Below are 55,845 nucleotides of genomic sequence, written 5' to 3'. Positions count from 1 at the left end.
TCGCGGAAGGGTTGCTGGCCCTGCGTGCTCCCGAGCGGGCCCGAGGCGTTGCCGCTCTGCACCGCGGAGACCCGCAGCCGCGGCTCGTGCAGGTCGGGGCACCAGACCGGGTGCTCCGGAGGGACGCCCAGGTGCAGCCCGTCGGCGCCCACCGACCAGCTCGCCCGCGCGGCCTCGCGGGACGACCAGGCCGGCAGGTAGGCGTCGGTCCACACCCTGCGGTCCAGGCCGCCGACGAACCGCTCGTCGATCGTGCGCGGGCCGCCGCCGCCCGCCGTGCGCGCCTCGCCCGTGCTCGCCATGGGCGCATCGTAGGGTCCCGGTGGCGGTCCGTCTGCGGCCGGCGAGGAGGGCTGAGGGTGATGACGGAACAGGTCCCGGGCGACCGGACGGCCGGTCTGGCGCGTCGTCTGGAGGGCGTGGACTCGACCTCGCTCGCCGACGCCGGCCCGACGCTGCGGGTGCTGCCGAGCGAGATCCGGCCGCTGCGCGCGGGCACCCGGATCGTGGGCACGGCCGTCCCCGTCGACTCCCGCGACGACCTGGTGCCGGTGCTGGTCGGGCTGCGCGCGGCCGGTCCGGGCGACGTCCTCGTCGTCACCGGCTCGCCGGGCCGCGCGCTGGCCGGCGAGCTCTTCGCCACCGAGGCGCTGCGTCGCGGCCTCGCGGGCCTGGTCATCGACGGCCTGTGCCGCGACAGCCGGACGCTGCGCGCCAGCGACCTGCCCGTCTTCGCGCGCGGCACCAGCCCGCGGGCGTACGGCGCGACCCGGCTCCCGCTGGAGGACCCGCTCGTCGCGGTCGACGGCTTCGAGGTGCGTCCCGGCGACCTCGTCCTGGCCGACGACGACGGCGTGGTGCTCGGCTCGCCGGAGGAGGTGGCCGCGGCCATCGACGGCGCGGAGGAGATCCAGCGCCGCGAGGAGGCGCTCCGGGCGGCGATCGAGGCCGGCGAGTCCCTCTTCGACCACCTCAACCTCGACGAGCACCTCGCGGCCCTCGGCGAGGGCCGCGACAGCCGGCTGCGGTTCTCGTGAGCCCCGCGTGAGCGGGCGCTGGGCCCGGCGCATGGACGGGGTGCGCCCGTCCGCGATCCGCGACCTGCTCCGGCTCGGGGCGGACCCCGAGGTGATCTCGTTCGGCGGCGGCTACCCCGACGCCTCCCTGTTCCCCGTCGAGGAGCTGGCCTCGGTCTACCGCGGGCTGCTCGTGCCCGAGCACGCCGACGCGCTGCAGTACACGACGTCGAACGGGCTGCCGGGCCTGAGGCGGCTGGTCGCCGAACGGCTCACGCGCGACGGGTCGCCGCGCACGGCCGACGACGTGCTGATCATCCAGGGCGGCCAGCAGGGCCTCGACCTGGCGGCCAAGCTCATGGTCGACCCGGGCGACGTCGTCGTCACCGAGGACCCGACCTTCCTCGGCGCCCTGATCGCCTTCGCCCCGACCGAACCCGCGTACGCGGTCGTCCGCACCGACAAGCACGGCCTGGACACCGACGACCTGCAGCGCGTCCTGGAGGCCAACCCGGGTGCGAAGATGCTCTACACGGTCCCCGACTTCCAGAACCCGACCGGGGTGACGCTGTCGTACGAGCGGCGCCACCGGCTGCTCGAGCTCGCCGACGAGCACGACCTGCTCGTCGTCGAGGACACGCCGTACCGCTCGCTGCGCTACGAGGGCAGCCCGCTGCCGACCCTGCTCAGCCTGGACACCTCGGGTCGGGTCCTGCACCTCGGGAGCTTCTCCAAGATCCTGGCGCCGGGGCTCCGGCTCGGCTGGGCGACCGCCCGGCCCGACGTCCTCGAGCGGCTCGCGCTGCTCAAGCTCGCCGCGGACACCCAGAACAGCACCCTGAACATGGCCGCCACCGCGGCGTACCTGGAGGCGTTCGACGTCGACGCGCACGTCGCGCGGATGGTCCCGGTCTACCGCCACAAGCGCGACCTGATGCTCGCCACCATGGACGAGACGTTCCCGGAGGTCGTCACGCGGACGCGTCCGGACGGCGGGCTGTTCGTGTGGCTCGGCTTCCCCGAGGGCTTCGACGCCACCGACTTCCTCGCCCGCGAGCTGCTGCCGCAGGAGAAGGTGGCCTACGTGCCGGGGGCGACGTTCTTCCCGGTGACCCAGCGGCCGAACCACGCCCGGCTCAGCTACTCCGGCGTGCCCGACGACCGCCTGGTCGACGGGCTCACCCGGATGGCGAAGCTGCTGCACCGCGCGCTCTGACCGTCCCGCCACAAGGGCGGGGCGGTCAGAGCGCCCGGGTGGTGCGGTCCTACTCCTGCGTGTCCTGCGGGGCGAGCGGAGGGCGGCGCATGCCGCCCCCCGGGCGTCCGGCCGTGCCTGCGGCCGCGACGACGCTCCGGCCGACCGCGGCCGCCACCCGGGTGAGCCACGTCTGCGGCTCGCCCGAGATCTGCGGCGGCATCACCACCACCGGGCAGGGCACCGTGTAGACGAGCCGGTGCGCGAACATCGGCCCCGTCAGCAGCTGGCGCGGCGCGTCGATGACCAGCACGTCCGCGTCCCGGCCCGCCTTGGCGAGCACGCGGTAGCGGCCGCCCTTGACGAGCCGGAGCTCGACGCCGTGGTCGGGGCCCAGGGTCCGGGCCACGTCCGCGGCGAGCGACTCCTCCGCGTCCCGCTCGACGTCGGCCTCGTGCGTGATGCGCGAGGCCGGCGTGCCCGACGGCGTCGCCTGCGGGATGCTCGGCCGCCAGGCCCGGACGGCCACGACGCGGCCGCCGTTCTGCTGCGCCTGGGCCTGCGCCCAGGCCAGGGCCGTCGGGGACCCGGAGGTCCCGCTGACCCCGACCACCACCGTGTACGGGCGCCGGGCGACGTCCGTCTGCTCCTCCACAGCTGTGTCCGTCACGTCAGTCCCTCCCTCAGACCGGCAGCCTGGTGAGCTGGTTGCCGTTCTCGTCGTAGGTGGAGAGCGGCGGGGCGATGTCCTCGAGCGCCTTGCCCTCGGCATCGACGCCGAACTTGAAGGCCACGAGGCCGCCGATGAGCATGATGACCGACGCCCCGACGTAGCCCCAGAAGAGCGGGCCGCGCGCGGCCCCGCCGCCGATGAGGGCGCCGAAGATCAGCGGGCCGACCGAGCCGAAGATCTGCGCGATCGAGAAGAAGTACGAGATCGCCTGCCCCCGCACCTCCAGCGGGAAGATCTCCGACACCGTCAGGTAGCCCGCCGAGGCACCCGCGGAGGCGAAGAAGAACGACAGGCACCACAGGGCGGTGTGCGTGCCCGCGGACAGCAGGTCGGCCTGGAACAGCACCGCGGAGATGAAGAGCACGACGGCCGCGATCGTGTACGAGCCGCCGATCATCTTGCGCCGGCCGACCGTGTCGAAGAAGCGGCCGAGGATCAGCGGGCCGAGCAGGTTGCCGATGGCGAAGGGGAAGAAGTAGAGCGCGGCGCTCGACGACGTCTTGCCGTAGAAGTTCTGCAGCACCAGCGACGAGGTGAAGAAGATCGCGTTGTAGAGGAACGACTGCGTGATCATCAGCGTCAGGCCCAGCACGGTGCGCGTCGGGTAGAGCTTGAAGAACACGTACGCGAGCTGCTTGGGCGTGACGCCCTCGTGCGCCTTGATCCACCAGCCCTGCGACTCGTCGAGCTTCGGCGGCTCCTGGCCGTTCTCGCGCACCGACTTCTCGATGCCCGAGACGATGGCCTCCGCCTCGTCGCCCCGCCCGTGGGTCACGAGCCAGCGCGGGCTCTCCGGGATGTGGCGGCGCAGGAAGATGATGATGAGGCCGAGGACCGGGCCGATGAAGAACGCGATGCGCCAGCCGATGTTCTCGGCGAAGCGGTCGGTGTCGAGCAGGTAGAAGCTGCCCAGCGAGCCGAGCACGGCACCGGCCCAGTAGGTGCCGTTGATGGCCAGGTCGACGCGGCCGCGGTACTTGCCGGGCATCAGCTCGTCGATCGCGGAGTTGATGGCCGAGTACTCGCCGCCGATGCCCGCGCCCGCCACGAAGCGGAAGATCCACAGGAACCACATGTTCGGCGACAGGCCGGCGATGCCCGAGCCGATCAGGTAGACGGCGAGGGTGATGATGAAGAGCCTCTTGCGGCCCAGCTTGTCGGTCAGGCGCCCGAAGACGAGCGCGCCCACGACCTGGCCGATCAGGTAGACGGTGGCCGTGAAGCCGACCTGGGTGTCGGACATCCCCAGGTCCTTGGCGTAGCCCGCCGAGGCCACGATCTGGATCTCCAGGCCGTCGAGGATCCAGGCGGTCCCGAGGCCGAAGATGACCATCCAGTGGAACCGTGACCAGGGCATCTTGTCCATGCGGACCGGCACGAGGCTCTTGACCGGTCGTTCTTCCACCGACGCTGACATCGTCGTCTCCCTCGCTCGCGGTGTGTCGTGCGTCGTTGATCACGCACCTCGGGGAGGGAAGTTACTCGTCCTAAAGACGACACGGGTGCTCGGGTCCGTGGAGACCGCACGAGGAGAGGGGCGCGGCACGAAGGGCGGCCCTGGGAACGCTGCACCCGCAGCGATGCGTGGGCCTGTGGCCCCACGTGAGCGGTGGCGAGAGCCACCTGAAGGTCGGGGTGACAGGATTTGAACCTGCGACCTCTTCGTCCCGAACGAAGCGCGCTACCAAGCTGCGCCACACCCCGAATGCCCCTGCGGGCCTCGCAGAGTCTAGCCCATCACCGGGGCTGTCCCGACCCGCTCGCGCTCCTGGACGTGAGCGTGAGCAGCGTCGCCTCCGGGCGGCACGCGAAGCGCACCGCCGCGTACGGGGACGTCCCCAGGCCGGCGGAGACGTGCATCCAGGCGGTGTGCCCGCCCGCGCTGTTCCGCGACAGGCCCTTGACCCGCGCGGTGTCCAGGTCGCAGTTGGTCACGAGCGCGCCGTAGCCCGGGATCGCGACCTGCCCACCGTGCGTGTGCCCGGCCAGGACGAGGTCGAGGCCGTCGGCCGTCATCGCGTCGATCACCCGCCGGTACGGCGCGTGGGTCACCCCGATCGCCACGTCGACGGCGGAACGGTCCACGGGCCCGGCGACCTCGGCGTAGTGGTCGCGACCCAGGTGGGCGTCGTCGGTGCCGCGGAAGCCGATCCGCACGCCCTGGACCTCCAGCGTCGTGGAGGTGTGCGTGAGGTCGACCCAGCCCCGGCGGGCGAACGACTCGCCGAGGTCGACCCAGGGCAGCTCGCGCTCCGGCAGCGGGTCCTTCGGCGGGCGCCCGCGCTCGGTGAGGTAGCGCAGCGGGTTCTTGAAGGTCGGCGCCGAGTAGTCGTTGGAGCCCCAGACGTACACGCCGGGCACGTCGAGCAGACGCCCGAGGCTCTGCAGCACGAAGGGCACCGCGTCGGGGTGCGACAGGTTGTCGCCGGTGTCGACCACGAGGTCGGGCTCGAGGCCGGACAGCTCGCTGATCCAGCGCTGCCGGCGGGTGCGGCCGGGCGTCATGTGGATGTCGGACACGTGCAGCACGCGGACGTCGCGCGCTCCGGGCGGCAGCACGGGCACCGTGAAGCGGCGCAGCGTGTACGCCTCGACCTCGTAGAGCCCGGCGTACGCGAGCGTCCCGACCCCGACGGCGCCGGCGACCCCCAGGCCCTGGAGGGCGTGTCGGGCGAGGGAGGAGGCGGTCGGCACGGGCTCAGGCTACCGGCGCGCGCCCGCCCGCCTCCCGGTCGGACGCCCGCAAACCCGTGGGGGAGCGTTCGTGGTGCTGCCAGACTGGACGCCATGCCCGACACGACGACCCCGCTCAAGGACCGCCTCCGCACCGACCTCACCGCCGCCATGCGCAGCCGCGACAAGGTCCGCTCCGGGACCATCCGGATGGTCCTCGCCGCCATCACCGAGGCCGAGGTCGCGGGCAAGGAGGCCCGCACCCTGACCGACGAGCAGGTGCTCGACGTGGTGGTGCGCGAGGCGCGCAAGCGGCGCGAGGCGCAGCAGGCCTTCGCCGACGCCGACCGCCCCGAGCTGGCCGACAAGGAGCAGGCCGAGGCCGCCGTGCTGGCCGACTACCTCCCGCAGGCCATGACTGCCGAGGAGATCAGCGAGGTCGTGCGTACCGCCGTCGAGCAGACCGGCGCCGCCGAGCTCGGCCTCAAGGGCATGGGCAAGGTCATGGGCGTCGTCACCCCGCAGACCAAGGGTCGCGCCGACGGCGGCGCGGTCGCGGCCGAGGTCCGGCGCCAGCTCGCGGGCTGAGCGCCGCTGGTCGACGCCCGGGACGCACGAGGCCGGCTCCCCGTCGGGGAGCCGGCCTCGGTCGTCTGCGGGGCGGTGGTCAGCCGCCGTCCTTCTTGTCGTCCTTCTTCTTGTCGTCCTTCTTCTTGTCAGCCTTCTTCTTCGCGGCCTTCTTGGCCTTCTCGATCGCGGGGTCCTTGCCCTTGCTCACGAGCTTGTAGACCGTGCTGAACTGCGCGATGCGGGAGCCGGCGCCCGGCGACCAGCCGAGGAACGTGTACTTCGGACGGCTGCTGTAGACGTACTGCGTCGAGACGTCGAAGCCCTCCTTCTTCAGCTTCTTCGTCGCCGACGCGATGCTCAGGTTGCCGACGTAGGGCACCGTGACCTTCTTGCCGACCTTGATCTTGCTCGGCGGCTCCTTGAAGTCGGGGTGGTCCACGCCCTTCAGGTAGCTCGTCATCACGGGCTTCCAGATCTTGGCCCCGGCGTCGCCGCCACCCGAGCCCTGGAGGTAGGTCTTCGTCGAGGGCACCGTGTAGTACTCGACGCCCTTCGAGCGGAAACCGCTCTTGCCCTTGATCCAGGGCTTGCGGGTGTTGTCGATGGAGATCATCGAGACTCCCGCGATCTCGGGGGTGTACCCGGCGAACCAGACCGCGTTGTTGCTGTTGATGGTTCCGGTCTTGCCGGCCTGGTCGAAGCTGCCGGGGACGCGGGCGGGCTTGCCCGTGCCCTTGTCGATCACGGACTTGAGGACCTTGTTGACGCCGTTCGCCACGTCCTCGTCGATCACCCGCCGGCAGTTCGCGCTCGGGACCTCGAGCTGCTTGCCCTTGGGGTTGACGATCTTCGACACGATGATCGGGCTGCAGTGGATCCCGCCCGAGGCGAAGGTCGCGTACGCCTCGGCCATGGACAGCGGCGCGACCTCGGCGACGCCGAGGGTGAACGACGGGATGTCCTGGTACTGCTTGACGATGTCGACGGGCTTGGCACCGAGGGGGTGGCCGACCTTGACGCCGAGCTTCTGGGCCATCTTCGTGACCCCGCACATGCCCGCGTCGAGCTCGAGCTGGATGAAGTAGGTGTTGACCGAGTACTCGGCCGCCTCGGTCATCCTGATCTTCTTGCTGTGGCCCGGCACCGAGTTCTTCGGTGCGTACTTCTTCACGATCTTGCCGGTGCCGTCACAGGTGCTGAAGGTCTTGCCGGTGAAGTCGTAGGGCGACTTGGCGTTGTACTTCTTCGTGATCGGGATGCCCTTCTCGAAGGCCGCGGCCATCGTGAACGGCTTGAAGGTCGACCCCGCCTGGTAGCCCTGGATCCCGCCCATCTCGCTCGGGGCCGACATGTTGAAGTAGGTCTGGCCCTTCTTCTTGTTCGAGCCCATCACCGGACGGCTCTGCGCCGAGGCCACGATCAGGCCGGTGCCCGGCTGGATCATGTTCATCGTCGAGATGATCGGGTCCGTGGCCCCCACCACCGCGCTGACCTTCTTCTGCGCCAGGTCCTGCGACTTGGGGTCGATGGCGGTGTAGATCTTCAGCCCGCCGCGGTCGAGCAGGTTGTTCCGCTCGCGCACGTTGTCGCCCAGGCTCGGGGCCTGCTCCAGGGTGCGGCGGACGTAGTCGCACAGGAACGGGTAGCGCGTCCCGACGCAGCCCTGGACGATCGACTTGACCGCCTTGGTGTCGAAGCCCTGCGTCTTGGCCTTCTTGATCTCCGCCGGCGTCGCGAGGCCCAGCTCGCCCATCCGGTTGAGCACGACGTCGCGCCGGTCGAGCGCCGCGGCCCGGTTGTTCATCGGGTTGTTCGCGTCGGGGTTCTGGACCAGGCCAGCGAGCATGGCCGCCTGGCCGAGGTTCAGCTTGGAGGCCGAGGTGTTGTAGTAGTGCTTCGCCGCCGCCTCGACGCCGTACGCGCCGTCGCCGTAGTAGGCGATGTTGAGGTAGTTGGAGAGGATCTGGTCCTTGGTGAGGCGCTTCTCCAGCGCGATCGCGTAGCGCAGCTCGCGGACCTTGCGCTCCATCGTGGGCGCCCGGGCGTCGTCGACGCACTTCTTGATCTTGGCGTCCGTGGAGCCCTTGGTCTGGCAGGCCTCGATCTGGACCATCTTCACGTACTGCTGCGTGATCGACGACCCGCCCTGGGTGCCGACGTCGCTGGTCGAGTTGCGCACGAGCGCGCGCAGCGTGCCCTTGATGTCGAGCGCGCCGTGCTCGTAGTAGCGGTGGTCCTCGATCGCCAGCTGCGCCTGGCGCATCACCGGGGCGATCTTGTTCAGCGCGACCGGGATGCGGTTCTCGTCGTAGAAGTAGGCGAGCACCTTGCCGTTGGCCATGTAGACCGTGGACCGCGTCGGCGGCGTCGGGGTGGCGAGCTCGGTGGGCAGGCTGTTCAGCTCGTCGGCCGCGGCCTTGCTCCCCATCCCGGCCAGGCCCGCGTAGGGGACGAAGAGGCCGGCGACGAGGACACCGGCGAGCACGCTGACGATGGCGAACATCGTGAGCGAGTACGCCACGCTCCCCACGCGTTTCGGACTTGGCACTGCACGAGGGTACGCGAGGGCGGCCGACGCGGAGCAATCCCGCGCGGCTGACGCCCGGATCGTTGCACACCGGCGCAGGGCGCGGCCTTAGGTCTCGCGGGAAATCGTGCGCAGCCCGACCAATCCGCAGGGCAGTCTCGCCTCGAAGTCAAGAAAAGATCACGATCTCATCAGTTTCTCAGCACAGAGCCAGATTTGGTGGCGTAACGAATCTGGCGCCCGTACGATTCAGCAGTCGACCCACATGGGCCGGGGATAGCCCGGGTCGGCAGCCACAACCACAAGGGGAGAAGCAGCTATGACTGCGATCACGCACGCCGACTGGACGATTCAGGCCAAGTGCCGGGGCATGGAAGACGCCCTTTTCCCAGAGGCATCCGAGCAGAAGCGCGTCCGGCAGCTGTGCATGGGGTGCCCCGTGCGCATGAACTGCCTGTCCGAGGCCCTCGACAACCGCATCGAGTGGGGTGTGTGGGGCGGCATGACCGAGCGCGAGCGCCGTCAGCTGCTGCGCCAGCGCCCCGACGTCTCCTCCTGGGCCGACCTCCTCATGGGCGGTCAGCGTTCGGTCGAGCGCGCGGCCTGAGCCTCTCGGCTTGACCGGCGCCGGCTGAGGTCGGCGCCGGACGGCTCGTGGAGCACGCCGCTTCGCAACCATCCGCCCGGGCGCCGTTCCGTACGGCTCTCTGGCGGACCTGCGCAGCGCCCGGGCTCCCGCCAGGCCCATCCACGCTCCGCGGCGTGCTCCACGAGCCGTCCTTCAGGTGCGGTTCGGCGTCGGGTCCGTCGTGGCTCCTGTCGCGTGGTCGCGCTGACGCTGCCCGCGGGGTCGGTCGCGCGGTCGGGTCGCGGGCTGGCGCGCGGTGAGGTTCGCCGCGCTCGGCCCCCGCTGCCGGGTGCCTACGCGCGGCCCCCGCTGCCGGGTGCCGTCTTGCGTTCGCTCAGTCTTGTCGCGTCTGCGCGTGTTTGAACACGCGCGAGGACCACAAGATCGAGCGAACGCTCCCGGGCACGCCAGCGGGTCAGTCGTCCTTCTCGGCGAGGAGCACGCCGACCTGGCGGAGGTCGTCGAGGGCGGTGACGTCGCTGGGCAGGGCCGGGACCTTCGTCTGCGCGACCTCGGGCCGCGCGGTGGCGAAGCGGTCGAGCAGGGCCGACTCGGCCTCGGCCACGCGCATGAGGTCGGCGTGGCGACGCAGCGCCTCCGCCTCGAGCTGCTGGGTGCCCTCGAGGTCCTCGGCCAGTGCGGCCGCGCGCTGGGCGGACACGTCGAGCGTGCTGTCGTGGACCCGGTTGACCACGAGCCCGCCGAGCGGCATGCCCTCCTCGGTGAGGCGGTCGACGAAGTACGAGGCCTCGCGCAGCGCGTCGCGCTGGGCCGTGGCGACGACCAGGAACACGGTGTGGCTCGAGCTGAGCCGCGCGAACGTCTCCTCGGCCCGCTGCCGGAACCCGCCGAAGATCGCCTCGCACGCGCGGACGAAGGTCTGCACGTCGGCGATGATCTGGCTGCCGAGCACCTTGTTCATGGCGCTGGAGACGAGCGTGAAGCCCACGCCCATCAGGCGCAGCGGCCCGCGGGTGGGGGCGAGCAGCAGCCGGATGAAGCGGCCGTCGAGCAGCGAGCTCAGGTGCTCCGGCGCGTCGAGGAAGTCCAGCGCGGAGCGGGCCGGCGGCGTGTCGACGACGATGAGGTCCCAGCCGCGCCGGCCGGCCCTCGCGTCCGCCTCGGCCTGCGCGTGGAGCTGCCCGAGGCGCTCCATGGCCATGTACTCCTGCGTCCCGGAGAAGGAGGACGACAGGGCCTCGTAGAAGGGGTTCGCGAGGATCTGCTCGGCCTTCTCCGGTGTCGAGTGCGTGAGCACGACCTCGTCGAAGGTCCGCTTCATGTCGAGCATCATCGCGTCGAGGCTGCCGCCGTGGGTCGTGTCGATGCCGACGACCGGGCGCGGGGTGTTGTCGAGCTCGCCGAGGCCGAGCGACTGCGCGAGCCGGCGGGCGGGGTCGATGGTCAGCACGACCACCCGGCGACCGGCCTCCGCGGCCCGCACCGCCAGCGCGGCCGACGTGGTCGTCTTGCCCACGCCGCCGGACCCGCAGCAGATGACGATCTCGATGTCGCGGTCGCCGATCAGGGTGTCGACGTCCAGGAACGGGGCGGCGTGCACGTGCCCGTGCGGGGTCTGCGCTCTCACGCGGCCTCCAGGGCGAGCTGGTCGGTGAGCTGCTCGGCGATCGCGAACAGCGACTCGGCGTCGACGCCGAGGGGGTCGAAGTCGACCTGGACGAGCGGTAGGCCGAGGCGGAGCAGGCGGTCGTGGCGCACCTGCTGCTCGAGGGTGCGGGCCGCCTCGACCGCGAACTCGCCGGCCAGCGTCTTGTTGCGCTGCTCGTCCCAGCCCGGCACCGAGAGGTTCACGGCACCGGCGGCGACGTCGGCGAGGACGGCCGGCTCGAAGGGGGAGGGGCTGACCATGTTCTCGATGATCGTGCCGACCCGCGTGCCGCTCGGGGCGAGCGCGGCCACGGCCTCCTCGGTCTCCGTGACGGGCATGTCCTCGAGCAGCGTGACGAGGTGGACGATCGTCGTGCGGGCGCGGAGGAGCGCGGCGACCGAGTCGGCCTGCGAGCGGATCGGGCCGACCTTGGCGATGCCGCTGACCGCGTCGTGGATGTTGAGGAACTGCCCGATGCGGCCGGTGGGCGGCGCGTCGAGGACGACGGCGTCGTACGCGGTCGGCAGCCCCTTCTGCCCGCGCCGGACGGCCTCGTAGACCTTGCCGGTGAGGAGGACGTCGCGCAGCCCGGGCGCGATGGAGGTGACGAAGTCGATCACGCCGAAGCGGTCGAGGGCCCGCCCGGCGAGGCCCAGGTGGTAGAAGGTGTCGAGGTACTCGCGCAGCGCGTCCTCGGCGTCGATGGACAGCCCGTAGACGCTGCCGCCGGTCGGCGTCCGGGTCAGGCGGCGCTCCTCGTCGCCCTCCAGCGGGTGCACGCCGAACAGCTCGGCCAGGCCCTGGCGGCCCTCGACCTCGCAGAGCAGCACCCGGCGGCCACGGGTCGCGAGCGCGCAGGCCAGCCCGGCGGCGATCGTCGTCTTGCCGGTGCCGCCCTTGCCGCTGACGACGTGCAGCGTGTGGCGGGGCTCGCTCACGCGTCCCCCTCGTCCAGGCCGGTCACCGCGATGCCGGCGTGGGTCTTGTAGCGACGGTTCACGGCGATGAGGTTGGCGGTGAAGCTCTCGACGGTGCGCGCCAGCCGCAGCCGCCCGGCGTACACGCCGCGGGCGCCCGGGATGGCGGCGGCCAGCTCGATCACCTGCCCGACCACCTCGCGGTCCTCGCCGAGGACGAGCACGTCGCCGGGGATGTGGGTGACCGACGGGTCGTCCAGCAGCACCGCGCTGACGTGGTGGAACGCGGCGACCACCGTCGAGCGCTCGAGGATCCGCTGCGCCTCCTGCGCGGCCGAGCCGTCGGCGACCTCGATCGGGAACGGACCCTGCTTGTCGAACCCGAGGGGATTCACGCAGTCGACGACGACCTTGCCCGCGAGGCGGTCGGCCAGCGAGGTCAGCAGGTCGGCGTGGCCCTGGTACGGGACCGCCACGACGACCAGGTCGGCGTCGGTGGCGTCGGCGTTGGCCACGCCGGCGACGTTCCCGGCCTCGGCGAGGGCGGCCGCCGTCTCCTCGGCCCGGGAGGCGTCGCGGCTGCCGAGCAGCACCTCGTGGCCGGCCATGGCGAAGCGGCGTCCGAGACCGCGCCCCTGGGGTCCGGTCCCGCCCAGGATCCCGACCTTCACGAGCGCGGGAGGGCGTGCGGGCAGGCGGGGGACGTCATGGTTCCGATGGTAGCCAGCGGGTCTCGCAGGGGTTGGTGGTCCGTCGGCCGATGGTCAAGGCGTGACCGGTCTCCTACCCCTCGTGCCGCTCGAGCCCGAGCAGCGCCGCATCCACCAGCCGCGTCGCCAGCCCCCGGTCGGACTCGTTGCGCGTGATCAGCGTGATCCCGCCCAGGAGCATCAGGACGTCCCAGGCGGAGACGGCCCGCAGCGTCCCGTCGGCCACGCCCGCGTCCAGAATGGTCGCGACGGCTCCGGTGAGCGCGGCGCGGCTGTGCGCGCGCAGGTCCTCCTGCGTGGAGAGGATCGTCGGCAGCGCGTCGGCCATCCCGTCCTTGACGAGCATGTAGTCGACGAAGCCCCCGGCCCACGCGCGGAGCGCCTCCACCGGGGGAAGCGCCGCGACGAGCTCGTCGGCGCGGGCCGCGAGCGCGGCGTTCTCCGCGCGGTAGACCGCCTCGACGAGGTCCGGGCGGGTCGGGAAGCGGCGGTAGAGCGTGCCGATGCCGACGCCCGCGGCACGGGCGATCGCCTTCAGGGAGGTGTCGGCGCCCTCGGTGGCGAACGCCTGCGCGGCCGCCTCGAGCAGCCGGTCGTGGTTCAGGCGTGCGTCGGCGCGCAGCGCAGCCTCTCGTCCTGCGTCCTGCACGAGACCTCCTTGCATGCGGAGCCGAGTCCGCTTAGTCTTCCACGACAACCGGAGTCGGCTCCGATTCTCAGCCCAGGAGAGCATGATGACCCAGATCCCCTTCGATGCGCAGAGCACCGCCGCGGAGGTCCTGCACGGGGTCCGCCTCGACGGGCGGCGAGCGGTCGTGACGGGCGGCGGTGGGGGCATCGGGCGGGAGACCGCGCGAGTGCTGGCCGCCGCCGGTGCCGACGTCGTGCTCGCGGTGCGCGACCGGGCGTCCGGCGACGACGTGGCAGGAGCGCTGTCCGCGGCGACCGGGGGCTCGGTGCGCGCCGAGGTCCTCGACCTCGCCGACCTCGGCAGCGTCGACGCCTTCGTGGCCCGCTGGTCCGGTCCCCTGCACGTCCTGGTGAACAACGCCGGGATCATGGCCACGCCGCTGCTGCGCACCGCCGAGGGCTGGGAGCTGCAGCTGGCCACGAACCATCTCGGGCACCTCGCCCTCGCGACCGGTCTGCACCCGGCGCTCGTCGCCGCCGGCCGGTCGCGGGTCGTCGCGGTGAGCAGCGTCGGGCACGTGAACGGTGACGTCGACCTCGACGACCTCATGTTCGAGCGGCGCCCGTACGACCCGTGGGCGGCCTACAGCCAGTCCAAGACCGCGAACGTGCTGTTCGCGGTGGAGGCGGCCCGCCGCTGGGCGGGCGACGGCATCGACGTCAACGCGCTCAACCCCGGTCGCATCGCCGCCACCGGCCTGGGTCGCCACCGGACCGCGCCGCCGGCCTCGTTCGACCCGGCGGGGGCGACGGGCGTCAGCGTGAAGGACGTCGCGCAGGGGGCGGCCACCTCGGTCCTGCTGGCGGCGTCGCCGCTGGTCGAGGGGGTGACGGGGGAGTATTTCGAGGACTGCCAGGTCGCCCCGCCCTACCGCCCCGGCGTCCGCCGCGGGGTGGCCGCGTACGCGAAGGACCCGGAGCACGCAGCACTGACGTGGGACCTGTCCTGCCGGCTGCTCGCGCAGGCCCGGCGCACGAGGGACTGAGGCTCGGGTCCTCCGACCTTCCGTCTTGTCCGTGGTCTGCGCGAGGGTGGCCCCATGACGGACGACCTGGTGCGCTTCGACACCGTGGCCCTCGACACCCCCGACCCGGCGGGCCTCGCGCGCTTCTACTGCGACCTCCTCGGGTGGCACGTCGAGCGGACCGACGACGACTGGGTGACCATCCGGGGCGACGACGGCACGGGACCGGGCGGGGGAGCGCGCCTGGCCTTCCAGCTCGCGCCCGACTTCGTGGCGCCCACGTGGCCCGAGCCCGACGTCCCGCAGCAGGCGCACCTCGACCTGGCGGTGGACGACCTCGCGAGCGCCGGGGCCTTCGCCGAGTCGGTCGGCGCGCGCCGGGTGCACGGGCCCGGGCCGGAGGAGGACTTCTGGGTCTACCTCGACCCGGCGGGGCACCCGTTCTGCCTCTGCCTGACCTGACGCGGCGACCGCCCGCGCCCGGTGCCTCGTCACGGTCCGGTCGATAGGCTCCGCGCATGACCAAGTGGGAGTACGTGACCGTGCCGCTGCTGGTGCACGCCACCAAGCAGATCCTGGACAACTGGGGCGCCGACGGCTGGGAGCTGGTGCAGGTCGTGCCGGGGCTCAACCCGGAGAACCTCGTGGCCTACCTCAAGCGCCCGCTGCCGGCGGCCTGAGCCGTGACCCAGGACAGCCGGCAGGAGCAGACGCCGTCGGCGCGGCTGGCGGCGCTCGGGCTGGAGCTGCCGCCCGTCGCCCCGCCGGTGGCGGCGTACGTCCCGGCGGTGCGCCTCGGCGACACCGTCTGGACCAGCGGGCAGCTGCCGTTCGTGGACGGCAGGCTGCCGGCCACGGGGCAGGTCGGCGACGGGCTGCGCTCGGCCGTGGACGCCGAGGCGGCCTACGGCTACGCCCGGACGGCCGGCCTGAACGCCCTCGCGGCCGTGGCCGACCAGGCGGGCGGCCTCGACCAGGTCGTCCGGGTCGTCAAGGTCGTCGTGTTCGTGGCGAGCGCGCCGGACTTCACCGGGCAGCCCGGCGTCGCCAACGGCGCCAGCGAGCTGTTCGGTGAGGTCTTCGGCAGCCACCACGCCCGCAGCGCGGTCGGGGTGTCGGTGCTGCCGCTCGACTCGCCCGTCGAGGTGGAGGTCGTCGCCGAGGTCCGCAGCAGCCCGACCGTCGTCCCGGTCTGACGGGCGGGCGGGGCCGGGTGCCGGGGCAGGGCGTGGCGACGCGGTCGACGGACGTGCTCGCGGGCTTCGCGCCGCCCGTCCCGCCGGCGGCGCAGCGCGCCGTGCTCGAGGGCGCCGGCGTCCGCCCGGTCGAGCCGCGACCCTCGGCCAGCGTCGTGCTCCTGCGGGACGCGCCGACCTCCGGCGTCGAGGTCTACCTGCTGCACCGGCACGCCCGGATGCCCTTCGCGCCCTCGGTCGCGGTCTTCCCGGGCGGCGGGGTCGACGCGGTGGACGGGTCGGGCGCCGACGCCGTGCGTGCCTGCGCCCGCCGCGAGACCGCCGAGGAGACGACGGTCGTCCTGCCGGGCGGTGCGCTCGTGCGCTGGGCGCGCTGGATCACCCCGGCCCGGGAGCCGCGCCGCTACGACACGACCTTCTACCTCGCCCGCCTGCCGCAGGGCCAGGAGGCCCACGACGTGTCGGGCGAGACGGAGCACGCGGCCTGGGTCCTCGCCGCGGACGCGCTCGCCGGACGGGAGGCCGGGCGGCTGGCCCTGATGCCGCCCACCTGGTCGATCCTGCTCGAGGTCGCCGCCGCCCCGGACGTCGCGACGTTGCTGGCGGCAGGCCGGGACCGCCGGGTCGAGACCGTGCTGCCGCGTGCGGAGCGCACGGGCGACGGCTGGCGGTTCGTCTACGAGGTCGTCGCGTGAGCGGCGTCGACCGCGTCCGGCGCCTCACCCCCGCGGTCGCCTCGGTCCTGGCCCCGAACCCGGGTCCCATGACGCTGTCGGGCACGAACACGTGGGTGCTCGGCCGGCCCGGCGCGCCGACCCTGGTCGTCGACCCCGGCCCCGACGACGAGGAGCACCTGCGGCGGGTGCTCGACGCGGCCGGCGCGTCGGTGGCGGTCGTGCTCGTCACCCACCGCCACCTCGACCACGTGGAGGGTGCGGCGCGCTTCGCGGCCCTGGCCGGGTGCGGCGTACGAGCGGTGGACCCGCGCTGGCGCGTCGGGGAGGGGCCGGGCGCGGGCGGCCTGGACGACGGGTCCGTGGTCGAGGTCGACGGGGTGCGCGTCGAGGTCGTCGCCACGCCGGGCCACACGAGCGACTCGGTCAGCCTCGTCGCCGCGCACGAGGCCGGGACGGACCTGCTCACCGGCGACACGGTCCTCGGCTTCGGCAGCACGGTGATCGCCCAGCCGGACGGTGACCTGGGCGCCTACCTCGCCTCGCTCGACCGGCTGGTCGCCGTCGTCGCCGAGCGCGGGGTGGCCCACCTCCTGCCCGGCCACGGCCCGGTGGTGGACGATCCGGTCGCCGTGCTCGAGGGCTACCGCGCCCACCGGCGCGAGCGGCTCGACCAGGTGCGCGCCGCCCTCGCGTGCGGCGCGGTGACCTCTGCGGAGGTCCTGGCCGCCGTGTACCCCGACGCGGTCGGCACGCCGCTGGAGCGGGCGGCGCTGCAGTCCGTCCAGGCCCAGCTCGACCACCTCGACGTTCATCGCGAGCACTGAGGTCGGGCACAGGAACCCCACAGACTCGTCGCGCACCGTAGGGGCATGACCTCGGACGAGCAGCGCGGCAGCGACACCCCCGGCCCCTCGAGCGGCTACGGCGGCTACGGGCAGGGACCGTCGGCCGACGACCGCGCGTACCCCCGCTTCTCGGCGCCGGGGCAGCCGTCGGACCAGGGCGCGACGGACCCCTCGGGCTACCCGCCGCCGAGCGGTGCGGCGTGGGGGTCCTCGGCGTACGCCGGCGCGCAGCAGGGTCAGGGCCAGGGCTACGGCGGCGCCGGGTACGGGGGCTACGGCACCGGCAGCTACGGGAGCGGTCAGTACGGCCAGGCGTACGGCGCCACCCCGGCGCAGCCGGCACCGACCGGGACCGCGGTCCTGGGCCGGCCCCGCAAGCGGCGCGGGGGCGTCCTCGCCGCCGCGGCCCTGTCCGCCGTGATCGGAGCCGGCGCGGGCATCGGCTCGTACGCCTACGTCGGCGGCACGGGCTCGGCCACCTCGCCGATCAGCGTCACGACGGTCCCCGCCGCGAACACGCCCGTCCTCGACGGCACCGTGAGCGCCGCCGCCGCCAAGATCGACCCCTCGGTCGTGACCATCACGGTGCAGGCGGGCAACAGCGGCGACATCGGCAGCGGCGTGGTGCTCGACACCGACGGCCACATCCTCACCAACGACCACGTGGTCTCCGCCGCCTCCGGCTCGAGCCGTTCGAGCGTCACGGTGACCCTGCCCGACGGCCGTACGGCGCCGGCCCGGGTGATCGGGACCTCCGCCAGCAACGACCTCGCGGTGATCAAGGTCGACGGGGTCGCCGACCTCAAGCCGGCGACGTTCGCCAAGTCGGGCTCCATCAAGGTCGGGCAGGCCGTCGTCGCGTTCGGCGCCCCGCTGGGGCTCTCCGAGTCGGTGACCAGCGGCATCGTCTCCAACACGGCCCGCCCGGTGCGCTCGGGCGACGACAACGACGCGGTCTACCTCGCCGTGCAGACCGACGCGGCGATCAACCCGGGCAACTCCGGCGGCCCGCTGGTCGACCTGAACGGGTCGGTGGTCGGGATCAACTCCTCGATCGCCAGCACCGGGAGCTCGCAGGGCGGCGGCCAGTCCGGCAACATCGGCATCGGCTTCGCCATCCCGTCCGACGTCGCCGTACGGGTGGCGAGCGAGCTCATCGCCGACGGCAAGTCGGTCAACGCCGCGCTCGGCGTCAGCGTCGGGGGTGCCGACAACGGCCTCTCCACCGCGACCGGGGTGCCCCTGCAGACCGTGAACGCCTCCGGCGCCGCCGCCGCGGCCGGCCTGCGGGTGGGCGACGTCGTCACCAAGGTCGACGACTTCCCGACCACGACGCCCGACGGCCTCATCGCGGCCACCCGCTACTACGCGCCGGGCACCAAGATCACCGTCACCTACACCCGCGACGGCGGCGCCCCGCAGACCGCCGACGTGACGCTCGGGCGCGCCTGAGGTCTGGCCCCCGCCGCAGGGGTCTCCTGACGCACCGGCCGCCGCTCCTCCCCCTCGAGAGCGGCGGCCGGTGGGCGTTCGCGGCCTGGCGGTCCCCGCGAGGGAGGCACGCGGGAACGCCCTCTGAGCTCGTCGATGCGGTGTCCTGAGCCTGTCGAAGGGGGCCTCGAAGAGGTCGGCACCGCTCGGCGTGGAGTCACGAACGCCAACCCCTTCGGGGCCCTTCGACAAGCTCAGGGAGCGTCGTTCCGCCCTTCGACGGGCTCAGGGAGCGTTTGTCCGGGGCCCTTCGACAGGTTCAGGGGGCGATCGTTCCGCCCTTCGACAGGCTCAGGGAGCGATCGTTCCGCCCCGTCGACAGGCTCAGGGAGCGTTCGTTCCGCCCTTCGACAGGCTCAGGGAGCGTTCGTTCCGCCCCTTCGACAGGCTCAGGGGGCCGTTCGGGCTTGTCCGGGAATCGATCAGGTGTTCTGATAGGTCCATGCGGTGGGCGGGGCAGTCGGTGGGCGGGTTGGTCGACGACGCGGACGCGCTCCCCGGGCTGGAGCAGATGCCTGGCCTCGTGCGCACGGTCCGCACGCCCGAGTTCGCGGGGGTGACGTTCCACGAGGTGATGGCGCGCTCGGCGCTCAACCACGTGCCCGCCAGCTCCGACAGCCCGTTCGACTGGACGATCAACCCGTACCGGGGCTGCACCCACGCGTGCGTCTACTGCTTCGCGCGCAAGACGCACTCCTACCTCGACCTCGACACCGGGCGCGACTTCGACTCCGAGATCGTCGTCAAGGTCAATGTCGCCGAGGTGCTGGCCCGCGAGCTCGGCCGGCCGTCGTGGGGCCACGAACCGGTCGCGCTCGGCACGAACACCGACCCCTACCAGCGCGCCGAGGGTCGCTACCGGTTGATGCCGGGGATCGTCGAGGCCCTGGCGGCCTCGGGCACCCCGTTCTCGATCCTCACCAAGGGCACGACCCTGCGGCGCGACCTGCCGCTGCTCGCCCGGGCGGGGGAGCGGGTGCCGGTCACCCTCGGCGTCTCCCTCGCGCTCGTCGACGAGGACGTCCACGCGACGCTGGAGCCCGGGACGCCGTCGCCGCGGGCGCGCCTCGACCTCGTCCGGGCGATCCGGGCGGCGGGGCTGTCCTGCCAGGTGCTGGTCGCCCCGGTGCTGCCGCACCTGACGGACACCGACGAGGACCTCGAGCGGGTGATCGGCGCGGTGGCCGACGCCGGGGCGACCTCGGCCTCGGTGATGGCGCTGCACCTGCGTCCGGGCGCCCGCGAGTGGTTCCTGCGCTGGCTCGGCCAGCACCACCCCGACCTCGTCGACGCGTACACCGAGCTCTACCGCGGCGGCTCGTACGTGCTGCGCTCGTACGCCTCCGACCTCGCGGAGCGCGTCCGCCCGGTGCTGCGGCGCCACGGCCTGGACCGCGCGACCGGCTGGCGCCGGCCGTCGCAGCGGACCGTGCGGGCCTAGCGGGCCCGGCGCTCCACGCGCTCGACGTCGAGCAGGGTGACCGAGCGCGGCTCGAGGCGGATCCAGCCGCGGGCGGCGAAGTCGGCGAGCGCCTTGTTCACCGTCTCGCGGGAGGCCCCGACCAGCTGGGCCAGCTCCTCCTGCGTGAGGTCGTGGTGGACGTGCACGCCGTCGTCCTTGCGGTCGCCGAAGCGGCGCGCCAGCTCCAGCAGCTGCTTGGCGACACGGCCGGGGACGTCGGAGAACACGAGGTCCGCGACCACGTCGTTCGCCCGGCGCAGCCGCGCGGCGAGCTGGCCGAGCAGGCTGCGCGCCACCTCGGGGTGGCCGGCGAGCCAGTCCATCAGCTCGTCGTGCTCGAGCACGCGGACCTCGGCGGCCGTCACCGCCGTCGCCGTGCTGGAGCGCGGGCCGGGGTCGAAGACCGACAGCTCGCCGAACATCTGCCCCGGACCGAGCACGGCCAGGAGGTTCTCCCGCCCGGCCGAACCGCTGCGTCCCAGCTTGATCTTGCCGGCGACGACGACGTAGAGCCGGTCCTCGGTCTCACCCTCGCGGAAGAGGATCTGGCCCTTGGCGAGCCGCATCGAGCCCATGGCCTTCTCGAGGGCCTCGGCGCTGGCCTCGTCGAGCTCCGCGAAGAGAGGAGCCTTGGTCAACACCTCGGGGTCCACCGGCGCCCTCCTGTATCCCTCGTCACAGTGAACAACAACCTACCGTCGTCGCGCAGCAGTGGGGAGGACGGGACCGCCCCGGTCGGGCGGCGTCCTCACGTTAGCCGTGGAAACCGCATCTGGCGTGAGAGGTCGCCGAAACGGCCCCGGACGTAGGGTGGCGCGGTGAGCCCGAGCGACAGCCGGACCGCGCTGGTGCGCCGAGCGCGAGCCATCGACAGGACCCTCGGCCACACCTATCCCGACGCGCACGTCGAGCTCGACTTCACCACGCCGCTCGAGCTGCTGGTCGCCACGATCCTGTCGGCGCAGAGCACGGACAAGCGCGTCAACACGATCACGCCGGTGCTGTTCGCGCGCTACCCCGACGCAGCGGCGTACGCGGGCGCCGACCGCGCCGAGCTCGAGGTGCTGATCACGCCGACCGGGTTCTTCCGCGCCAAGACGGACACGCTGCTCAAGCTCGGCGCGCAGCTCGTCGAGCGCTTCGACGGCGAGGTCCCCGCCACGCTGCGCGAGCTCGTGACGCTGCCCGGGGTGGGCCGCAAGACCGCGAACGTCGTGCTCGGCAACGCCTTCGGCGTCCCCGGTATCACGGTCGACACGCACTTCGGGCGCCTGGCGCGACGGTTCGGGTGGACGACCGACACCGATCCCGACAAGGTCGAGGCCGAGGTCGGCACGCTGTTCCCGAAGAAGGACTGGATCATGCTGTGCCACCACGTGATCTGGCACGGCCGCCGGCGCTGCCACGCCCGCAACCCGGCCTGCGGGGCCTGCCCGGTCGCGCAGCTCTGCCCCTCGTACGGCGAGGGCGAGACCGACCCCAAGAAGGCGGCGAAGCTCGTCCGCGAGCCTCGCGGATGACGGCGCCCCGGCGGCTGCTCGCCGTGGGGCTGCTCGTCGCGCTCGCCCTGACGGGGTGCACCGAGACGCCGAGCGTGGTGCGCGACCCGTCCGCCGCGGCGACGGTCGACGGCGGGACGGAGCAGGTCCCGACCGGCGACGCCGCGCCCAACGTCGACCTGGCGGCCGCGAAGAAGGCTGCCGGCATCCCCGACTGCCCGGACACCTCGGGCGCCCCGGTACGGGGCGGCCTGCCCGACGTCACGCTCGAGTGCCTCGGCGGTGGACGCCCGGTGCGCTTGTCCGACCTGAGGGGGCCGATGCTGGTCAACGTGTGGGGCTCGTGGTGCGGGCCGTGCCGTGCGGAGGCGCCGTTCCTCGCCGAGGCCGGCCGCTCGAGCACGGTCAAGGTGCTCGGCATCGACTACCCCGACGTGCCCGAGGCCGCGGTCGACTTCGCGGGCTCGGCCGGCTGGACCTACCCGCAGCTCTACGACGCCGACCTCGTCGTCCGCGGCCGGCTGCAGGTCCTGGGCCTGCCGCAGACCTTCTTCGTCCGCGCCGACGGAACCGTCGCCGGCCGCCACGCGGGCCCGTTCCTCTCCCGGCAGGAGCTCGACGACGCCAGCCGCCAGTACCTCGGGGTGACGCCGTGAGCGCCGTACGGCCCGCCGGCGCGAGCGAGCCGGACTGGGTCGGGCGGTTGCGCACCGCGCTGCACGACGACGACCGGCCCTGGGTCGACGCGCTGCGCCCGGCCCGCGGGGCCCGGCAGTCGGCCGTCCTCGCCCTCTTCGGCGACCCGCCCGGCGGTCGCTCCGGGCCCGAGGTGCTGCTCGTCGAGCGGGCGCACACGCTCCGCTCCCACCCCGGGCAGATCGCCTTCCCCGGTGGTGGGGTCGACGCGGGCGACGTCGACCTCGCCGACACCGCGCTGCGCGAGGCGTACGAGGAGTGCGGCGTCGTGCGCGACGGCGTCGAGGTGCTGGGCTGCCTGCCGCCCGCGCACGTCCGCGTCAGCGGCTTCGACGTGACGACCGTGGTCGGCTGGTGGCGCGACCCGCACGCCGTCGCCCCCGGCGACCCGGGGGAGGTCGCCGCCGTGCTGAGCGTCCCGGTCGCCGACCTCGTCGACCCGGCGAACCGGGCCACGGCGAGGCACCCGCTCGGCTACCGCGGCCCGGCCTTCACCGTGGCCGACCACCTGGTCTGGGGCCTCACGGCCCACCTGCTCGACGCGGTGCTCGACCTCGCGGGCTGGTCGCGCCCCTGGGACGCCGCCCGCGAGGTCGGCATCCCGGAGCGCTACCTTCGCGACCGCCGCGCGAGCACCCGCACGCGAGACGACGGAGGACCCGATGCCCACTGACCGCACCCCACGACCGCTCGACGAGGCCGACCGCGCCGAGCTGGCCGAGCGCTGGCACGCCGTCCTGCCGCACCAGCCGGAGCTGGGCGAGGCCCTCGTCGCGCGCTACCGCGAGCCGCACCGGCGCTACCACGACGTCCGGCACCTGCTGGCCGTGCTGCGGGACGTCGACGCGTTCGCCGGGGACCAGGACCTGTTCCTCGTCCGGCTGGGCGCCTGGTTCCACGACGCCGTGTACGACATCCCACCGCGCGAGCTGACCAACGAGGACGCGTCGGCCCGCCTGGCGCTGCGCGAGCTCAGCCGCGCCGGCCTGGAGCAGGAGGACCTCACCCAGGTCGCCCGCCTGGTGCGCCTCACCGCCGACCATCTGCCGGGGACGCGCGACCCCGAGGGCGACCTGCTGTGCGACGCCGACCTGGCCGTGCTCGGCGGCTCGCCCGAGGCGTACGCGGCGTACGTCCACGACGTGCGCGAGGAGTACGCGGCCGTGCCGGACGCGACGTTCCTGGCCGCGCGCCTCGACGTCCTCGCACCCCTGCTGGAGCGCGACCTGTTCCGGACCGGCAAGGGCAAGCAGCTCGCGGGCGCCGCGCGGGCGAACCTGCGCGGCGAGGTCCTCGAGATCGCCGAGCGGCTCGGGGTGGAGCCGCCCGAGGCTGCGCTCGACGCCTGAGTCGCTCCGAGAGGCCAGGAGCGGGCGCAGGCGGCCCGTGGCAGGGTGGACGCCGTGACGGCGCCGATCGACGAGACCCAGGACACGACCCTCCAGCCGGCGCCGGAGGCGTCGGGCGACCCGGCCGGACGGCCCGAGGGCTGGTGGCGCGACGCGGTGGTCTACCAGGTCTACCCCCGCAGCTTCGCCGACAGCAACGGCGACGGCACCGGCGACCTGCGCGGCATCATCGACCACCTCGACCACCTCTCCGAGCTCGGTGTCGACGTCGTCTGGCTGTCCCCGGTCTACGCCTCGCCGATGGACGACAACGGCTACGACATCTCCGACTACCAGGCCATCGACCCGCTCTTCGGCTCGCTCGACGACATGGACGAGCTGCTGGCGCAGGCCCACCGCCGCGGCATCAAGATCGTCATGGACCTCGTGGTCAACCACACGAGCGACGAGCACCCGTGGTTCGTCGAGTCGCGCCGGCCCGGCTCGGCCAAGCGCGACTGGTACTGGTGGCGCCCCGCCCGCGAGGGCCACGAGCCCGGCACCCCGGGGGCCGAGCCGACGAACTGGTCGAGCTTCTTCTCCCCGTCCGCCTGGGAGTACGACGAGACCAGCGGCGAGTACTACCTGCACCTGTTCACCCGCAAGCAGCCGGACCTGAACTGGGAGAACCCGGACGTCCGCCAGGCCGTCTACGCGATGATGCGCTGGTGGGTCGACCGCGGGGTCGACGGCTTCCGCATGGACGTCATCAACCTCATCTCCAAGCCCGTCGAGCTGCGCGACCTCGAGGTCCGGCCCGGGCACGCGTACGCCGACGCCGGCATGGAGGTCGCGCACGGTCCCCGGCTGCAGGAGTTCCTGCGCGAGATGAACGAGGCGGTCGGGCTCGACCGGCACCGCCTGCTGACCGTGGGGGAGATGCCGGGCTCGACCATCGAGGACGCCCGCGCCATCACCGACCCGGCGAACGGCATGCTGAACATGGTCTTCACCTTCGAGCACGTGAACATCGACGTCGGGCCGGGCGGCGGCAAGTTCGACGTCGCGCCGCTCGACCTGGTCGCGCTCAAGCGCAACCTCGAGTCGTGGCAGGTCGGCCTGGCCGAGGTCGGCTGGAACTCGCTCTACTGGGACAACCACGACCAGCCGCGCGCGGTGTCGCGGTTCGGCGACGACTCGCCGGAGTTCCGGGTGGCCTCGGCCAAGACGCTGGCCAGCGTGCTGCACGCCCACCGCGGGACGCCGTACGTCTACCAGGGCGACGAGCTGGGCATGACGAACACCCAGTTCGTCGACATCTCCTCGTTCGCCGACGTGGAGTCGCTGAACTACCACGCCCAGGCCACGTCCCTCGGCGTCGCGGCGGACGAGATCATGGCCGGCCTCGCCGTCCGCAGCCGCGACAACGCGCGCACCCCGATGCAGTGGGACGACACCCACCAGGCCGGCTTCACGCAGGGCGTGCCGTGGCTCTCGGTCAACCCGAACTACGTGGTCGTCAACGCGAAGGCCGAGCGACTCGACCCGGCCTCGGTGTTCCACCACCACCGGCGCCTGATCGCGCTGCGTCACGAGCTGCCCGTGCTCGCCGAGGGCCGCTTCGAGCTCCTCCTCGGCGACGACCCGCAGCTGTGGGTCGTGCGCCGCACGCTCGGCGACCAGACCCTGCTGCTCGTCGCGAACTGCTCGTCGCGCCCGGCGACGGTGCCGGAGGGGGCGCTGCCCGCCCTCGACGGCGCCCGGCTGCTGCTCGCGACGCACGGCGACCGGCGTACGCCCGAGCTCGAGGCGTGGGAGTCACGGATGTTCCTGCTCGCCTGAGCGGGCGACGGCCCACGGCTCGTACGGCGCGGTCACCGGGTCGTACGCGGCCCGCGTCGGTGCGACCCGGCGGGGGTCAGCCCCAGGCCGGGTAGACGGGGAAGTGCTGGCCGAGCAGCGACACGAGGAGCACGGCCACCAGGAGCCGGTTCGTGGTGCGGGGCAGCGGGCGGTCCTGCGTCGGCACCCGCAGCGGGGTCGTCGGCCGGCCGCGCAGCACCACGCTGCTGGCCAGCAGCGCCAGCAGGGCCAGGGAGAACCAGCGGCCGTAGTCGAAGCCGACGACCGACACCGCGCCGGCGGTGACGAGCACGAGGGCGGCGAAGACCGTCTCGGCGCGCCGTGGGCCTGCCCCGGCCGTGCGGTCCGCGAGGCGGCGCAGCAGGTGGACCGTCACCACGAAGCAGGCCAGGAAGACCAGGAACCAGAGCACCCGGGTCGCCAGCAGGTGGTCGCGGTTGAGGGCGAGCGCCTGCGGCAGGTCGTTGGTCAGCACCGAGACCGAGTTCTCGTGCGGCGCCGCGATGCCCACCGAGGCGAACCGCCCCGCGACGCGGTCGACCGACGCGGCGCTGGGCCGCAGGAGCAGGCTCGCGAGCGCGATGGCGGCGCCGGGCGCGACCTCGGCGACCAGCCGCACGACCCGGGCGGGGCCGGCCGGTTCCCGCAGCGCCCGCGCGAGCAGGATCGCGCCGACGAAGCCGACCGAGAGCTCGAGGCTGCCGACCGCGGCGGCCGCCAGGCCGGCGGCGAGCACCGAGGAGAGCCACCGCGCGCCGAGCACCCGCGACGGCAGCAGGGCGAGCAGGAGGAAGAGCAGGACGACGACGGAGTCGAGCCGGCTGCGGTTGTGCAGGACCATGGAGAAGGTGAGCGGCGACGTCACCAGGACCGTGAGAGCGAGCGCCTCCACGCCGCGGAAGGCGTCGAGCCGGGCGGCCAGCGCGACGAGGACCGCCGTGGCGACCAGCCCGAGCACGGTGACGACGGTGATGACCACGGTCAGGCCGGCGATCGAGGGATCACGGCCGGTCAGCAGGTGCAGGACCGTGCCCGGGAAGGCGCGGCGGAAGAAGCCGTCCTGCCAGGTCAGGTAGTACTGCGTCGCGCTGTAGACGTTGAGGTAGGTCCCGCGGACGACGTCGGCGACCAGGGCGGCGACGTTCGTCACGAGCGTGACGGCGAGCACGCCCACCAGCAGCGCGCGGGGCACGCGCCCCTGGGTGACGGGCGTGCTCGGCGGACGCGTGGTCGCGAGGCTGCTCACGAGGGGCTCCAGCGGGGGGTCTAGGGCCCGGCCACGGGTGCGGCCGTCGGAAGGTGGACGGCGGGACCACGTCGTGCCCACCCGTCCCGGGCCCGTGCGGCACGGGCCCGGCAGCATCATCCGTCACGCGGCGACCCGGCCGCCAGCCTCCGTCGGGGTGGAACCGGCTGGTCCGGACGGCGGCGCGCTAGCGGGAGATGGCCTTCGTGTCGTCCTTGCTGCCCTTGATGGCGGCCAGCGTCTGCTGGGCGGAGGCCTTGACCGCGTCGACGGTCTCCTTCGCCTGCTTGATCGTGCGCTGCGGCGCCTTGACCTTCTTGATCATCGAGTAGCCGACGGCGCCCAGGAGCGCGGCGAGCAGCAGCAGGGCCGCGCCGACGATGAGGAACGAGGCCCACTCGGGCAGGCCGAGGCGCACGAGGACGTACACGACGCAGAAGTACAGGATGAACACGGCGGAGACGCCGAAGAAGGCCGCGCCGGCCAGGAGGCCCGCGCCGATGCCACCCGCCTTGGCGGCCGGGACGAGCTCCGCCTTCGCCAGCTGGACCTCGTCGCGCACCAGCTCCTTGACGTCGTCACTGATGGCGCGGACGATCTCGCCCACTCCCTGTTCCGCCATGCTGCCTCCCCTTCGTCGCTCCGGAGCCTAGTGGTTGGGCCGGGCCCCGCACGGATCAGCCCGCCGACGCGCGTACGGGCCCGCTCGCGACCCCGGAGCGCGGAGGCGCTACCGGCCCGTCCGGTCCGCCAGCTCCTCGAGCACCGCGCGGGCCGCGTCGCCGTCGCCCAGGCCGAGCTCCGCGCTGGTGAGGCTCGGGTCGGCGGAGAGCGCGACCGCGACGGAGCCGACCTGCGCGGCGCTGACCCAGGCCGGCTCGCCGGCGACGGCCCGGGTGCGGACGGGACCCAGGACCAGCGCGAAGACGCGGGCCTCGTCCCCGGCCTCCGCGGCCAGCACTCGCTGCATCATCAGCACGGCGGCCTGCTCCATGCTCACCAGCCCGCTCCCGGGCACCGGGTGGTGCGCCGACTGCCCGACGACCACCGCGTACGCGCCCTGCCTCGGAAGGTGCGGCAGCGCCGCCCGGGCGACCGCCAGGTGCGTCGTCGCGAGACCGACGAAGGCGCTCTGCCAGTCGGTGTCCTCCACCTCGGTGAGCCTCCGGCCCGCCCACCACCCGCCGATGGGGGCGACGACGTCGTCGACGCCGCCGAGCCGGTCGAGCATCGTCGCGACCAGCGACCCCGCGCCCGCGAACGTGGTGTAGTCGTGCTCGAAGACGTGCAGGCGGGCGGCGTCCTCGGGACCGAGGAGCGCGTGCAGCTCGGCGGCGCGTACGGCGCTGCGCGAGGGGACGACGACGTCCGCGCCGGCGTCGAGGTACGCGCGGACGACGCCCTCGCCGACCGCCCCGGTGCCGCCGGGGACCAGCACGCGGCGGCCCGCCAGGACCCGGGTCCGGGCGGTCGAACCCGTGGGTGCGGTCGAGGTCGTGGTGGTGGGGGCTGTGAGGATGGGCATGGCGGTCTCCTGTCGTTTCGTTGTTGCCGACAACATACAGGGAACTCGTTGGTGTCGACAACAGTTTGGAGGAGCATGAGTCAGCCACAGGCCGCTCCGGCCCGGCTCCGCGCGCTCGCGAGCTGGCAGGCGGGACGGGTGGCGACACTGGGCGCCCGGCTGACGGCCGCGCACATGGCGCTGGAGGCGAGGTCGGACTTCGCCGTGCTGGCCGCCCTGGACGAGCTCGGGCCGCTGAGCCAGGCGGAGATCGGCCGGAGCCTGGGGCTCGACCGCGCGAACGTCAACCGGATCGCCACCCGGCTGGAGCAGGAGGGGCTGATCGCGCGCACGCAGGACCCCGACGACGGACGGCGTCAGGTGCTGACGGCGACCCCCGCGGGGACGGCCCGCCTCGCCGGCCTCGAGCGGAGCGCCCGACGCGTGCAGGACGAGCTGCTCGCCGCGCTCGACGTGGACGAGCGCGAGCAGCTCCGGCTGCTGCTGGACAAGGTCCTGGCGGCCCACCCGGCGCAGCCGGCCTGAGCGGCTTCCCCGTCACGCCGGGGCGTCGACCGCCGGCGGAGGTTCGACCCGCGCGCGGTGCGCCACGAGCAGGGTCCCCACGACGACGGCCACCGCGACCGTGGCCCAGCCGAGGGCCCGCCAGCTCGTCTCGGTCGTGAACCCCGCCGCCGCGAACGACCCGCCGACCTGCGCGGCGATGCCGAGGACCTCGGCGACGGGCTGCACCCGGCCGCGCTCGGAGGGGCGGTAGGCCGAGGCGATCATGGCGCTGCCGCCGGAGTAGGCGAGGTTCCAGCCGACCCCGACGGCGAACATCGCCGTCAGGTAGAGCGGGAGAGCGGCCCCGCCCGCGGCCGCCAGGCCGGCGACGACGATCACCGCGCACCCCAGGGCGGCGACCCGGCGCTCGCCGAGGCGCCCGACGACCCGCGGCACGACGAAGCCCGGCGCGAACATCCCGACCAGGTGCAGCTGGATCGCCAGGGCCGCCTGGCCGGGCGTGCGTCCGGCGTTCAGGCCCAGGATCGGCCCGGCCGTCATCAGCGCGAGCATCGTGAGGGCGGCGGTGACGACGGCCACGGTGCCGAGCAGCAGGACCGGCTGGCGCCACAGGACGCCGTACGCCCGGGGCGGCGCGGTCGCCACGCTCGGGTGCGGACCGCCGGAGGGGTTGGGGGCGGGGACGCGGAGCCGCGTGTTCCAGGCGGCGGCGCCCAGCCCGAGGGCGGCGACCAGCAGGTAGGAGGCGACGTACGGCGTACGGGTGACGTCGCGCAGCGCGGTGGCGACGAACGGTCCGGCCAGCGCCGCGACGAGGCCGCCGGCGAGGACCGTGCTGACGGCGCGGGCGCGGGTAGCCGGGTTCGTGTCGGCGGCGAGGTAGCGGTAGTAGCCGGCCGTCGCGTTGGAGGCGCCGACGACGGCCGTACCGAGGCAGAACAGGACGAACGAGCCGCGCGCGATCGCCAGCGCCGAGATCGTGCCGCCGCCGGCGGCCACGAGGCCGGCCGCGACGAAGGTCGCCCGGTGGCCGAAGCGGCCGATGCTCCGCGACGCCAGGAACGTCGTCAGCCCGCCGGCCACGAAGAGCAGGCTGAAGGGCAGGGTGGCCAGGTCGGGGCGCGGGGCGACCGAGGCCCCGACGATCCCGGTGAGCGTGAGGTCCACGCTCGAGGCCGCGATGAAGAAGGCCTGGGCGACGGCGAGGTGCCGGACGACGCCGGGTGCGGAGCTCACCGGTGCAGCCTGCCCTGCCGGGCGGCGTCGGGCGAGCGAGAATGACGCGCGTGAGCCGGGCGAGCGAGGAGCGCAACCGCGCGATGCTGCGGGCCCGCGACGCGATGGACGCCGCGTACGAGCGCCCCCTGGAGGTCGCCGAGCTGGCCCGGCTGGCCTGCTGCTCGCCGAGCCACTTCATCCGCACCTTCGCGGCGACGTTCGGCGAGACGCCGCACCGCTACCTGCAGCGGCGCCGGGTCGAGCGGGCGATGCACCTGCTGCGCACGACGTCCACCCCGGTCACCGAGGTCTGCTGGGCCGTCGGGTTCGCGAGCCTCGGGACGTTCACGCGGACGTTCGTGCGGGTCGTCGGGGAGACGCCGACCGCGTACCGCCGGCGGGGGCCGCTGCCGCCCGTGCCGTCGTGCTTCGCGATGGCCTGGCTGCGGCCGAGCACGTTCGCGCCGGGGGCCGTGCGGGAGAGCAGTTTCGGAGAAGCGCGGCCGGCCGTCGCTGGCTAGCGTCGAGGACATGATCACCTCGCTGACCATCACGTCCCTCCACGTCCTCGACCAGGACCAGGCGCTCGACTTCTACGTCGGGACGCTCGGCCTGGAGGTCTCCAACGACCTCGACCTCGGCTTCATGCGCTGGCTCACCGTGAAGGTCCCGGGCGAGGAGCGCGAGATCCTCCTCGAACGCCCGGGCCCGCCCGCCATGGACGACGCGACCGCGGAGCAGGTGCGCGACCTCGTGACCAAGGGCGCGGGTGGCGGCACCCTGTTCTTCGAGACCGACGACATCCAGCGGACGTGGGACGACCTCAAGGCCAAGGGCGTGGACCTGCCGGAGGAGCCGACGCCGCGCAACTACGGCACCGACTTCGGGTTCCGCGACCCGTTCGGCAACCACGTCCGGATCGCCCAGCCGCCGGCCTGAGCGGGTCCGCCCGCCCGGTACGCCTCGTCCACCCGGAGAACTCGTGCTTCCCGCAGCAGATCTGCTGCGGGAAGCATCGAAGTTTCACGTGAACGTGAAGAACCTGTGACTCCAGGGCGGCAGGTCCCGCGGCGGGCGGGCGGGTTCAGTCCTCGGAGGAGGACCCGGCGAGGTTGCCCTTGATCAGGTCCATGACCGTGGAGTCGGTGAGCGTCGTGACGTCGCCGAGCTCGCGGTTCTCCGCCACGTCGCGCAGCAGGCGGCGCATGATCTTGCCGGAGCGGGTCTTGGGCAGCTCCTCGACGACCATGATCTGGCGCGGGCGGGCGATCGCGCCGATCTCGCGGGCCACGTGCTTGCGCAGCTCGTCGACCACGTCGGGACCGCCGTCGCCGGCCTCGCTGCGCAGGATCACGAACGCCACGATCGCCTGCCCGGTCGTGTCGTCGGTCGCCCCGACGACGGCCGCCTCGGCCACCTTGGGGTGGCTGACCAGCGCCGACTCGATCTCGGCGGTCGACATGCGGTGGCCGGAGACGTTCATGACGTCGTCGACGCGGCCGAGCAGCCAGATGTCGCCGTCGGCGTCGAGCTTGGCCCCGTCGCCGGCGAAGTACACGCCCGGGAACCGCGACCAGTAGGTGTCGACGTAGCGCTCCTGGTCGCCCCAGATGCCGCGCAGCATCGCCGGCCACGGCCGGTCGATCACGAGGTAGCCCGCGGCGTCGTCCGAGACCGGCTGGCCCTCGTCGTTGACGACCTTGACGCTCACCCCGGGCACCGCGCGCATGGCCGCGCCGGGCTTGCCGTCGGCCACGCCCGGCATCGGCGAGATCATGTGCATGCCGGTCTCGGTCTGCCACCACGTGTCGACGACCGGCGTGCGGTCGTGACCGATGTGCTCGCGGTACCAGACGTACGCCTCGGGGTTGATCGGCTCGCCGACGGAACCCAGGAGGCGCAGGCTCGACAGGTCGGCCTTGGCGGGGATGTCGGCGCCCCACTTCATGAACGTCCGGATCGCCGTCGGCGCGCAGTAGAGGATCGTCACGCCGTAGGAGTCGACGATGTCCCACCACCGGCCCTGGTGCGGCGTGTCCGGCGTGCCCTCGTACATCACGCTGGTCGTGCCGTTCGCGAGCGGGCCGTAGACGAGGTAGGAGTGCCCGGTCACCCAGCCGATGTCCGCGGCGGTCCAGAAGACGTCGGTCTCGGGCTTCAGGTCGAAGGTCGCCCAGTGCGTGTACGCGACGCCGGTCAGGTAGCCGCCGGTCGTGTGGAAGATGCCCTTCGGCTTCCCGGTGCTGCCGCTCGTGTACATGATGTAGAGCGGGTGCTCGGCCTCGAACGCCTCGTACGCGTGCTCGGTCGGCTGGGACGCGACCAGGTCGTGCCACCACACGTCGCGGCCCTCGACCATGGCCGTCTCCTGCTCCGTGCGGCGCACGACCAGCACGCTGCGCACGTCCGGGCAGCGCTCCAGCGCCTCGTCGACGGCAGGCTTGAGCGCCGACGCCTTCCCCTTGCGGAACCCGCCGTCGGCGGTGATGACGACCTCGACCCCGCAGTCGAGGATGCGGGTCGCGAGCGCGTCGGAGGAGAAGCCGCCGAACACGACGGTGTGGGGCGCGCCGATCCGTGCGCAGGCCAGCATGGCCACCGCGGCCTCGGGGATCATCGGCATGTAGATGGCGACCCGGTCGCCGGACTTCACGCCCAGCTCGACGAGCGCGTTCGCCGCCTGGCAGACCTCCGCCGTCAGCTCGGCGTAGGTGATGGTGCGGGTGTCGCCCGGCTCGCCCTCGAAGTGGAAGGCGACGCGGTCGCCGTTCCCGGCCTCCACGTGGCGGTCGAGGCAGTTGTACGCGGCGTTCAGCGTGCCGTCGGCGAACCAGGTGGCGAAGGGCGCGCCGCTCCAGTCGAGCGTCTCGGTCGGCTCGGTCGCCCAGGACAGGCGCCTGGCCTGCTCGGCCCAGAAGGCGACGTCGTCCGCGGCGGCCTCCGCGAACGTGGCCTCGGTGACGTTGGCGTGCGCGGCCAGGTCCGGCGGGGGCGGGAAGCGCCGCTCCTCGGCCGACAGGCTCTCCAGCCCCTGGTCCTGCGTCTCCGCGTCCGCCACCTTCAGGCCTCCTCGCCCTCGTCACCCGCTCGTCGCGCTCACCCTACGACGGGGGTCCGGGCGCCCGGGGGTCGCCGGGCGGTTGTCACGGCGACGGCTAGGCCGAGCCCCGGTCGACGATCTCGGTGGGGAAGATCGTCACGCGCTCGACGTCGCGAGCCATGACGAGGTCGATGAGCACGTCGGCCATCCGGCGGCCCACCTCGAGGGTCGGCTGGCGCACGGTGGTGAGCGGCGGCGTCGAGCCCTGCGCGAAGTAGTCGTCGTCGACGGTCACCAGGCCGAGGTCGTGCGGGACCTGCCGGCCGTGCTCGCGCAGCACGCGCAGGGCCCCGGACGCCAGCTGGGCGCTGGCCGCGAACAGCCCGTCGAAGGGCTCGCCGCGCTCGAGCAGCCGGCGCGCGGCCGCCTCCCCGCTCGCCGGGGAGAAGTCGCCGCGCTCGACCAGGTCGTCGCTCTGGCCGGCCTCGGCGAGCGCGCGGCGCCACCCCTCGAGCCGGTCCACGCCGGCGGCCATGTCCGCCGGCCCCGCCACCGTGGCGATGCGACGCCGCCCGGCGGCGACGAGCCGGCGCGTCGCCTCCTGCGCCGCGGCGACGTTGTCGACGTCGACGTAGAAGGGCAGGTCGCCCTCCTGGCTCATCGGGCGGCCGCCGAAGACGAGCGGCAGCCGGCCGGCGAGGTGGGAGTACGAGCGGTCGTCGGCGTGGTGCGACAGCACCAGGGCCCCGTCGACGCTGCCGGCGCGGAGGTAGCGGCGGACCTTGTCCTCGCTGCCCCCGGCGATCAGCAGCGCCAGGGTGAACTCGGTCTCCGACACCCGGGTCGCCGCGCCCTGGATGACCGAGGCGAAGTACGGGTCGGTGAAGAACGTGGCCGTGTTCTCGGGGATGACCAGCGCCAGGGTCTGCGTGCGCCGGCTGACCAGCGTGCGGGCCGCCCGGTTGGGCGTGTAGCCGAGCTGCTCGATCGCGGCCGACACGGCCGCGACGGCCTCCTTGGTCACGCTGGGGGAGTCGTTGATCACCCGGGAGACCGTCGACTTCGACACCCCGGCCGCCGCGGCGACCATCTTGAGCGTGGGGGTGTCGGTCGCCACGGTCATCGCGCTGCCGCTCTCACGCGCCTCATGGTAGGGGTGCGGGCTGAGCACGGGCCCCGGCCGGCGCCGGCTGGTCGCCGTGCCGCGCCGCGGCCACGAGCGCCGCGAACCGGTGCCCGCTGTCCTTGACCGTGCGCCGCTGCGTGGCGTGGTCGACGTGCACGATCCCGAAGCGCTTCGCGTAGCCCCAGGCCCACTCGAAGTTGTCGAGCAGCGACCACGCGAAGAAGCCGCGCACGTCCGCCCCGAGCTCCACCGCCTCGGCCACCGCGGCGACGTGCGCCTCGACGAACGCGGCTCGCTGGGCGTCGTGGACGCACCCGTCGGGGGTGACGACGTCGGCGTACGCGGCCCCGTTCTCGGTCACGTGCAGCGGCAGGCCCGGGTGCTCCCGCCCGAGCCGGACGAGCAGGTCGCGCAGCCCGTCCGGGTGGACCTCCCAGCCCATCTCGGTCAGCGGCAGGTCGCGGGTCACGGAGCCGACGTGCTCGCTGCCGACGAAGGGCGAGCGCGTGACCTTGTCGGTCGGCCGGAGCCCGCCGGGCCCGCTCTGCGGGTGGCCGGTGACGCAGTCGTCGTGGTAGTGGTTCACGCCCAGGAAGTCGATCGGCTGGGCGATCGTCTCGAGGTCGCCCGGGCGGACGACCTCCTCCAGGCCGAGCCCGGCCACGTCGGCGAGGAAGTCGGCCGGGTAGCGCCCGTGCAGCACCGGCTCGAGGAACGCCCGGTTCCACAGCGCGTCCACCCGGCGGGCCGCGTCGACGTCGACCGGGTCGTCGGGGTCGGCGGGGACCGCGGTGGTGAGGTTCAGGCTGATGCCGACCTGCAGCGGCACGCCCGGACGGGCGAGCTCGCGGAGCCGGCGGGTCGCCAGCCCGTGCGCCAGGTGCTGGTGGTGCAGCGCGGCGAGCGCGGCGCCCGGGTCCTGACGCCCCGGCGCGTGCTCGCCGGAGGCGTGGCCGATGAACGCCGAGCAGAAGGGTTCGTTGAACGTCGTCCAGTGCTCGACCCGGTCGCCGAGGCGGGCGTGCACGTCCTCCACGTAGCGGACGAAGCGTTCCGCGGTGTCCCGCACGGTCCAGCCGCCGCGCTCCTCGAGCGCCTGCGGCAGGTCCCAGTGGTAGAGCGTGAGGAACGGCACGACGTCGCGGGCCAGCAGCTCGTCGACCAGGCGGTCGTAGAAGGCGAGCCCGGCGTCGTTGCGGTAACGGTCGCCCGGGCGCACCCGCGCCCAGCTGACCGAGAACCGGTACGCCGTCAGGCCGAGCGCGCCGAGCAGCGCGACGTCGTCCGGCATCCGCTCCAGGTGCTCGGCGCCGCGCTCCGGGGTGTCGCCGCCGGCGACGTTGCCCGGCACCCGGGCGAACGCGTCCCAGATCGAGTCCTCGCGGCCGTCGGCGTGCGCGCCGCCCTCGATCTGGCCGGCCGACGTCGCCGCTCCCCAGAGGAAGCCGGGGGGCCACGGCGTACGCCCGACCTGCGCCAGTGGGTCCGGAGCCGGTGCGTCCGGAGCCAGGGCGAGGACCGGGTCCAGGGTGGTGCTCATCCCTTCACCGCCCCGGTCATGATGCCGCTGATCAGCTGCTTGCCGGCGACCACGAAAAGCACCAGGAGCGGCAGCGTCGCCAGGACCGCGCCGGTCAGCACGACCGGGTAGTCGACGTAGCGCGCCGACTGCAGCTGGCTGAGCGCGACCTGCAGCGTCGGGTTCTGCGGGACCACGAGCAGCGGCCACAGGTAGTCGGTCCACGCCGTCATGAAGGTGAACAGCCCGAGCACGGCGAGCGCGGGACGCGCCGCCGGCAGGCCGACGTGCAGGAAGGTGCCGAACGTCGACGCCCCGTCCACGCGGGCGGCCTCGACGAGCTCGTCGGGGACGACGCTGATCAGGTACTGCCGCATGAAGAAGACGCCGAACGCCGTGACCAGCGTGGGGATGATCACCGCGCCCAGGTGCCCGGTCCAGCCGAACGTCCGCATCAGCAGGAAGAGCGGGATGATGCCGAGCTGGGTCGGCACGGCGAGCGTGGCGACGACGAAGACCATCAGCCCGCCCTGCCCGCGGAAGCGCAGCTTGGCGAAGGCGAAGCCGGCCAGCGCGGAGAAGGTCAGCACCGAGACCGTGATGATCCCGGAGACGATCAGGCTGTTGGCCATCGCCTGCCAGAAGGCGACCGTGTCGAAGACCTGGGCGGCGTTGGCCCAGAAGGCCCCGCCCGGCAGCAGCGGGGGATAGGTCGAGCTGAGCGTCGCGGGACCGTTCGAGCCGACGACGAAGGACCACCACAGCGGGTACGCCGTGCCCAGGAACCAGGCCAGCAGGAGGCCGTAGGTGAGGAAGCCGGGCCGGGCGCCGCCGAGCCGCCCGCGCCGGCGGGGGACCACCGCGTCGACGGGCTGCACCGCGACCGCGGTGGGCACGCTCGCCGCGCTCATCGGACGACCTCGGAGCCCCGCGACGTCCCCCGAGCCCACGACGTCCCCTGAGCCCACGACGTTCCCTGAGCCCACGACGTTCCCTGAGCCTGTCGAAGGGCGCTTCCGCTTCTTCCTGGGCGCATCGCCCGAGGCGATCTTGCGCGAGATCGCGAAGTTCAGCAGGCCGATCGCGACGACCACGATGAACAGCATCCAGGCGACCGCCGCGGCCTTGCCGAAGTCGCCGCGGTTGAAGGCCAGGTCCCACAGGTAGAGCACGGTGGTCTGGTACTGCCTGAACGCGCCGCCCGGCGTCGCGCTCGTGGCGTCGAACAGCTTGGGCTCGGTGAAGACCTGCAGCCCGCCGATGGTCGCGGTGATCACCACGAAGATGATCGTGGGGCGGATGCTCGGGATGGTGATCGAGAAGAAGCGGCGCACGGGCGACGCGCCGTCGAGGGCGGCCGACTCGTACAGGTCGCGCGGCACGGCCTGCATGGCCGCGAGCAGGATCAGCGCGTTGTAGCCGGTCCAGCGCCAGTTGATCATCGTGGCGATCGCCAGGTGGCTGGCGAGGCGGCTCTGCTTCCACTGCACCGGGTCGACGCCGACCGCGCCGAGCAGGTTGTTGATCAGCCCGTACGTCTCCCCGAACAGGCTCGAGAAGATCAGCGCGACGGCGACGGGCGTGACCACGTACGGCAGCAGGACGCTCATCCGCCAGAACGTGCTGCCCCGCAGCTGCTGGTCGAGCAGGGCCGCGAGGACCAGCGCGATGGCGACCTGCGGGACGGCGGAGAGCACGAAGATGCTCACGGTGTTGAGCATCGAGTTCCAGAACAGCGGGTCGACGAGCTCGGCGCGGAAGTTCGCGAGGCCGATCCAGTCGCCCGGCCCGCCCAGCAGGTCCCAGTCGTTCAGCGAGACGACGAACGTGTAGACGAGCGGGAAGAGGCCGACCAGCCCGAAGAGGACGAAGAACGGCGCGACGTAGAGGTAGGGGGAGTAGCGGACGTCCGCGCGGCTGAGCCGCTGGCGGGGCGTGAGCGGCGGTCGTGCGGGTCGGTCGGTGCGGCCCGGGGGCAGCGTGGCGGTGGCGGTCATGGTGCTCCTCGGCTCGCGCGCGCTGAGCCCGTCGCCCAGGTGCCCCGAGCCCGTCGGTGGGTCGGATCAGGAGAGGGGTGCCCCGGGTCGCCGCCGGAACCGGCGACCCGGGGACATCCCGCTGCGGTGGGAGCCAGGTCAGCTGTTGACGACCTGGTTCAGGAGCTTGATCGCGTCGTCCCAGGCCTGCGCGGCCGGGACGCCCTTGTCGATCTCCTTGATCGCTGGGCCGAAGACCTGCGACTGGATCACCGAGTCCTGCGGGCCCTTGTGCTGCGCGACGACGCCCTGGGCGCGCTTGGCGAGGATGGTGCCGAGCGGGGCGTCGTTGAAGAAGGTCGACAGCTCGTTCGTGCCGGTGACGCCCGGGTCGCTCTGCGCCTGGACACCGCTCGGGAACACGCCGGCCGCCGCGAACGCCGCCGCCTGCTGCGCGGGCTGGGTCATCCAGTCGGCGAGCGCGGCCGCCTCGGCCGGGTGCTTGGAGGTCTTGGGCACGGTCAGGAACGACCCGCCCCAGTTGGCCGCGCCGCCGGGGAACACGTCGGCGAAGTCCCAGCCGGTCTTGGCGTCACCGCCGCCGGAGCTCACCTGGCCCTTGACCACGCCGAGCATCCAGCCCGGGCAGACGAAGGTCGCGAAGCTGCCGTCGGTGAAGGCCTTGCCCTTGCCCCAGTCCCACTGCGACTGGTTGGCCGAGAGGCCCTGCGACGCGGCGGTGCCGAGCTGGTCCCACAGGCCGCGCAGGGTGGCGTTGCCCTCGATGTTCAGCTTGTCGTCGGGCGTGTAGTAGCCGACGGGCTGCTGGTTGACCATGGCGTTCCAGACGAAGCCGCTCTGGTCGTAGAAGGCCTTGCCGGTCTTGTCGTGGTACTGCTTGCCGACCTCGAAGTACTTCGCCCACGAGGCCTGGTCGCCGCCGAACAGCGTGGCCACCTCGTCGCGGTCGGTCGGCAGCCCGGCCTGCTTGAACAGGGTGCGGTTGTAGCAGAGGCCCTCGGGGCCGATGTCGGTCCCGTAGCCGATGATCCGGCCCTCGGGGTCGGTGCCCTGGGCGAGCTTCCAGGGCACCCAGCGGTCCTTGATGGCGTCGGCGCCGTGCTCGCGCAGGTCGGTGAAGGAGCTCGACACCTTCATCACCTGGCCGAGCCAGCCCTCCTCGACGGCCTGGACGTCGGGCAGCCCGCTGCCGGCGGCCTGCTTGGTCTTCCAGTCGGTGAGCGCGTTGTCGCCCGTGTCGATGTTCGAGGCCTTGATGGTGACGTTCGGGTGCGCGGCCTCGTACTGCGCGTAGAGCTTGTCGAAGCCCATCGTCCCGAAGGTCGTGACGGTGAGCTCGACCTTCTCGTTGCCGGTGCCGGAGCTGGAGCCGCCCTCGGCCGAGCCGCTCGAGCCACCGCAGCCGGCGACGGCCAGGGCGAGCGTGGTGACGCCGGCGGCGAGTGCCGCCCAGCGGTGGTGCCTGCGTGTCGACGACATCTGCCACTCCTTCGTGAGCTTCTGGGACCGTTCCCATGGGAACGTTCCCAGGACAGTAGAGGTCGGGCTGAAGGGGTGTCAAGAGATTGGTGGGAACGGTCTTTGGTTAACTGCCGGACGTGATTCCCGAGCCCTACCGCGCCGCCGCGGACCGTTACGACGTCCAGCCCTACCGCCGCTGCGGGGTGAGCGGGCTGCAGCTGCCCGCCGTCTCGCTCGGCTTCTGGCACAACTTCGGCGACGACAAGCCGCTGGAGACCCAGCGCGCGATCATGCGCCGCGCCTTCGACCTGGGCGTGAACCACTTCGACCTGGCGAACAACTACGGCCCGCCGTACGGCTCTGCGGAGACCAACGCCGGCGGGATCCTCAAGGCGGACTTCAAGCCCTACCGCGACGAGCTCGTCATCTCGTCCAAGGCCGGCTGGGACATGTGGCCCGGCCCGTACGGCGACCTGGGCTCGCGCAAGTACCTGACGGCGAGCCTCGACCAGTCGCTCAAGCGGCTGAACCTGGACTACGTCGACATCTTCTACCACCACCGTCCCGACCCCGGCACGCCGCTGGAGGAGACGATGGGCGCGCTCGACGCGGCCGTCCGGGCGGGCAAGGCGCTCTACGTCGGCGTCTCGTCCTACTCCCCGGAGCGCACGCTGGCGGCGGCGAAGATCCTGCGCGAGCTGGGCACGCCGATGCTGATCCACCAGCCGTCGTACTCGATGTTCAACCGCTGGATCGAGGGCGGCCTGCTCGACGCGCTCGACGAGGTCGGTGCCGGCTGCATCGCCTTCACCGCGCTGGCCCAGGGCCTGCTGACCAACCGCTACCTCAACGGCATCCCGGCCGACTCCCGCGCCGCGCAGGGCAAGTCCCTCGAGGCCGAGACGATCACGCCCGAGGTCATCGAGCGCGTCAAGGGCCTGAACGACATCGCGGCCGAGCGCGGCCAGACGCTGGCGCAGATGGCGCTGGCGTGGGTGCTGCGCGACTCCCGCGTCACGAGCACGCTGATCGGCGCCAGCAGCGTCCAGCAGCTCGAGGACAACGTCGCGGCGACGCAGCGCCTCGACTTCAGCGACAAGGAGCTGAAGCGGATCGACGAGCTCGCCGTCGAGTCCGGCGTCGACCTGTGGGCCAGCGCCCGCGACTCCGAGAAGGCCGAGACCGCGGGCGACGCGTTCCACGCCTGAGCTCGACGCTCCCCGAGCACCGCTGACGCTCGGGGAGCGTTCTTGCGCTCTGACCTCTCCACCCGGCGAGAGGTAGGTTGCCGCGCGCTTCGAGGGCGTTCGGGCGCGGCAACCTACCTCTCGGCGGGCAGCTGGGGTCCGGGAGGATGGGCGCCGTGAAACCCGTCGTCGTCCTCGTCCCGCAGCCGCAGCCCGTCGAGCGGATCTTCCGTCCCGAGACGCTGGCGCGGCTGCGCGAACGCTTCACCGTCGTCGAGCCCGCGGGCGCCGACGGTCTCGACGCCGCGCTGCCCGATGCGTGGGCGGTCGTCGGCCAGCCCGACCTGCCGACGGAGCGGCTCGACCGGGCGCCCGACCTGCGGGCCGTGGTCAACGTCGAGGGGAACTTCTACCCGAACATCGACTACCCGACCGCCTTCGCCCGCAGCATCCGGGTGCTGGGCTGCGGGCCGGCGTACGCGCAGGCCGTGGCGGAGCACGCGCTCGGACTGGCGCTGGACCTGGCGCGCGGCATCAGCCGGGAGGACCGGGCGTTCCGCGAGGGCCGCGAGCGCTACCTGGGTGAGGGCAACGCCGACGCCGTGCTGCTGCGCCACGCCGACGTCGGGCTCGTGGGCTACGGCAACCTCGGACGGGCGCTGCGCCCGCTGCTGGCGCCCTTCGCGCCGACCTTGCGTGTCTACGACCCCTGGCTCCCCGACGCCGTGCTGCGCGAGGCCGACGCGACCCCGGCCGGTCTGGACGAGGTCCTGAGCAGCAGCCGCTTCGTCTTCGTGCTGGCCACGGTCACCGGCGACAGCGAGCACCTGCTCGGCGCCCGCGAGCTCGACCTGCTGCCCGACGGTGCCCGGCTGGTGCTGGTCAGCCGCGCCGCGGTGACGGACTACGACGCGCTCGCGGAGCGGGTGGCCGCGGGCCGCTTCCTCGCCGCGAGCGACGTGTGGCCCGAGGAGCCGGTCCCGGCCGACTCGCCCTTCCGCTCGCTGGAGGGCGTGGTGCTCTCCGCCCACCGCGCCGGCGGCATCCCCGCCGCGTTCCTCGAGATCGGCGACATGGTCGTCGACGACCTCGAGCTCATGGCCGCCGGGCTCGCGCCGGTCCGGCTGCAGCAGGCCGCGCCCGAGCTGGTCGGCCGCTACCGCAACCGGCCCGCCGGCTGAGCCCGGAACCGTCGATCTCCGCCGGCTGCGCGACCCCGTGCGGGCGCGCTGGCTGCGTTGCCGACGCTCAACAGCCGTCCAGGCTGCCTTCGCGCCGGCGCCTGACCATCACACCCACCTGGTGCCGCTCGCAAGGCGGCCATCGACGGATCCGGGCTCTGCGTCCGTGCTCGGCAGGATGAGCTCGAGCAGCTGGTCGAGGACGCGGTCGGTGGCGTGGCCGTCGTCCAGGCCGCACCAGCGACGGCGGAACGCGGCGTAGCGCACGGCGTCCTCCGCCGAGGTCGCCGGCAGCGCCAGCAGCTTCTCGGCCAGGACCGCGGGGTCGAGGACGAGCTCACCGGGGCCCTCGGTGTCGAGGTCGAAGGTGAAGCCGCGCAGCTGGTCGCGGTAGTGCTCGAGGTCGTACGGGTGCAGCAGCAGCGGCTTGCCCGTCACCGCGAAGTCGAACATCGCCGAGGAGTAGTCGGTGACCATCGCGTCGGCGGCCAGGTAGAGGTCCGCGATGTCGGGGTTGTCCGAGACGTCGACCAGGCCGGCGAGGCCCGTCCGCACCGGGCGGCGGTAGAGGTAGTAGTGCTGGCGCAGCAGGACGGTGCGGCCGGGGCCGAGGCGCCGGACGAGCTGCTCGAGGTCGAGGCCGTCGGGGGCGTCGGCCTCGTCGACGGTGTCGTCGCGGTAGGTCGGGGCGTAGAGCACCGCGGTGACGTCGTCGCCGATGCCGAGCTCCTCGCGCAGCTCCGCCCGGCGCCGCGCGGCGTCGGGGGCGCTGAGCACGTCGTTGCGCGGGTAGCCGGTCTCCATGACGGGGCCGGCGTAGCCGAAGGCCGTGCGCAGGAGCCCCGTGGCGGCCGGGCTCTGGCTGACCAGGGCGTCCCAGCGGGCGATGTCGAGGTCGAGCTCGACCATCATCTCCTCGGGCGGGATGCTGGCCGCCGCCCGGTGGATCTGCTTCAGCGGGGTCCCGTGCCAGGTCTGCAGGTAGAAGGCACCGGCGGGCTTCTGCCAGCGGTCGAGCTGGATGTGGGTGTTGCTGATCAGCACGTCGGCCGACTCCAGCGCGGCGACGGCCGTCGGCGTGCCGATCGGGACGGTGGCGACGCCGGCCGGGAAGCCGCCCACGAAGCGTTCGTCCTGGAGCCAGACGTGCTCGGCCTCGACGCCGCGCGCGAGCAGGCCCTGGTGCAGCGCGCGGGGGCTGTCCGCGTAGCGTCCGTTGAACGCGTTGTAGACGATCTTCACCGATGAAGTGTGCAGGAGCCCCCAAGCGACCGGGTGCGCGCGACCGACCGGGCTGGTGCGGGCGGCCGGAGCCCGCGCGTCAGCGGTCGTCGGAGCCCGGCAGCGGCCGGACGGCGCCGGCGATGGCCGTCGCCATGGCCAGCAGCACCGCGACCGCGGTGAGGGCCTTCAGCACCCCGACGTGCTCGCCGAGGAAGCCGATCAGCGGGGGCCCGCCGAGGAACGCCACGTAGCCGATCGAGGCGATCACGCTCACGCGGGCGGCGGCGTACGCGGGCTCGTCGGCGCCGGCGCTCATCCCGACGGGGAAGCCGAGCGAGAGGCCCGCGCCCCACAGGACGGCGCCGAGGAAGGCCGCCACCGGGTGCTGGCCGAAGACGAACAGCAGCAGCCCGGCCACGCTGGCCGCGGCCATCAGGCGGGTGACGGCGACGCGGCCGTGCCGGTCCAGCAGGCCGGGGCCGATCCAGCGACCGACCGTCATGGCCGCGAGGAAGGTCGCGAAGCCGAGGATGCCGACGACCCGGGAGGTGCCGTAGCCGTCGATGAGGGCGACGCTGGTCCAGTCGTTGCCGGTCCCCTCGGCGAAGGCGAAGGCCAGGACGAAGAGGCCGACGAGGAGGGTGCGCGGCTCCCGCCAGGCGGCGAGCGCGCTGCGGCGGGGTGGTGCAGGGTCGTCGTGCGCGCGCTCCTCGGTGTCGGGGACGAAGCCCCGCACGGCGAGCGGGGCGACCGCCATCACGACGACCCCCGCGGCGACGAGGTGGGCGGTGACGGGGACGCCGAGCGCCACCAGCCCGGCCCCGCTGAGGGCGCCCACCACGGTGCCGATGCTGAAGCCGGCGTGGAAGCGCGGCATGATCGCCCGGCCGAGGCGGCGCTCCACGACGGCGCCCTGGACGTTCATGGCGACGTCCCAACCGCCCTGGGCGAAGCCGAGGAAGAACAGGGCGACGACCAGCGGCACGACGCCGTACGGGGACCCCAGCCCGATGCCGACGAGGGCGGCGCCGGACAGCAGCGACATGGCCTGGACGCTGCGCTTCGAGCCGACGTGCGCGACGAGCGGGCCCGCCAGGGGCAGCGCGATCACCGAACCGGCGGCGATGGCCAGCAGCACCAGGCCCAGCTCGGCCGACGACAGGGCCAGGTGGTCGCGCACCTGGGGGATCTCGGAGGCCCAGCTGGCGAAGGCGAAACCCGTCGCGATGAAGGCCGCGTACGTCGCGCGTACGCCGGCGGCGGTGGCGGTCCGGTCGGGGGAGAGCGACGTGCTGGACACGCCGCCACTCTGCCGTGCCGGCGGCCTCGCGGACCCGTCGTCCCGCGGCTGTCAGCGTCCCGGATTGACGCCTCAACGGCGTCTTTCCTTGTCAGGCCATGTTTCTGAGCAGAGCCTGAGATCTTGTCCACATACCCAGGGGTGGTGGACTCGCTCGATGGTCGCGTGTTTCACTCGATGCGTGGCCAGCAGCGCGCCACGTTCGTCTCTCAACGAACGGAAGCGCACTGATGCCTCTTCTCACTCTCTCGCCCGCCGCCTCGGCCGACGCGTCCACCGCGCTGCGTGCGCCGGACCAGGACCAGCGCGCCGAGCTCGCCGCGCACACGCTGGCTCTCTTCCGTGAGTCCCGCGCCGCCGACGAGGACCGCGGGCGCGCGATCGTCGACGAGATCGTCACCAGCCACCTCTGGCTCGCCGACGCCGTCGCCCGACGGTTCCGTGACCGCGGGGAGGAGGCCGACGACCTCCGCCAGATCGCCCGCGCCGGCCTGGTCGAGGCGTGCTCCCGCTTCGACCCCGACCAGGGGCCGTTCACGGCCTTCGCCTTCCCGACCGTGACCGGTCTGGTCAAGCGGCACTTCCGCGACCACGGCTGGTCCATCCGCCCGCCCCGCCCGACGCAGGAGCTGTCGGCGGAGATGTGGCGCTCCTGGCCCGAGATCGCCCAGGCCGTCGGCGGCGAGCCCTCCGAGCGCCAGCTCGCGGCCTCGCTCGGCGCCAGCGTGGACGAGGTCCGGCGCGCGCGCAGCGCGAGCCAGGCCTACACCTGCAGCTCGCTCGACGCGCTCGCGCAGGACCGCTCCGAGGACGACCCCGAGGGCGACCGCTGCGAGGCACGGGTGCTCGTGTCGTCGGTGTGGCCCGAGCTGACGCAGGCGGAGCGTGAGCTCCTGCGCATGCGCTTCTACGAGGAGCGCTCGCAGAGCGACATCGCCGGGGTGCTCGGGACCAACCAGATGCAGGTCTCCCGTCTCCTCGCCCGCCTGATGACCAAGCTCCGCCGCCTGATCGGCTCCCTCGACGAGCGCGAGGTCCCGGCGGCGGCCTGAGCGACCCGGGCTGCCTGCGGCGCACGGACCCACGCCGGACCGAGGAGTTTTGCCGGACGCCGTACGGGGAACGGTTCGGGCATGACCAACGGCACGCGCACGCGGCGGGCGATCGTCACCGCCTCCGACTCCGGCATCGGCAGGGCGACCGCGGTCGCCCTGGCCGAGCAGGGCCACGACGTCGGCATCACCTGGCACAGCGACGAGGCGGGGGCCCAGGCCACCGCCGAGGAGGTGCGCGGCCACGGCCGGCAGGCGTTCGTCGAGCGGCTCGACACGGCTGACGTGCCGGGCTGCGGCGACGTCGTCGACGCGCTCGTCGAGCAGCTGGGCGGCGTCGACGTGTTCGTGAACAACGCCGGCACGGGCAGCGGGACCCTGCTCGTCGACATGGGCTTCGACGAGTGGCGCCACGTCGTCGCCGTCGACCTCGACGGCGCGTTCGTCTGCTTGCAGCGCGCCGCGCGCCACCTGCTCGCCGGCGGCCGCGGCGGGCGGCTGATCGCCGTCACGAGCGTCCACGAGCACCAGCCCCGCGTGGGCTCGGGCGCGTACGACGCGGCCAAGCACGGCCTCGGCGGGCTGATGAAGACGTTCGCGCTGGAGCTCGGACGGTTCGGCATCACGGCGAACTGCGTGGCCCCCGGCGAGATCGCCACCCCGATGACCGGTCAGACCGACGAGGACCCGCGGCGGACCGCCCGGCCCGGCGTCCCGCTGAACCGTCCCGGCGACGCCTGGGAGATCGCTGCCGTCGTGGCGTTCCTCGCCTCGCCCGCCGCCTCGTACGTCAACGGGGCCTCCTGGCCGGTGGACGGCGGCATGCTGCAGATGGGCCCCATGGCCGGCTCGCACCTGACCTCCGACGACTGGCGCACGCCCTGAGCGGAGCCCGTCCCCGGGAGGGTGGGCCGGCGGCCCCGTACGCTGCGCGCTCGTGAGGATCCTGCTGTCCGACGTGCACGGCGGCTACACCGACGCGTTCGTCGCCGGGGAGCACGACTACGAGTTCCTGCCCGCGGTCGACGGGCACGGCGGGCTGTCGCGCCTGGGCGCGGACGCGCCCGCCCGCGCCCGCGAGGTCGCCGAGGAGACGCTGCGCGACGACCCGCCCGACGTGGTCGTCCTGCAGCGGCCCGACGAGGCGGCGACCGTCGAGGCCCGTACGGGGCTGCGGCCCGGGCGGGACGTTCCGGCGCTGTTCCTGGAGCACAACACGCCCAAGGAGTCGGTGCCGAACACGCGCCACCCGCTGGCCGACGCCGGCCTGCTGGTCGTGCACGTCACCCACCTCAACGCGCTGCTGTGGGACACCGGGTCGGCGCCGACGACGGTGGTCGAGCACGGGCTGGCCGACCCGGGCCTGCGCTACGACGGGTCGCTCGCGCGCCTGGCCTTCGTGGTCAACGAACCCGTGCGGCGCTGGCGCGTGACCGGGACCGACCTTCTGCCGCGCTTCGCGCCGGCCCCCGTCGACGCCTTCGGGATCGACGCCGACCTGCTGCCCGCGGCGCTCGGCGACCAGCCCGGGGTGGCGTACGGCGGCAACCTCAAGCCGCCGCAGCTGCGCGACGCCCTGGTGCAGCGGCGCGCGTACCTGCACCTGAACCGCTGGACGTCGCTCGGGCTGTCGCTGATCGAGTCGATGCTCCTCGGGCTGCCGGTGGTCGTCCTCGAGGCCACGGTCGCCGCGCGCACCGTGCCGCCGGCGGCCGGCGCGATCTCGCCCGACCCCGACGAGCTCGTGGCCGCCGCCCACCGGCTGCTGGCCGACCCGGACGCGGCCCGCGCCGCCGGGCTGGTCGCGCGCGAGGCCGCGCTCGAGCGGCACGGGCTGGGACGGTTCCTGGGGGACTGGGACAGGGTGCTGGCCGACGTGGCCTCGCGCTGACCGCGGCTCACGGGGGCGTGCGTTGAGGGGGAGGGTGACGGGGTAGGAGGGGGACGTGCCGCGCGTTGACCAGTCCTCCGCCTCGACCGACTCGACGAGGACCGTCCGAGACGTCGTCCCCGGGGTCCACCTCGTCACGCACGGCCACACGAACTGCTACGTCGTCGAGGGCGAGGACGGCGTGACGCTCGTCGACGCCGCCTTCCCGCGGACGTGGGCGGCGGTGCGGCAGTGCCTGGCCGACGTCGGGCGCAGCGCGTCCGACGTCAAGGGCCTGATCATCACCCACGGGCACTTCGACCACGTCGGGTTCGCGAGCCGCCTGCAGCGCTCGTACGGCATCGAGGTCTGGGCGGGCGCGGCGGACGCGCCCATCCTGCGGCACCCGTACCGCTACCGGCCCGAACGGCCGCGGTTCGCCTATCCGCTGACGCACCCGCGCGCGCTGCCGGTCCTCGGCTCGATGGTGCGGGCCGGCGCGCTGAGCGTCCCGGGACTGACCGCCGACCACCTGCTCGAGGGCCGCAGCGTGCTCGACCTGCCCGCCCGGCCCGAGATGGTTCCGGCACCCGGCCACACCGACGGCGAGTACGTCGTGCACCTGCCCGACCACGACGCGGTCATCACGGGCGACGCGCTGGTCACCCTCGACATCTACACGGGCCGCCGCGGGCCGCGCGTCGTCGCGCGCGGGGCCACGAACGACGCCCGGACGGCCCTGGACTCCCTCACGGCCGTGGCCGCGCTCGACGTGCCCGCGGTGCTGCCCGGGCACGGCGAGCCGTGGCTGCAGGGCGTCGGCCCCGCCGTCGACATGGCCCGCGCCGCCGGGGTCGCCTGACCTGGTTCCGAGGGGTTCGGTCCCGGCCGACCCGCACGCCACCCGGTCCCCGTCCCACGTTCACGTGAAGCTCCACCGCTGACCGCAGGGAACTCGTGCTTCCCGCAGCAGATCTGCTGCGGGAAGCATCGGAGTTCCACGTGAACGTGAAAGGCCGGAGACGCGGGCGTACCGGGCCCGGAGGCCCGGCCAGACCCGTCAGGGCCAGGAGGTCTCGACCGAGCTGGCGACGACGAGCTCGCGGACCTCGCAGCCGGCGGGCTGGGAGAGGGCGAAGACGACGGCCGCGGCGGTGTCCTCGGGCTTGTTGAGCACGGCGTCGGCGCCCGGCTTGTACTGGGCGTCGCGGTCGTCGAAGAAGTGCGTGTGCATGCCGCCCGGGATGAGCAGCGTCACGCCGATCTGGCCGGCGGTCTCCGCGGCCAGCGAGCGGGTGAAGCCGACCACGCCGAACTTCGAGGCGCAGTACGCGGTCGCGTCGCCGACGGCCTTGATGCCCAGCGTCGAGGCCACGGTGACGATGCGGCCGCGGCTCTCCTTGAGGTAGGGCAGGGCGGCGCGCGCGACGGCGGCGGTGCCGAACAGGTTGACCATGACGATGCGCTCCCAGGTGGGGCCGTCGATGCCGTCCAGCGGAGCGGGGAAGTCGATGCCCGCCGCGGTCAGCACGCCGTCGAGGCGCCCGCCGTTGGCCTCGACGATGTCGCGCACGGCCTGCTCCGCGGCGCGCGGGTCGGAGAGGTCGACCTCGGCGTACGCCCCGTCCGGCAGGTCGGCGGCCGGCTTGGTGAGGTCGAGCACGAGCGGGGTGCCGCCGGCGGCCTGCACGGCGGCGACGGTCGCGGCGCCCAGGCCGGAGGAACCGCCCGTGATCAGGACGGTGCCGAGCGCGGTGCGCTCGCGGCTCCCGTTCGCGGTCTCGGTGGCGGGGGGCGTCAGGGTCGACGTCATCAGTTCTCCTCGGTGTGCTGGTTCGTGGTGCTGGTGGACGGGGTGCCGGCCGCGCGCGAGGCGTCGACGAGGCGGGTGGTGGAGTATCCGTCGACGACGGGGAGCAGGACGACCCGCCCGCCCGCCGCCTCGACGACGGCGGCCTCCGGGATCGGCTGGTCGGTGTAGTCGCTGCCCTTGACCCAGACGTCGGGCCGCAGCCGGGCCAGGACCTCGGCGGGGGTGTCCTCGTCGAAGACGACGACACCGTCGACGCTGGCCAGCGCGGACAGCACGCGGGCCCGGTCCTCCTGCGTGACCAGCGGCCGGTCCGCGCCCTTGCCGCGCCGGACCGAGGCGTCGGAGTTGAGGCACACGACGAGGGCGTCGCCCAGGGAACGGGCGGCGCTGAGCAGGCTGACGTGCCCCCGGTGCAGCAGGTCGAAGCAGCCGCCGGTCGCGACCACCGTCCCGCCGGCGGCCCGGACCTGCTCGACGAGCCGGAAGGCGTCGGCCGGCTCGGGTCGGTCGGACGAGCCCGCGTACGGGACCTCGGTCGACACGGCGGTGGCGGCGCCGGCCCGGACGAACGCGGTGGCCTGCCCGACGGCGGTGCGGACGCCCTCGTACGGCGCCTGGCCCTCGAGGAGCGCGACCGCCGCGGCCGTCGCGAAGGCGTCGCCGGCCCCGCAGGTGTCGAGCCGTCCGGCGTGCGGGGCGCGCCCGCCGGCCGGGCGGTCCTCGGCCTCCGGGTCGTCGAGCGGGACGAGCGTCTCGGTGTCGCCCTGGACCAGCAGCGCACCGCGGGCGCCGAGGGTGACGACGATCCCGCGGGCCTGCCAGAGCCGGGCGAGGACCCGTCCCTGGTCGGCCGTGCCGTCGACCCCTCCGAGGGCGCGGGCCTCGCTGGCGTTGGGCGTCACGAGCGCGCAGCCGGGCACGGGCGCCGAGCCGCGGGGGTGCGGGTCCCACACGACGGGGATCGCGCGGGCCCGCTCGGTGAGGTGCTCGCGCAGGTCGTCGAGGCCGGTCACCCCGCGGCCGTAGTCGGCGACCAGCACGGCGCCGGCGCGCTCGATCGCCGCGTGCGCGGCCGGGGGCAGCGGGGCGTCGAGGGCCCGGCCGCTGCCGACGTCGAGACGCGTGACGGGGACGCCGTTGGCCAGCACGCGGGTCTTGCGGCTCGTCGCGCCGGAGAGCGGCAGGGCGACGACCTCGACGAGCTCGCCGAGCATCTGGCGCACCCGGTCGGCCGACTCGTCGGCGCCCAGCGCGGTGAGCAGCACGACCTCGTGGCCGGAGCGGGCGGCGAGCAGCGCCGCGAGCCCGGCGCCGCCCGGCCGCTGCCACTCGTGGGTCACGTCGACGACCGGGACGGGCGCGTCCGGCGCGAGCCGGTCGGAGCTGCCCTCGAGGTCGACGTCGAGGAGGGTGTCCCCGACGACCAGGAGCGGACCGCGGGTGGCGGCCGGACCGGTCACGCGACGCTCGGCTGCACGCCCAGGGCGTGGTCGAGCGCGACGCAGAGCGCGTGCACGAGGCTCAGGTGGATCTCCTGGACCGTCGCGGTGGTCGGCGCCTCGACGGCGACCGCCTCGTCGGCGAGCGAGGCGAGCGGGTTCGGGCCCGGGCCGGTCAGGGCCCAGACCGTCACGCCGGCCTCGTGCGCGGCCTTGGCGGCGGCGACCACGTTCGGACTCGTGCCGCTGGTGGAGAAGGCGACGAGCACGTCCCCGGAACGGCCCCAGGCCGTGACCTGGCGGGCGTAGACCTCCTCGAAGCCGTAGTCGTTCGCGATCGCCGTGTGCGCCGCGGAGTCGGCGCAGAGCGCGACGGCCGGGAGCGGGCGGCGGTCGTGACGGAACCGGCCGACGAGCTCGCCGGTCAGGTGCTGCGCCTCCGCGGCGCTGCCGCCGTTGCCGCAGGCCATCAGATGGGCGCCGTCCTCGTAGCGGCGGGCGAGCTCGGCGCCCCAGCGGGCGACGGTCGCGGCGTACGCGCCGGCGCGGGAGGCCGCCTCGGCCAGCGCGGCGAGGTGCTCGGCGACGAGGCCGACGCTGCCGGCGGCGTCCACCTCCACGTCGAAGGGGGTGCGGGTGTCAAGAGACATGGTCGACCTCGCGGGTACGGGCCGGCACGGTCGTGCCGGCGGGTGGGGTGAGGCGGAGCGTCGCCACGGCGGCGACGACGGCGTCGGGGTCGACGCCGTCCAGGCAGGGGTGCCCGGGCACCGGGCAGTGCCGGGCGCGGGTCAGGCGGCAGGGGGCGTCCTGGTCGCCGAGCAGCACGACGGGGACGCCGTACGGGGCCCAGCGTTCGGGCGGGACGACCGGCGCGAACAGCGACACCACCGGCGTGCCGACGGCGGCGGCCAGGTGCGCGGGTCCCGTGTTCGGCGCGACGACCACCTGGGCGCCCTCGAGGACGGCCGCGAGCCCGGCCAGGTCGACGGCCCCGGTGAGGTCGAGGGCCTGGCCCTGCGCGACGGTCCCGGTGAGGTCCGCCTCCACCGGCGAACCCGTCACCACGACGCGGTGCCCCGCGGCGACGAGGGCGGCGACCAGCGTGCGGCTCTGCCCGGCGCTCGGCCGGCGGGCCGGGGCGTCGGCGCCCGGGTGGTAGACGACGTACGGTCCCTCGCCCACCAGGGCGCTCACGTCGGGCAGCGGGTGGCGCACCTCGAGCCGGGCCGGCCCCTCAAAGGTGAAACCTGCCGCGCGGGCGAGCGCGAGGGCCCGTTCGCTCTCCGGGACGTCGGCCGGCGCGTCGGGCATGAGGTGGCGCAGGTCGAGCAGCGAACCGGGGTAGTCCTCGCTGATCGCCCCGAGCCAGCCGACGCCGGCCATCCGGAGCAGCAGGGCCAGCGGCAGCGGCGACTGGTGGAACGAGGTGAGCACCAGGCCCGCGTCCACCCGCGCGGCGCGCACCTGGGCGACCAGGGCGTCGACCGCGGCCGGGTCGACGCCGCCCGGGTCGGGCACGACCCACGGCGCCTCGAACTCGATCACGTCGTCGACGCCCGGCAGCAGCCGGGCGACCGGGGCGCGTCCGCGCCCGACCAGCATCGTCACCCTGGCGGCCGACGCGGCGACGGCCCGGACCGCGGGCCCCGCCAGCAGGATGTCGCCGACGCTGTCCAGGCGTGCCACCAGGACGTGGCCGTGCGGCGCGCTCACGCCAGGACCTGCTCGTCCGTGATCAGCATGAGGGCCTCGCGCAGGTCGGTGGCCACGAGCGCGTGCGCGCGGGCGTGGTCCACCTCCTCGACGCGGGTCACCGGTGTGGGGACGAGGACGGCGCCGGCACCGGCCGCGAGCGCGGCACCGACGTCGGCCCCGATGTCGCCGACGACGACGCAGTCGGACACCGCGACGCCGAGCGCCGCGGCGGCGGCCAGGACGAGGCCGGGTGCGGGCTTGCGGCAGGCGCAGCCGTCGCCGGGGCCGTGCGGGCAGACCTGCCAGGTGCCGAACGGACCGAGCAGCTCCTCGACCCGACCGTTGACCGCCTCGAGCTCCGCCGGCGTGATGAGGCCCCGGGCCAGGCCCGACTGGTTGCTGACCACGCCGAGCGCCACGCCGCGCGCGCGGAGGTCGTCGAGGACCTCACGTGCCCCGTCGACGGGCGCCACCAGCGCGGGGTCGCGGTTGTAGGGGACGTCGTGCACGAGCGTGCCGTCGCGGTCGAAGAGCACCGCGCGCACCCGGGCCCCCTCGCGCCCGGGCGGCCTCACGCCGGTCCCAGCGCGGGCAGGCGCCCGGCTGCGGTTCCGGCGGCAGGGGTCCCGGCGGCGGTGCTCGACCGGTCGTGGGCCCGCGCGTAGACCTCGGCGGTGGCGGCCGCCACCGCGTCCCAGGAGAACTGGGAACGCGCCCGGCGCACGCCGGCCCGTCCGTACGCGGCCCGACGAGCCGGGTCGGCGAGCAGCCCGCCGACCGCGGCGGCGAGCGCCTGCGGGTCCTGCGGGGGGACGAGGAGGCCGGTCTCGCCGTCGGCGACGCTGTCGAGCATCCCGCCGACGGCCGAGGCGACCACGGGGACGCCGCAGGCCATGGCCTCGAGCGGGACGAGCCCGAACGGCTCGTACCAGGGCGAGCAGACCACGACGTCGGCGGTGCACAGCAGCGCCGGCATGAGGAAGTGGCCGACCTGGCCGACGAAGTGCACGCGGTCGGCCACGCCGAGGTCGGCGGCCAGCGTCTCGAGGCGCACCTGCTCGGCCTCGACCGTGCCGTCGGCGTGCCCGCCGGCCACGACCAGCTCCACGCCGGGCAGGTCGACGAGGGCCTCGACGATGGTCGCGTACCCCTTGCGCGGCACGAGGCGGCCGACGCTGACGATGCGGTGGGGCTCGCGGCGCGGCGGGTGGTCCAGGGGAGCGGCGCCGGTGGTGAAGTGCCGCACGTCGACCCCGCAGGGCACGACGTCGACGCCGTCGAGGTCGACGCCCAGGGCGGCGAGCTCGGCCACCTCGTCACGGCAGGTGGCGATGACGCCGGTGGCGCGCTCCGCGACCGCGACCTCGACGTCGACACGCTCCGGCGGGCTCGTGTCGGCGCTGCCTTGGTGGCGGCGCTTCACCGAGCCGAGAGCGTGGAACGTCACGAACGTGGGGATCCGCAGCCGGCGGGCGGCCCGGGTCGCGGCCCAGCCCGACATCCAGAAGTGGGCGTGCACGACGTCGGGCCGGTGGGCCCGCAGGTGCGCGCGCAGCGCGTCGGCGAAGGCCGGCATCAGCGGCCAGAGGGCGTCCTTCGGGACTCTGCGCGGCGGGCCGGCGTCGAGGTGGACCACGTCGTACGCGTCGTCGGTGCGGACGGTGGCCGGGAGGTCCGGGTCGTCACGCCGGGTGTAGACGACGACCTCGTGACCCAGGCGGGTCAGCCCGCTGGCGAGCTCGGCGACGTGGACGTTCTGCCCGCCCGCGTCGACCGCACCGATCGCGGCGAGGGGACTCGCGTGCTCGGACACCAGAGCGACCCGCAACACCATCTCCCCTCGAGAAGCAGACCTTCCCCCAGAAGTACCCCTGCTTCTCGCCACCAAACCGACGACTGCGTGACGAGCGTGTGACAAGTGCCGCACAGGGACACGTGGCGCAGGTGCGCTGTGACGGGGCGCACGCCTCACCTCGGGGGGTCGTGGCCCCAGCTCATCAGCGAGCGGCGCCGCGGGGTTTGGTGCCCGGCCCCACGGGAAGGCATCCGGAGGGCGACGGAGATCGTCCACCGACGTGGTCCGCCGCCAGGAGGCAGGGATGTTCTTCCACAAGCAGGAGCTGCAGTACAACGCGACGCCGGCCGGGCCGGACGTGTTCTTCGCCCGCAAGATGCAGGAGATCCTCGGGGGCCAGTACGGGGAGATCACCGTGGCCATGCAGTACGGCTTCCAGGCCTGGAACACCAAGCTGCCGGGCAAGTACCGCGACCTGCTCTACGGCATCGGGGCGGAGGAGTTCGGCCACGTCGAGATGATCGCGATCATGATCGCCCAGCTGCTCGAGAAGGCGCCGGCGAGCGACGTCGAGGCCGCGGTCAAGGGCGACCCCACGATGGCTGCGATCATCGGCGGCGAGGACGTGCAGCACGCCATCGTGGCGGGTGCGGGCGCCCGTGCGGTCGACAGCAACGGCAACCCCTGGCAGGGCAGCTACATCACCGCCAGCGGCAACCTGCTGGCCGACTTCACGGCCAACGCGAACGCCGAGATGCAGGGCCGCGTGCAGGCCGCCCGGCTCTACCACATGACCGACGACAAGGGCGTCCGCGACCTGCTGTCGTTCCTCATCGCGCGCGACCACATGCACCAGAACCAGTGGATCGCCGCGGCCCGGGAGCTGCGCGAGGAGGGCTACGAGGACCTGCCGGTCCCGAGCAACTTCCCGCTGTCCGACGAGGTGGGTGACGTCGCGTACACGTCCATGAACTTCTCCGACGGCAAGCAGGCCGGCGAGGGCAGCTGGGCCAAGGGGCCGACGCCGGACGGCAAGGGCGAGTTCAGCTACTCCGAGGGCCCGACCACGACCGCGGCCATGCCGCCGGTCGGCAACCACGGTGACCCGCGCCTCTACGGCACCACGCCGGAGCCGAACCTCGTTGACAAGACCCTCGGCAAGATCAAGGACATCGTCGAGTGACGGTCGGACCGGTCCGGCCGGCCTGACCGGGCCTCCAGGACAGCCCCGGCGCCGCCAGGAAGGGGGCGGCGCCGGGGCTCCCGTCCGTCCGGGGCTCTGGTCCGACCGGGGGCGCCGGCGCCCGGCCCGCGCGGTCGGGCGCCTCAGCCGCCGAGCGAGCCGACGGCCCGGGCGATGACGAGCAGGGTGGTGAGCAGGGCCGCCGTCGCCTGCAGCCCCATGAGCGCCTTGGCCCGCGTGCTCAACGGCATGGTGTCGGTCGGGCTGAACGCGCTGGAGTTGGTCAGCGAGAGGTAGAGGTAGTCGACGAAGGTCGGCACCCACCCGCTCTCGCCGCTGGCGCTGACCCGGACCTCCTCGACGTTGTCGCCGATCTCGTCCTGGCTGAAGCGCCAGTCGGCGGGCGGCAGCTCGTCGCGGCGCAGCCGGCGCCGGGCGACGGGCCCACCGCGGTCGAGCTCCCAGTAGAGCAGCGCGAAGCCGACGACGTTGGTCAGCCAGACCTGCATCGCGGCCAGCAGCAGCGAACCCCCCGGCGTGTCCGGGCGGGTGAGGCTCGCGACCAGCATCCCGAGCGCGACCAGGTTGGTGACGATCACCGTCGCCGCCAGCAGCACCGAGGCGCCGCGGGAGACGCGCGTGCGCCGGACCAGGCGGCGGGGGTTCGTGAGCACGAGGGCCACCAGCAGCGCCAGCTCGACGCCGGCGATGAGGTAGCGGGGCGCGAAGAGCAGGTCCTCGGGCAGCAGCGCGTACGCGACGACGGCGGCGAGGACGGCGAGGGTCGGCACCAGCCGGTTCTCGCCCTGGCCCGCGCGCCGGTGCCGCAGCTCGGCGTCCAGCGGGTCGTCCTGCCTCGACCTCCCAGCCATGGGGTGAGTGTCGCAGCGCCCGGGCCCGGCGCCCGGGAGGTCGGCCCCGGGAGGTCAGGCCAGCAGCCGGCGGGCCGCGGCGAGCACGTCGTCGACGCCGACGGCGAGCAGCGCCGGGTCCGGCTCGTCACCGAACGCGTCGCCGCGGCGTACGGACTCGTCGGTCAGGACGACGTGCGGCCCAGCGGGGGGCGGCCCCCAGCGCGAGGGCGGCGCGGGTCCGAAGAGCACGACCGACGGGGTCCCGTACGCCGTGGCCAGGTGCGCGGCCCCGGTGTCGACGCTCACCACGAGCGCCGCCT

General features: G+C 73.7%; 56 protein-coding genes and 1 tRNA gene (2 of these 57 running past the window's edge). 27 read left to right on the top strand and 30 right to left on the bottom strand.

What is annotated here, in order from left to right:
• On the bottom strand, positions 1 to 302 hold the 5' portion of the coding sequence (locus tag BMY04_RS01630; protein WP_091177376.1) for a glycoside hydrolase family 16 protein. 505 nt of this gene lie to the left of the window's left edge; the window shows 302 of its 807 coding nt (coding positions 1-302); the start codon lies at positions 300 to 302; the stop codon falls past the left edge of the window.
• 60 nt (positions 303 to 362) lie between these two features.
• Here BMY04_RS01630 and BMY04_RS01625 point away from each other — a divergent pair, with 60 nt between their 5' ends.
• Both BMY04_RS01625 and BMY04_RS01620 read left to right on the top strand, forming a co-directional pair.
• A complete protein-coding gene (locus BMY04_RS01625; protein WP_091177867.1) occupies positions 363 to 1,037 on the top strand; it encodes an RraA family protein in 675 nt (224 codons plus the stop codon).
• A 7-nt stretch (positions 1,038 to 1,044) separates the two neighbouring features.
• A complete protein-coding gene (locus BMY04_RS01620) occupies positions 1,045 to 2,232 on the top strand; it encodes an aminotransferase-like domain-containing protein (RefSeq protein WP_232506036.1) in 1,188 nt (395 codons plus the stop codon).
• Positions 2,233 to 2,281: 49 nt separating this feature from the next.
• On the opposite strand, the gene BMY04_RS01615 is transcribed toward BMY04_RS01620, so the two are convergent.
• The 4 genes from BMY04_RS01615 to BMY04_RS01600 form a co-directional block, all read right to left on the bottom strand.
• A complete protein-coding gene (locus BMY04_RS01615; protein ID WP_170853942.1) occupies positions 2,282 to 2,881 on the bottom strand; it encodes a universal stress protein in 600 nt (199 codons plus the stop codon).
• A gap of 13 nt (positions 2,882 to 2,894) precedes the next feature.
• Positions 2,895 to 4,361: an MFS transporter gene (locus BMY04_RS01610; protein WP_408630429.1), complete on the bottom strand. Its 1,467-nt coding sequence runs from the start codon at positions 4,359 to 4,361 to the stop codon at positions 2,895 to 2,897.
• Positions 4,362 to 4,574: 213 nt separating this feature from the next.
• Positions 4,575 to 4,648, bottom strand: a tRNA-Pro gene (locus tag BMY04_RS01605).
• 33 nt (positions 4,649 to 4,681) lie between these two features.
• Positions 4,682 to 5,638: a metallophosphoesterase gene (locus BMY04_RS01600; protein ID WP_091177373.1), complete on the bottom strand. Its 957-nt coding sequence runs from the start codon at positions 5,636 to 5,638 to the stop codon at positions 4,682 to 4,684.
• A gap of 93 nt (positions 5,639 to 5,731) precedes the next feature.
• On the opposite strand from BMY04_RS01600, the gene BMY04_RS01595 reads away from it, so the two are divergent.
• Entirely contained in the window at positions 5,732 to 6,205 is a 474-nt protein-coding gene (locus tag BMY04_RS01595; RefSeq protein WP_091177372.1) for a GatB/YqeY domain-containing protein, read from the top strand.
• A gap of 79 nt (positions 6,206 to 6,284) precedes the next feature.
• On the opposite strand, the gene BMY04_RS01590 is transcribed toward BMY04_RS01595, so the two are convergent.
• The gene (locus BMY04_RS01590) at positions 6,285 to 8,735 is read right to left on the bottom strand and encodes a transglycosylase domain-containing protein (RefSeq protein WP_091177371.1); all 2,451 of its coding nucleotides are present in this window, start codon (positions 8,733 to 8,735) and stop codon (positions 6,285 to 6,287) included.
• A 298-nt stretch (positions 8,736 to 9,033) separates the two neighbouring features.
• On the opposite strand from BMY04_RS01590, the gene BMY04_RS01585 reads away from it, so the two are divergent.
• Positions 9,034 to 9,321, top strand: a complete 288-nt coding sequence (locus BMY04_RS01585; protein WP_091177370.1) for a WhiB family transcriptional regulator — start codon at positions 9,034 to 9,036, stop codon at positions 9,319 to 9,321.
• A gap of 436 nt (positions 9,322 to 9,757) precedes the next feature.
• Here the strand turns inward: BMY04_RS01585 and BMY04_RS01580 are convergent, their stop codons facing one another.
• The 4 genes from BMY04_RS01580 to BMY04_RS01565 all read right to left on the bottom strand — a co-directional run bounded on the left by BMY04_RS01580 (position 9,758) and on the right by BMY04_RS01565 (position 13,227).
• Positions 9,758 to 10,930: an ArsA family ATPase gene (locus tag BMY04_RS01580; RefSeq protein ID WP_232506035.1), complete on the bottom strand. Its 1,173-nt coding sequence runs from the start codon at positions 10,928 to 10,930 to the stop codon at positions 9,758 to 9,760.
• A complete protein-coding gene (locus BMY04_RS01575; protein ID WP_091177368.1) occupies positions 10,927 to 11,889 on the bottom strand; it encodes an ArsA family ATPase in 963 nt (320 codons plus the stop codon). The genes BMY04_RS01580 and BMY04_RS01575 overlap by 4 nt, the downstream gene beginning before the upstream one ends.
• Positions 11,886 to 12,539 (bottom strand): NADPH-dependent F420 reductase, encoded by a 654-nt coding sequence (gene npdG, locus BMY04_RS01570; protein WP_232506034.1) that lies wholly within the window; start codon positions 12,537 to 12,539, stop codon positions 11,886 to 11,888. Before npdG ends, BMY04_RS01575 begins: the two co-directional genes overlap by 4 nt.
• A gap of 112 nt (positions 12,540 to 12,651) precedes the next feature.
• Positions 12,652 to 13,227, bottom strand: a complete 576-nt coding sequence (locus tag BMY04_RS01565; RefSeq protein WP_232506033.1) for a TetR/AcrR family transcriptional regulator — start codon at positions 13,225 to 13,227, stop codon at positions 12,652 to 12,654.
• 85 nt (positions 13,228 to 13,312) lie between these two features.
• On the opposite strand from BMY04_RS01565, the gene BMY04_RS01560 reads away from it, so the two are divergent.
• The 8 genes from BMY04_RS01560 to BMY04_RS01525 all read left to right on the top strand — a co-directional run bounded on the left by BMY04_RS01560 (position 13,313) and on the right by BMY04_RS01525 (position 19,883).
• Positions 13,313 to 14,254: an SDR family NAD(P)-dependent oxidoreductase gene (locus tag BMY04_RS01560; protein ID WP_232506032.1), complete on the top strand. Its 942-nt coding sequence runs from the start codon at positions 13,313 to 13,315 to the stop codon at positions 14,252 to 14,254.
• A 54-nt stretch (positions 14,255 to 14,308) separates the two neighbouring features.
• Positions 14,309 to 14,695 carry a VOC family protein gene (locus BMY04_RS01555; protein WP_091177364.1) on the top strand — a complete coding sequence of 129 codons (387 nt, stop codon included), beginning with the start codon at positions 14,309 to 14,311 and terminating at the stop codon, positions 14,693 to 14,695.
• A gap of 56 nt (positions 14,696 to 14,751) precedes the next feature.
• Entirely contained in the window at positions 14,752 to 14,913 is a 162-nt protein-coding gene (locus BMY04_RS01550) for a Sp36 family protein (RefSeq protein WP_091177363.1), read from the top strand.
• Positions 14,914 to 14,916: 3 nt separating this feature from the next.
• Positions 14,917 to 15,429 (top strand): RidA family protein, encoded by a 513-nt coding sequence (locus BMY04_RS01545; RefSeq protein ID WP_091177362.1) that lies wholly within the window; start codon positions 14,917 to 14,919, stop codon positions 15,427 to 15,429.
• 32 nt (positions 15,430 to 15,461) lie between these two features.
• Entirely contained in the window at positions 15,462 to 16,124 is a 663-nt protein-coding gene (locus tag BMY04_RS01540; protein ID WP_198409876.1) for an NUDIX hydrolase, read from the top strand.
• Complete coding sequence (locus BMY04_RS01535; RefSeq protein ID WP_232506031.1) at positions 16,121 to 16,930, top strand: MBL fold metallo-hydrolase; 810 nt, start codon at positions 16,121 to 16,123, stop codon at positions 16,928 to 16,930. The genes BMY04_RS01540 and BMY04_RS01535 overlap by 4 nt, the downstream gene beginning before the upstream one ends.
• A gap of 45 nt (positions 16,931 to 16,975) precedes the next feature.
• A complete protein-coding gene (locus tag BMY04_RS01530; protein ID WP_091177361.1) occupies positions 16,976 to 18,403 on the top strand; it encodes a S1C family serine protease in 1,428 nt (475 codons plus the stop codon).
• Positions 18,404 to 18,884: 481 nt separating this feature from the next.
• The gene (locus tag BMY04_RS01525) at positions 18,885 to 19,883 is read left to right on the top strand and encodes an Rv2578c family radical SAM protein (protein ID WP_091177360.1); all 999 of its coding nucleotides are present in this window, start codon (positions 18,885 to 18,887) and stop codon (positions 19,881 to 19,883) included.
• On the opposite strand, the gene BMY04_RS01520 is transcribed toward BMY04_RS01525, so the two are convergent.
• The gene (locus tag BMY04_RS01520; RefSeq protein ID WP_091177359.1) at positions 19,880 to 20,557 is read right to left on the bottom strand and encodes a Crp/Fnr family transcriptional regulator; all 678 of its coding nucleotides are present in this window, start codon (positions 20,555 to 20,557) and stop codon (positions 19,880 to 19,882) included. The genes BMY04_RS01525 and BMY04_RS01520 overlap by 4 nt on opposite strands.
• Before the next feature lie 165 nt (positions 20,558 to 20,722).
• Between BMY04_RS01520 and nth the strand changes: the two genes are divergently transcribed.
• From nth to BMY04_RS01495, 5 genes are read left to right on the top strand one after another with little or no spacing between them, the layout of a single operon-like run.
• A complete protein-coding gene (gene nth / locus BMY04_RS01515) occupies positions 20,723 to 21,424 on the top strand; it encodes an endonuclease III (RefSeq protein WP_091177358.1) in 702 nt (233 codons plus the stop codon).
• Positions 21,421 to 22,059 carry a TlpA family protein disulfide reductase gene (locus tag BMY04_RS01510; protein ID WP_091177357.1) on the top strand — a complete coding sequence of 213 codons (639 nt, stop codon included), beginning with the start codon at positions 21,421 to 21,423 and terminating at the stop codon, positions 22,057 to 22,059. Before nth ends, BMY04_RS01510 begins: the two co-directional genes overlap by 4 nt.
• Positions 22,056 to 22,772: an NUDIX hydrolase gene (locus tag BMY04_RS01505; RefSeq protein ID WP_091177356.1), complete on the top strand. Its 717-nt coding sequence runs from the start codon at positions 22,056 to 22,058 to the stop codon at positions 22,770 to 22,772. Before BMY04_RS01510 ends, BMY04_RS01505 begins: the two co-directional genes overlap by 4 nt.
• The gene (locus BMY04_RS01500) at positions 22,762 to 23,448 is read left to right on the top strand and encodes an HD domain-containing protein (protein ID WP_091177355.1); all 687 of its coding nucleotides are present in this window, start codon (positions 22,762 to 22,764) and stop codon (positions 23,446 to 23,448) included. The genes BMY04_RS01505 and BMY04_RS01500 overlap by 11 nt, the downstream gene beginning before the upstream one ends.
• Before the next feature lie 54 nt (positions 23,449 to 23,502).
• Positions 23,503 to 25,269 (top strand): alpha-glucosidase, encoded by a 1,767-nt coding sequence (locus BMY04_RS01495; protein WP_232506030.1) that lies wholly within the window; start codon positions 23,503 to 23,505, stop codon positions 25,267 to 25,269.
• Positions 25,270 to 25,345: 76 nt separating this feature from the next.
• On the opposite strand, the gene BMY04_RS01490 is transcribed toward BMY04_RS01495, so the two are convergent.
• The 3 genes from BMY04_RS01490 to BMY04_RS01480 form a co-directional block, all read right to left on the bottom strand.
• Positions 25,346 to 26,536: a hypothetical protein gene (locus tag BMY04_RS01490; protein WP_091177354.1), complete on the bottom strand. Its 1,191-nt coding sequence runs from the start codon at positions 26,534 to 26,536 to the stop codon at positions 25,346 to 25,348.
• Positions 26,537 to 26,723: 187 nt separating this feature from the next.
• A complete protein-coding gene (locus tag BMY04_RS01485; RefSeq protein ID WP_091177353.1) occupies positions 26,724 to 27,158 on the bottom strand; it encodes a phage holin family protein in 435 nt (144 codons plus the stop codon).
• A gap of 108 nt (positions 27,159 to 27,266) precedes the next feature.
• The gene (locus BMY04_RS01480) at positions 27,267 to 28,061 is read right to left on the bottom strand and encodes an SDR family oxidoreductase (RefSeq protein WP_170853941.1); all 795 of its coding nucleotides are present in this window, start codon (positions 28,059 to 28,061) and stop codon (positions 27,267 to 27,269) included.
• Between the two features lie 75 nt (positions 28,062 to 28,136).
• On the opposite strand from BMY04_RS01480, the gene BMY04_RS01475 reads away from it, so the two are divergent.
• Complete coding sequence (locus BMY04_RS01475) at positions 28,137 to 28,586, top strand: MarR family winged helix-turn-helix transcriptional regulator (protein ID WP_091177351.1); 450 nt, start codon at positions 28,137 to 28,139, stop codon at positions 28,584 to 28,586.
• Between the two features lie 12 nt (positions 28,587 to 28,598).
• On the opposite strand, the gene BMY04_RS01470 is transcribed toward BMY04_RS01475, so the two are convergent.
• Positions 28,599 to 29,804, bottom strand: coding sequence for an MFS transporter (locus BMY04_RS01470; RefSeq protein WP_091177350.1), 1,206 nt, complete (start codon positions 29,802 to 29,804; stop codon positions 28,599 to 28,601).
• Between the two features lie 50 nt (positions 29,805 to 29,854).
• Here BMY04_RS01470 and BMY04_RS01465 point away from each other — a divergent pair, with 50 nt between their 5' ends.
• Together BMY04_RS01465 and BMY04_RS01460 are read left to right on the top strand one after the other, a co-directional pair.
• Positions 29,855 to 30,307, top strand: coding sequence for a helix-turn-helix domain-containing protein (locus BMY04_RS01465; RefSeq protein WP_170853940.1), 453 nt, complete (start codon positions 29,855 to 29,857; stop codon positions 30,305 to 30,307).
• A 10-nt stretch (positions 30,308 to 30,317) separates the two neighbouring features.
• Positions 30,318 to 30,725 (top strand): VOC family protein, encoded by a 408-nt coding sequence (locus tag BMY04_RS01460; RefSeq protein WP_091177348.1) that lies wholly within the window; start codon positions 30,318 to 30,320, stop codon positions 30,723 to 30,725.
• A 145-nt stretch (positions 30,726 to 30,870) separates the two neighbouring features.
• On the opposite strand, the gene acs is transcribed toward BMY04_RS01460, so the two are convergent.
• The 5 genes from acs to BMY04_RS01430 all read right to left on the bottom strand — a co-directional run bounded on the left by acs (position 30,871) and on the right by BMY04_RS01430 (position 38,947).
• Positions 30,871 to 32,844, bottom strand: coding sequence for an acetate--CoA ligase (gene acs / locus BMY04_RS01455; protein WP_091177347.1), 1,974 nt, complete (start codon positions 32,842 to 32,844; stop codon positions 30,871 to 30,873).
• 97 nt (positions 32,845 to 32,941) lie between these two features.
• A complete protein-coding gene (locus BMY04_RS01450) occupies positions 32,942 to 33,949 on the bottom strand; it encodes a LacI family DNA-binding transcriptional regulator (RefSeq protein WP_091177346.1) in 1,008 nt (335 codons plus the stop codon).
• A 22-nt stretch (positions 33,950 to 33,971) separates the two neighbouring features.
• Positions 33,972 to 35,492, bottom strand: coding sequence for a GH1 family beta-glucosidase (locus tag BMY04_RS01445; protein ID WP_091177345.1), 1,521 nt, complete (start codon positions 35,490 to 35,492; stop codon positions 33,972 to 33,974).
• The gene (locus BMY04_RS23205) at positions 35,489 to 37,468 is read right to left on the bottom strand and encodes an ABC transporter permease (RefSeq protein ID WP_232506029.1); all 1,980 of its coding nucleotides are present in this window, start codon (positions 37,466 to 37,468) and stop codon (positions 35,489 to 35,491) included. The genes BMY04_RS01445 and BMY04_RS23205 overlap by 4 nt, the downstream gene beginning before the upstream one ends.
• A gap of 138 nt (positions 37,469 to 37,606) precedes the next feature.
• Positions 37,607 to 38,947 carry an ABC transporter substrate-binding protein gene (locus tag BMY04_RS01430; protein WP_091177344.1) on the bottom strand — a complete coding sequence of 447 codons (1,341 nt, stop codon included), beginning with the start codon at positions 38,945 to 38,947 and terminating at the stop codon, positions 37,607 to 37,609.
• Positions 38,948 to 39,066: 119 nt separating this feature from the next.
• Between BMY04_RS01430 and mgrA the strand changes: the two genes are divergently transcribed.
• Both mgrA and BMY04_RS01420 read left to right on the top strand, forming a co-directional pair.
• Positions 39,067 to 40,137 (top strand): L-glyceraldehyde 3-phosphate reductase, encoded by a 1,071-nt coding sequence (gene mgrA / locus BMY04_RS01425; RefSeq protein WP_269766180.1) that lies wholly within the window; start codon positions 39,067 to 39,069, stop codon positions 40,135 to 40,137.
• A gap of 155 nt (positions 40,138 to 40,292) precedes the next feature.
• Positions 40,293 to 41,297 (top strand): NAD(P)-dependent oxidoreductase, encoded by a 1,005-nt coding sequence (locus BMY04_RS01420; RefSeq protein ID WP_232506028.1) that lies wholly within the window; start codon positions 40,293 to 40,295, stop codon positions 41,295 to 41,297.
• A gap of 108 nt (positions 41,298 to 41,405) precedes the next feature.
• Here BMY04_RS01420 and BMY04_RS01415 read toward each other — a convergent pair whose 3' ends face one another.
• Together BMY04_RS01415 and BMY04_RS01410 are read right to left on the bottom strand one after the other, a co-directional pair.
• Entirely contained in the window at positions 41,406 to 42,539 is a 1,134-nt protein-coding gene (locus tag BMY04_RS01415; RefSeq protein WP_091177342.1) for a CDP-glycerol glycerophosphotransferase family protein, read from the bottom strand.
• Positions 42,540 to 42,618: 79 nt separating this feature from the next.
• Entirely contained in the window at positions 42,619 to 43,821 is a 1,203-nt protein-coding gene (locus BMY04_RS01410) for an MFS transporter (RefSeq protein ID WP_091177341.1), read from the bottom strand.
• Between the two features lie 230 nt (positions 43,822 to 44,051).
• Between BMY04_RS01410 and BMY04_RS01405 the strand changes: the two genes are divergently transcribed.
• The 4 genes from BMY04_RS01405 to BMY04_RS01390 all read left to right on the top strand — a co-directional run bounded on the left by BMY04_RS01405 (position 44,052) and on the right by BMY04_RS01390 (position 47,605).
• Entirely contained in the window at positions 44,052 to 44,873 is an 822-nt protein-coding gene (locus tag BMY04_RS01405; RefSeq protein WP_091177340.1) for a sigma-70 family RNA polymerase sigma factor, read from the top strand.
• 81 nt (positions 44,874 to 44,954) lie between these two features.
• Positions 44,955 to 45,758 (top strand): SDR family oxidoreductase, encoded by an 804-nt coding sequence (locus BMY04_RS01400; protein WP_091177339.1) that lies wholly within the window; start codon positions 44,955 to 44,957, stop codon positions 45,756 to 45,758.
• A gap of 52 nt (positions 45,759 to 45,810) precedes the next feature.
• A complete protein-coding gene (locus BMY04_RS01395) occupies positions 45,811 to 46,764 on the top strand; it encodes a glycosyltransferase (RefSeq protein ID WP_091177338.1) in 954 nt (317 codons plus the stop codon).
• A gap of 55 nt (positions 46,765 to 46,819) precedes the next feature.
• Positions 46,820 to 47,605 carry an MBL fold metallo-hydrolase gene (locus BMY04_RS01390; protein WP_091177337.1) on the top strand — a complete coding sequence of 262 codons (786 nt, stop codon included), beginning with the start codon at positions 46,820 to 46,822 and terminating at the stop codon, positions 47,603 to 47,605.
• A gap of 198 nt (positions 47,606 to 47,803) precedes the next feature.
• Here the strand turns inward: BMY04_RS01390 and BMY04_RS01385 are convergent, their stop codons facing one another.
• From BMY04_RS01385 to BMY04_RS01360, 6 genes are read right to left on the bottom strand one after another with little or no spacing between them, the layout of a single operon-like run.
• On the bottom strand, positions 47,804 to 48,556 hold the full coding sequence (locus BMY04_RS01385) for an SDR family oxidoreductase (RefSeq protein WP_091177336.1): 753 nt from the start codon (positions 48,554 to 48,556) through the stop codon (positions 47,804 to 47,806).
• A complete protein-coding gene (gene rfaE2 / locus BMY04_RS01380; protein WP_091177335.1) occupies positions 48,556 to 50,016 on the bottom strand; it encodes a D-glycero-beta-D-manno-heptose 1-phosphate adenylyltransferase in 1,461 nt (486 codons plus the stop codon). Before rfaE2 ends, BMY04_RS01385 begins: the two co-directional genes overlap by 1 nt.
• The gene (locus BMY04_RS01375) at positions 50,013 to 50,645 is read right to left on the bottom strand and encodes a D-sedoheptulose-7-phosphate isomerase (protein WP_091177334.1); all 633 of its coding nucleotides are present in this window, start codon (positions 50,643 to 50,645) and stop codon (positions 50,013 to 50,015) included. The genes rfaE2 and BMY04_RS01375 overlap by 4 nt, the downstream gene beginning before the upstream one ends.
• A complete protein-coding gene (locus tag BMY04_RS01370; protein ID WP_232506027.1) occupies positions 50,635 to 51,711 on the bottom strand; it encodes a glycosyltransferase family 9 protein in 1,077 nt (358 codons plus the stop codon). Before BMY04_RS01370 ends, BMY04_RS01375 begins: the two co-directional genes overlap by 11 nt.
• Positions 51,708 to 52,238 (bottom strand): HAD-IIIA family hydrolase, encoded by a 531-nt coding sequence (locus BMY04_RS01365; RefSeq protein ID WP_170853918.1) that lies wholly within the window; start codon positions 52,236 to 52,238, stop codon positions 51,708 to 51,710. The genes BMY04_RS01370 and BMY04_RS01365 overlap by 4 nt, the downstream gene beginning before the upstream one ends.
• A 26-nt stretch (positions 52,239 to 52,264) precedes the next feature.
• Entirely contained in the window at positions 52,265 to 53,506 is a 1,242-nt protein-coding gene (locus BMY04_RS01360) for a glycosyltransferase (protein WP_232506026.1), read from the bottom strand.
• A gap of 286 nt (positions 53,507 to 53,792) precedes the next feature.
• Here BMY04_RS01360 and BMY04_RS01355 point away from each other — a divergent pair, with 286 nt between their 5' ends.
• Positions 53,793 to 54,671 (top strand): manganese catalase, encoded by an 879-nt coding sequence (locus tag BMY04_RS01355; protein WP_091177333.1) that lies wholly within the window; start codon positions 53,793 to 53,795, stop codon positions 54,669 to 54,671.
• A 143-nt stretch (positions 54,672 to 54,814) separates the two neighbouring features.
• Here BMY04_RS01355 and BMY04_RS01350 read toward each other — a convergent pair whose 3' ends face one another.
• Both BMY04_RS01350 and BMY04_RS01345 read right to left on the bottom strand, forming a co-directional pair.
• Complete coding sequence (locus tag BMY04_RS01350; RefSeq protein ID WP_091177332.1) at positions 54,815 to 55,543, bottom strand: hypothetical protein; 729 nt, start codon at positions 55,541 to 55,543, stop codon at positions 54,815 to 54,817.
• Positions 55,544 to 55,597: 54 nt separating this feature from the next.
• Positions 55,598 to 55,845: the 3' portion of a glycosyltransferase family 9 protein gene (locus BMY04_RS01345; RefSeq protein WP_091177331.1), read on the bottom strand. It continues 685 nt past the right edge of the window; 248 of the gene's 933 nt are visible here — the last part of the coding sequence; the start codon falls outside the window, past its right edge; its stop codon occupies positions 55,598 to 55,600.

It is taken from the genome of Microlunatus flavus, assembly GCF_900110855.1.
In the GTDB taxonomy this organism is placed as follows: domain Bacteria; phylum Actinomycetota; class Actinomycetes; order Propionibacteriales; family Propionibacteriaceae; genus Microlunatus; species Microlunatus flavus.
Note: the sequence above shows the minus strand (reverse complement) of the source record. Positions and strands in the feature narration are given on the sequence as shown.

Coding starts and splice junctions, on each gene's coding strand:
- BMY04_RS01625 (WP_091177867.1), top strand. CDS start 363: ATGACGGAACAGGTCCCGGGCGACCGGACGGCCGGTCTGGCGCGTCGT.
- BMY04_RS01610 (WP_408630429.1), bottom strand. CDS start 4,361: ATGTCAGCGTCGGTGGAAGAACGACCGGTCAAGAGCCTCGTGCCGGTC.
- BMY04_RS01595 (WP_091177372.1), top strand. CDS start 5,732: ATGCCCGACACGACGACCCCGCTCAAGGACCGCCTCCGCACCGACCTC.
- BMY04_RS01585 (WP_091177370.1), top strand. CDS start 9,034: ATGACTGCGATCACGCACGCCGACTGGACGATTCAGGCCAAGTGCCGG.
- BMY04_RS01560 (WP_232506032.1), top strand. CDS start 13,313: ATGACCCAGATCCCCTTCGATGCGCAGAGCACCGCCGCGGAGGTCCTG.
- BMY04_RS01555 (WP_091177364.1), top strand. CDS start 14,309: ATGACGGACGACCTGGTGCGCTTCGACACCGTGGCCCTCGACACCCCC.
- BMY04_RS01550 (WP_091177363.1), top strand. CDS start 14,752: ATGACCAAGTGGGAGTACGTGACCGTGCCGCTGCTGGTGCACGCCACC.
- BMY04_RS01530 (WP_091177361.1), top strand. CDS start 16,976: ATGACCTCGGACGAGCAGCGCGGCAGCGACACCCCCGGCCCCTCGAGC.
- BMY04_RS01525 (WP_091177360.1), top strand. CDS start 18,885: ATGCGGTGGGCGGGGCAGTCGGTGGGCGGGTTGGTCGACGACGCGGAC.
- BMY04_RS01510 (WP_091177357.1), top strand. CDS start 21,421: ATGACGGCGCCCCGGCGGCTGCTCGCCGTGGGGCTGCTCGTCGCGCTC.
- BMY04_RS01500 (WP_091177355.1), top strand. CDS start 22,762: ATGCCCACTGACCGCACCCCACGACCGCTCGACGAGGCCGACCGCGCC.
- BMY04_RS01485 (WP_091177353.1), bottom strand. CDS start 27,158: ATGGCGGAACAGGGAGTGGGCGAGATCGTCCGCGCCATCAGTGACGAC.
- BMY04_RS01480 (WP_170853941.1), bottom strand. CDS start 28,061: ATGCCCATCCTCACAGCCCCCACCACCACGACCTCGACCGCACCCACG.
- BMY04_RS01475 (WP_091177351.1), top strand. CDS start 28,137: ATGAGTCAGCCACAGGCCGCTCCGGCCCGGCTCCGCGCGCTCGCGAGC.
- BMY04_RS01460 (WP_091177348.1), top strand. CDS start 30,318: ATGATCACCTCGCTGACCATCACGTCCCTCCACGTCCTCGACCAGGAC.
- BMY04_RS01450 (WP_091177346.1), bottom strand. CDS start 33,949: ATGACCGTGGCGACCGACACCCCCACGCTCAAGATGGTCGCCGCGGCG.
- BMY04_RS01445 (WP_091177345.1), bottom strand. CDS start 35,492: ATGAGCACCACCCTGGACCCGGTCCTCGCCCTGGCTCCGGACGCACCG.
- BMY04_RS23205 (WP_232506029.1), bottom strand. CDS start 37,468: ATGACCGCCACCGCCACGCTGCCCCCGGGCCGCACCGACCGACCCGCA.
- BMY04_RS01430 (WP_091177344.1), bottom strand. CDS start 38,947: ATGTCGTCGACACGCAGGCACCACCGCTGGGCGGCACTCGCCGCCGGC.
- BMY04_RS01405 (WP_091177340.1), top strand. CDS start 44,052: ATGCCTCTTCTCACTCTCTCGCCCGCCGCCTCGGCCGACGCGTCCACC.
- BMY04_RS01400 (WP_091177339.1), top strand. CDS start 44,955: ATGACCAACGGCACGCGCACGCGGCGGGCGATCGTCACCGCCTCCGAC.
- BMY04_RS01385 (WP_091177336.1), bottom strand. CDS start 48,556: ATGACGTCGACCCTGACGCCCCCCGCCACCGAGACCGCGAACGGGAGC.
- BMY04_RS01375 (WP_091177334.1), bottom strand. CDS start 50,645: ATGTCTCTTGACACCCGCACCCCCTTCGACGTGGAGGTGGACGCCGCC.
- BMY04_RS01355 (WP_091177333.1), top strand. CDS start 53,793: ATGTTCTTCCACAAGCAGGAGCTGCAGTACAACGCGACGCCGGCCGGG.
- BMY04_RS01350 (WP_091177332.1), bottom strand. CDS start 55,543: ATGGCTGGGAGGTCGAGGCAGGACGACCCGCTGGACGCCGAGCTGCGG.